Annotated in this window: 44 protein-coding genes and 1 pseudogene; 29 read left to right on the forward strand and 16 right to left on the reverse strand. The window is 69.8% G+C overall.

The genetic code is table 11. The features are described 5' to 3' along the window. Nucleotides 1-847 (reverse strand): DUF4010 domain-containing protein (locus FFK22_RS27445; protein ID WP_186002683.1); only part of this gene is annotated, 847 nt, incomplete at its 3' end. Nucleotides 848-1,077: 230 nt separating this feature from the next. On the opposite strand from FFK22_RS27445, the gene FFK22_RS27450 reads away from it, so the two are divergent. Further along, nucleotides 1,078-1,620, forward strand: coding sequence for a DUF1097 domain-containing protein (locus tag FFK22_RS27450; RefSeq protein WP_138890114.1), 543 nt, complete (start codon nucleotides 1,078-1,080; stop codon nucleotides 1,618-1,620). A gap of 51 nt (nucleotides 1,621-1,671) precedes the next feature. On the opposite strand, the gene gatB is transcribed toward FFK22_RS27450, so the two are convergent. The 3 genes from gatB to FFK22_RS27465 all read right to left on the reverse strand — a co-directional run bounded on the left by gatB (nucleotide 1,672) and on the right by FFK22_RS27465 (nucleotide 4,919). Continuing rightward, nucleotides 1,672-3,126 carry an Asp-tRNA(Asn)/Glu-tRNA(Gln) amidotransferase subunit GatB gene (gene gatB, locus FFK22_RS27455; protein WP_138890113.1) on the reverse strand — a complete coding sequence of 485 codons (1,455 nt, stop codon included), beginning with the start codon at nucleotides 3,124-3,126 and terminating at the stop codon, nucleotides 1,672-1,674. 82 nt (nucleotides 3,127-3,208) lie between these two features. Beyond that, nucleotides 3,209-3,694 (reverse strand): RidA family protein, encoded by a 486-nt coding sequence (locus FFK22_RS27460; protein ID WP_138890112.1) that lies wholly within the window; start codon nucleotides 3,692-3,694, stop codon nucleotides 3,209-3,211. Between the two features lie 49 nt (nucleotides 3,695-3,743). Beyond that, entirely contained in the window at nucleotides 3,744-4,919 is a 1,176-nt protein-coding gene (locus tag FFK22_RS27465; protein ID WP_138890111.1) for an FAD-binding oxidoreductase, read from the reverse strand. 228 nt (nucleotides 4,920-5,147) lie between these two features. On the opposite strand from FFK22_RS27465, the gene FFK22_RS27470 reads away from it, so the two are divergent. Next, complete coding sequence (locus FFK22_RS27470; RefSeq protein ID WP_186002684.1) at nucleotides 5,148-5,696, forward strand: helix-turn-helix domain-containing protein; 549 nt, start codon at nucleotides 5,148-5,150, stop codon at nucleotides 5,694-5,696. A 162-nt stretch (nucleotides 5,697-5,858) separates the two neighbouring features. Here FFK22_RS27470 and FFK22_RS27475 read toward each other — a convergent pair whose 3' ends face one another. From FFK22_RS27475 to gatC, 5 genes are all read right to left on the reverse strand, one after another. Next, nucleotides 5,859-6,422 carry an NADPH-dependent FMN reductase gene (locus FFK22_RS27475; protein ID WP_138890109.1) on the reverse strand — a complete coding sequence of 188 codons (564 nt, stop codon included), beginning with the start codon at nucleotides 6,420-6,422 and terminating at the stop codon, nucleotides 5,859-5,861. A gap of 74 nt (nucleotides 6,423-6,496) precedes the next feature. Then, nucleotides 6,497-7,297, reverse strand: a complete 801-nt coding sequence (locus FFK22_RS27480) for a class I SAM-dependent methyltransferase (RefSeq protein WP_138890108.1) — start codon at nucleotides 7,295-7,297, stop codon at nucleotides 6,497-6,499. Nucleotides 7,298-7,530: 233 nt separating this feature from the next. Next, on the reverse strand, nucleotides 7,531-8,028 hold the full coding sequence (locus FFK22_RS27485) for a GNAT family N-acetyltransferase (RefSeq protein WP_138890107.1): 498 nt from the start codon (nucleotides 8,026-8,028) through the stop codon (nucleotides 7,531-7,533). Nucleotides 8,029-8,030: 2 nt separating this feature from the next. Then, a complete protein-coding gene (gene gatA / locus FFK22_RS27490; protein ID WP_138890106.1) occupies nucleotides 8,031-9,506 on the reverse strand; it encodes an Asp-tRNA(Asn)/Glu-tRNA(Gln) amidotransferase subunit GatA in 1,476 nt (491 codons plus the stop codon). After that, on the reverse strand, nucleotides 9,506-9,793 hold the full coding sequence (gene gatC / locus FFK22_RS27495) for an Asp-tRNA(Asn)/Glu-tRNA(Gln) amidotransferase subunit GatC (protein WP_034839555.1): 288 nt from the start codon (nucleotides 9,791-9,793) through the stop codon (nucleotides 9,506-9,508). The genes gatA and gatC overlap by 1 nt, the downstream gene beginning before the upstream one ends. 704 nt (nucleotides 9,794-10,497) lie before the next feature. Here gatC and ruvX point away from each other — a divergent pair. After that, nucleotides 10,498-10,980 (forward strand): Holliday junction resolvase RuvX, encoded by a 483-nt coding sequence (ruvX, locus tag FFK22_RS27500; RefSeq protein WP_221938895.1) that lies wholly within the window; start codon nucleotides 10,498-10,500, stop codon nucleotides 10,978-10,980. Nucleotides 10,981-10,984: 4 nt separating this feature from the next. Here ruvX and FFK22_RS27505 read toward each other — a convergent pair whose 3' ends face one another. After that, nucleotides 10,985-11,389, reverse strand: coding sequence for a lysozyme inhibitor LprI family protein (locus FFK22_RS27505; protein ID WP_138890105.1), 405 nt, complete (start codon nucleotides 11,387-11,389; stop codon nucleotides 10,985-10,987). Between the two features lie 75 nt (nucleotides 11,390-11,464). Continuing rightward, nucleotides 11,465-12,802 (reverse strand): PLP-dependent aminotransferase family protein, encoded by a 1,338-nt coding sequence (locus FFK22_RS27510; RefSeq protein ID WP_221938896.1) that lies wholly within the window; start codon nucleotides 12,800-12,802, stop codon nucleotides 11,465-11,467. 131 nt (nucleotides 12,803-12,933) lie between these two features. Here FFK22_RS27510 and FFK22_RS27515 point away from each other — a divergent pair, with 131 nt between their 5' ends. From FFK22_RS27515 to FFK22_RS27530, 5 genes are all read left to right on the forward strand, one after another. Further along, nucleotides 12,934-13,146: a DUF1127 domain-containing protein gene (locus FFK22_RS27515; RefSeq protein WP_138890104.1), complete on the forward strand. Its 213-nt coding sequence runs from the start codon at nucleotides 12,934-12,936 to the stop codon at nucleotides 13,144-13,146. A 79-nt stretch (nucleotides 13,147-13,225) separates the two neighbouring features. Then, complete coding sequence (locus FFK22_RS27520) at nucleotides 13,226-14,056, forward strand: AraC family transcriptional regulator (protein WP_138890103.1); 831 nt, start codon at nucleotides 13,226-13,228, stop codon at nucleotides 14,054-14,056. A 100-nt stretch (nucleotides 14,057-14,156) separates the two neighbouring features. Then, nucleotides 14,157-14,306: a hypothetical protein gene (locus tag FFK22_RS43240; RefSeq protein ID WP_186002685.1), complete on the forward strand. Its 150-nt coding sequence runs from the start codon at nucleotides 14,157-14,159 to the stop codon at nucleotides 14,304-14,306. 3 nt (nucleotides 14,307-14,309) lie between these two features. Then, nucleotides 14,310-15,176: an alpha/beta fold hydrolase gene (locus tag FFK22_RS27525; RefSeq protein WP_138890102.1), complete on the forward strand. Its 867-nt coding sequence runs from the start codon at nucleotides 14,310-14,312 to the stop codon at nucleotides 15,174-15,176. A 41-nt stretch (nucleotides 15,177-15,217) separates the two neighbouring features. After that, nucleotides 15,218-15,421 (forward strand): DUF1127 domain-containing protein, encoded by a 204-nt coding sequence (locus tag FFK22_RS27530; RefSeq protein WP_138890101.1) that lies wholly within the window; start codon nucleotides 15,218-15,220, stop codon nucleotides 15,419-15,421. Nucleotides 15,422-15,723: 302 nt separating this feature from the next. Here the strand turns inward: FFK22_RS27530 and FFK22_RS27535 are convergent, their stop codons facing one another. Next, nucleotides 15,724-17,322 (reverse strand): peptide ABC transporter substrate-binding protein, encoded by a 1,599-nt coding sequence (locus tag FFK22_RS27535; protein WP_138890100.1) that lies wholly within the window; start codon nucleotides 17,320-17,322, stop codon nucleotides 15,724-15,726. 181 nt (nucleotides 17,323-17,503) lie between these two features. Between FFK22_RS27535 and FFK22_RS27540 the strand changes: the two genes are divergently transcribed. Then, nucleotides 17,504-18,709 (forward strand): CaiB/BaiF CoA-transferase family protein, encoded by a 1,206-nt coding sequence (locus FFK22_RS27540; protein ID WP_138890099.1) that lies wholly within the window; start codon nucleotides 17,504-17,506, stop codon nucleotides 18,707-18,709. Nucleotides 18,710-18,822: 113 nt separating this feature from the next. Continuing rightward, the gene (locus tag FFK22_RS27545) at nucleotides 18,823-19,389 is read left to right on the forward strand and encodes a hypothetical protein (RefSeq protein ID WP_138890098.1); all 567 of its coding nucleotides are present in this window, start codon (nucleotides 18,823-18,825) and stop codon (nucleotides 19,387-19,389) included. Between the two features lie 219 nt (nucleotides 19,390-19,608). Here the strand turns inward: FFK22_RS27545 and FFK22_RS27550 are convergent, their stop codons facing one another. Continuing rightward, on the reverse strand, nucleotides 19,609-19,842 hold the full coding sequence (locus FFK22_RS27550; RefSeq protein ID WP_138890097.1) for a hypothetical protein: 234 nt from the start codon (nucleotides 19,840-19,842) through the stop codon (nucleotides 19,609-19,611). Nucleotides 19,843-20,111: 269 nt separating this feature from the next. On the opposite strand from FFK22_RS27550, the gene FFK22_RS27555 reads away from it, so the two are divergent. The 15 genes from FFK22_RS27555 to rpmG all read left to right on the forward strand — a co-directional run bounded on the left by FFK22_RS27555 (nucleotide 20,112) and on the right by rpmG (nucleotide 42,810). Further along, nucleotides 20,112-20,978 carry a dienelactone hydrolase family protein gene (locus FFK22_RS27555; protein ID WP_138890096.1) on the forward strand — a complete coding sequence of 289 codons (867 nt, stop codon included), beginning with the start codon at nucleotides 20,112-20,114 and terminating at the stop codon, nucleotides 20,976-20,978. A 133-nt stretch (nucleotides 20,979-21,111) separates the two neighbouring features. After that, nucleotides 21,112-21,639 carry a DUF2975 domain-containing protein gene (locus tag FFK22_RS27560; RefSeq protein WP_138890095.1) on the forward strand — a complete coding sequence of 176 codons (528 nt, stop codon included), beginning with the start codon at nucleotides 21,112-21,114 and terminating at the stop codon, nucleotides 21,637-21,639. A gap of 4 nt (nucleotides 21,640-21,643) precedes the next feature. After that, nucleotides 21,644-21,880 (forward strand): helix-turn-helix transcriptional regulator, encoded by a 237-nt coding sequence (locus FFK22_RS27565; RefSeq protein WP_138890094.1) that lies wholly within the window; start codon nucleotides 21,644-21,646, stop codon nucleotides 21,878-21,880. 54 nt (nucleotides 21,881-21,934) lie between these two features. Beyond that, nucleotides 21,935-22,729, forward strand: a complete 795-nt coding sequence (locus FFK22_RS27570; protein ID WP_138890093.1) for a MipA/OmpV family protein — start codon at nucleotides 21,935-21,937, stop codon at nucleotides 22,727-22,729. Between the two features lie 228 nt (nucleotides 22,730-22,957). Next, on the forward strand, nucleotides 22,958-23,098 hold the full coding sequence (locus tag FFK22_RS43245; RefSeq protein ID WP_186002686.1) for a hypothetical protein: 141 nt from the start codon (nucleotides 22,958-22,960) through the stop codon (nucleotides 23,096-23,098). A gap of 51 nt (nucleotides 23,099-23,149) precedes the next feature. Beyond that, nucleotides 23,150-23,335, forward strand: coding sequence for a DUF6726 family protein (locus FFK22_RS27575; RefSeq protein WP_138890092.1), 186 nt, complete (start codon nucleotides 23,150-23,152; stop codon nucleotides 23,333-23,335). A 110-nt stretch (nucleotides 23,336-23,445) separates the two neighbouring features. Further along, nucleotides 23,446-24,681 (forward strand): MFS transporter, encoded by a 1,236-nt coding sequence (locus FFK22_RS27580; RefSeq protein WP_138890091.1) that lies wholly within the window; start codon nucleotides 23,446-23,448, stop codon nucleotides 24,679-24,681. Nucleotides 24,682-25,009: 328 nt separating this feature from the next. Beyond that, entirely contained in the window at nucleotides 25,010-25,663 is a 654-nt protein-coding gene (gene plsY, locus FFK22_RS27585) for a glycerol-3-phosphate 1-O-acyltransferase PlsY (protein WP_138890090.1), read from the forward strand. A gap of 168 nt (nucleotides 25,664-25,831) precedes the next feature. Continuing rightward, a complete protein-coding gene (locus tag FFK22_RS27590) occupies nucleotides 25,832-27,253 on the forward strand; it encodes a tryptophanase (RefSeq protein ID WP_138890089.1) in 1,422 nt (473 codons plus the stop codon). 60 nt (nucleotides 27,254-27,313) lie between these two features. Continuing rightward, nucleotides 27,314-28,453, forward strand: coding sequence for a DNA-processing protein DprA (gene dprA / locus FFK22_RS27595; RefSeq protein WP_138890088.1), 1,140 nt, complete (start codon nucleotides 27,314-27,316; stop codon nucleotides 28,451-28,453). A gap of 75 nt (nucleotides 28,454-28,528) precedes the next feature. Continuing rightward, nucleotides 28,529-31,177, forward strand: a complete 2,649-nt coding sequence (gene topA, locus FFK22_RS27600) for a type I DNA topoisomerase (protein WP_221938898.1) — start codon at nucleotides 28,529-28,531, stop codon at nucleotides 31,175-31,177. Nucleotides 31,178-31,550: 373 nt separating this feature from the next. After that, nucleotides 31,551-33,932, forward strand: coding sequence for a ribonuclease R (rnr, locus tag FFK22_RS27605; protein WP_138890086.1), 2,382 nt, complete (start codon nucleotides 31,551-31,553; stop codon nucleotides 33,930-33,932). A 111-nt stretch (nucleotides 33,933-34,043) separates the two neighbouring features. Then, a complete protein-coding gene (locus tag FFK22_RS27610) occupies nucleotides 34,044-35,606 on the forward strand; it encodes a S41 family peptidase (RefSeq protein WP_138890085.1) in 1,563 nt (520 codons plus the stop codon). 395 nt (nucleotides 35,607-36,001) lie between these two features. Next, the gene (locus FFK22_RS27615; RefSeq protein ID WP_138890084.1) at nucleotides 36,002-42,514 is read left to right on the forward strand and encodes a hypothetical protein; all 6,513 of its coding nucleotides are present in this window, start codon (nucleotides 36,002-36,004) and stop codon (nucleotides 42,512-42,514) included. A gap of 128 nt (nucleotides 42,515-42,642) precedes the next feature. Further along, the gene (rpmG, locus tag FFK22_RS27620) at nucleotides 42,643-42,810 is read left to right on the forward strand and encodes a 50S ribosomal protein L33 (protein ID WP_138890083.1); all 168 of its coding nucleotides are present in this window, start codon (nucleotides 42,643-42,645) and stop codon (nucleotides 42,808-42,810) included. Nucleotides 42,811-42,908: 98 nt separating this feature from the next. Here rpmG and FFK22_RS27625 read toward each other — a convergent pair whose 3' ends face one another. Then, complete coding sequence (locus FFK22_RS27625) at nucleotides 42,909-43,274, reverse strand: response regulator (protein WP_138890082.1); 366 nt, start codon at nucleotides 43,272-43,274, stop codon at nucleotides 42,909-42,911. Nucleotides 43,275-43,430: 156 nt separating this feature from the next. On the opposite strand from FFK22_RS27625, the gene FFK22_RS27630 reads away from it, so the two are divergent. Next, complete coding sequence (locus FFK22_RS27630; protein WP_138890081.1) at nucleotides 43,431-44,729, forward strand: DNA polymerase IV; 1,299 nt, start codon at nucleotides 43,431-43,433, stop codon at nucleotides 44,727-44,729. Nucleotides 44,730-44,857: 128 nt separating this feature from the next. Continuing rightward, nucleotides 44,858-45,565 (forward strand): superoxide dismutase, encoded by a 708-nt coding sequence (locus FFK22_RS27635; protein ID WP_138890080.1) that lies wholly within the window; start codon nucleotides 44,858-44,860, stop codon nucleotides 45,563-45,565. Nucleotides 45,566-45,571: 6 nt separating this feature from the next. Here FFK22_RS27635 and FFK22_RS27640 read toward each other — a convergent pair whose 3' ends face one another. Beyond that, entirely contained in the window at nucleotides 45,572-46,381 is an 810-nt protein-coding gene (locus FFK22_RS27640) for an EipB family protein (protein ID WP_138890079.1), read from the reverse strand. Between the two features lie 55 nt (nucleotides 46,382-46,436). Beyond that, nucleotides 46,437-48,236, reverse strand: a complete 1,800-nt coding sequence (gene aspS / locus FFK22_RS27645; protein ID WP_138890078.1) for an aspartate--tRNA ligase — start codon at nucleotides 48,234-48,236, stop codon at nucleotides 46,437-46,439. Between the two features lie 135 nt (nucleotides 48,237-48,371). Between aspS and FFK22_RS27650 the strand changes: the two genes are divergently transcribed. Together FFK22_RS27650 and FFK22_RS27655 are read left to right on the forward strand one after the other, a co-directional pair. Beyond that, a complete protein-coding gene (locus FFK22_RS27650) occupies nucleotides 48,372-49,877 on the forward strand; it encodes an alpha/beta hydrolase (protein WP_186002687.1) in 1,506 nt (501 codons plus the stop codon). 77 nt (nucleotides 49,878-49,954) lie between these two features. Then, nucleotides 49,955-50,838, forward strand: a pseudogene (locus FFK22_RS27655) (hypothetical protein); the annotation flags it as partial.

Consider the following 50,838-nt stretch of genomic DNA (forward strand, 5'->3'; position numbering starts at 1 on the left):
GCCACAGGCCGCAGCCGATCGCCACCAGCGCGGCGCCGGCCAGGGATGCCGCCAGGGCCAGGAACAGCGGCGGGTGCAGGACCAGGACCAGCACCGCGACGCGGATCACCATCACCGCCCAGGCGGCGACGATGCCGGCGGCCAGCGCCGGCGCCGCCTGCGGCGCGGCCTGCGCCTGCCTGGCGAAGACCAGGGTCAGCGCGGTGGAGGAGACCAACCCGCCGAGCAGCCCGGTCAGCAGCGTCCCGACCCGGGGGCCGGCGATGCGCACCGCGGCGTAGCCGGCGAAGGAGAGGCCGGCGACCAGCACCACCAGCCACCAGATCTTGGCCGGGTTGATCGCCTGCCACGGATCGAGCGTCCGGTCCGGCAGGAACGGCGGCACCACCACCGCGAACAGCAGGAACTGCAGCGCCGCCGCGGTCTCGGCCGGGGTGAAGCGCTCCAGCCAGCCATGCAGCCGGGCCTTCTCGCGCAGCAGCAGGGCCACGACCACGGCCCCGCCCACGCCGATCAGGTCGCGCCCGATCCCGGCGGCGGCGCCGAGCAGGGCGGTGACCAGCAGCGCGACCTCGGTGGTCAGGCCCAGGCTGCCCGCCTCGCGCAGATAGGCGGCCAGCATGTAGGCCCCGATCCCCGCCAGGAACAGCAGCAGCGGGCCGGGCCCGAGATCCGCCGCCAGGAAGGCTGCGACGCCGGCGCCGAAGCCGGTGATGGCGAAGGTGCGCAGCCCGGCGGCGCGCTGGCCCTCGGGCCGGTCGCGGTCGGTCCAGCCGCGCTCCAGCCCGATGATCAGGCCGACGGCGAGGGCAGCGCCGAGGTGGAGGGCCGAAGATGTCTCATCCATCCGCACTCTCCCCTGCGCCGCCGATCCGGCGACCATAGCCGAAAGCCCGGACGCCGCGAACCGAAGGATGGCACGCCGCCATCGCCGGAAGAATTCGGACGGCGACCCAGGACCTCCGTCCTCAATCGATCCAAGAACTCATACTTTGTTACAGTATGCATTCGGATGATTTGCATCCAATAATATGCCTCCGCCTGAAAACAACAATATTCGGCTGGGGGAGGGTCGCCATGTCCAAATTGCTAGCTCTGTCCTTGAGCATAGCGGTGCTCGGTGCTGTGTGGGCATTCCTCGCTCTGGGGCCGCTCGCCGGCTTCGTCCTGGTCTGGGCCGGGTTCATCGCCTGGGGATGCTTCTTCCACTCCGGCGCCGACGAGAAGGCGCTGAGCCGGACGATCGTCGGCAATGCCTATGGCGCCGTGCTCGCCTGGATCGCGCTTTTGATCATCGTCCATGTCCCGATGCCGGCGCTCGGCACGGTGTGGCCGGCCATCGTCGTCGGCGTCACCGTCTTCTTCCTGGTGATCGTCGCCTCGGTCGACCTGCTGTCGGTGGTTCCGGCCAATGTCTACGGCTATGCCGCGACCGTGGCCTATTCGCTGCATCAGGGCGCCGGCGCCGACGGCATCGGACCGCTGCAGCGCCTGACCACGGCCAGCGCCGCCAACCCGCTGGTCCTGCTGATCGTCTCGATGGTGTTCGGCGCGGTGTTCGGCTACGCCTCGGCCAAGCTGGCCGGGGCGCTGGCCAGCAAGTCCAGCGCCCCGGCCTAGCCGCTCCGATCGATCCGCCGGCCTCGTGCGTGACGAGGCCGGCGGGCGGGATCAGCCGTTCAGCTTGGTCTTCAAAAGCTCGTTCAGCATCGCCGGGTTGGCCTTGCCGCCCGAGGCCTTCATCACCTGGCCGACGAAGAAGCCGAACAGCTTGTCCTTGCCCGAGCGGTACTCGGCCACCTTGTCGGCCTGGGCCGCCATCACCTGGTCGATCACCGCCTCGATCGCGCCGGTGTCGGTGACCTGCTTCAGCCCCTTGGCCTCGACGATGGCGCCGGCGTCCTGCCCGGTCTCCATCATCTCGGCGAAGACGTCCTTGGCGATGCGCCCGGAGATGGTGTTGTCGGCGATCAGATCGACCAAGCCGCCCAGCTGCTCGGCCGAGACCGGGCTGTCCTCGATCTCCTTGCCGGCCTTGGCCAGGCCGCCGAACAGCTCGTTGATCACCCAGTTGGCGGCCAGCTTCGGGTCGCGCCCCTTGGCCGCGCGCTCGTAGAAGAAGGCCTTGGCCTGCTCGGCCACCAGCACGCCGGCATCATAGGCCGACAGGCCGTATTCGCCGATGAAGCGCGCCTTCTTCTCGTCCGGCAGCTCCGGCAGGGTCGCGGCGATGCGCTCGACGAAGCCGTCCTCCAGCACCAGCGGCAGCAGGTCCGGGTCCGGGAAGTAGCGGTAGTCATGCGCATCTTCCTTGGTGCGCAGCGACCGCGTCTCGCCCTTGTTCGGGTCCCACAGCCGGGTCTCCTGGTTGATGGCCCCGCCGCCCTCGATGATCTCGACCTGGCGCTGGGCCTCGAACTCGATCGCCGACATGACATGGCGGATCGAGTTGACGTTCTTGACCTCGCAGCGGGTGCCGAATTCGGTGTCGCCGACGCGGCGCACCGACACGTTGACGTCGCAGCGCATGGAGCCTTCCTCCATGTTGCCGTCGCAGGTGCCGAGATAGCGCAGGATCGACCGCAGCTTGCGGAGATAGGCCGAGGCGTCGTCCGGGCTGCGCAGGTCGGGCTCGGACACGATTTCCATCAGTGCCACGCCGGACCGGTTCAGGTCGACGAAGGTCTCGCGCGGCGACTGGTCGTGCAGGCTCTTGCCCGCATCCTGCTCGAGATGCAGCCGGGTGATGCCGACGGTGCGGGCCGACCCGTCCGGCAGGTCCAGCACGATCTCGCCGGTGCCGACGATCGGGTCCTTGTACTGGCTGATCTGGTAGCCCTGCGGCAGGTCCGCGTAAAAGTAGTTCTTGCGGTCGAACACCGAGCGACGGTTGATCTGCGCCTTGAGGCCGAGGCCGGTCTTCACCGCCTGCTCGACGCAATGGTCGTTGATCACCGGCAGCATGCCGGGCATGGCGGCGTCGACCAGGCTGACCTGGCTGTTCGGGGCCGCGCCGAAATCGGTCGCAGCGCCGGAGAACAGCTTGGCCTTGGAGATGACCTGGGCATGGACTTCGAGCCCGATCACCGTCTCCCAGGTGCCCGTCTCGCCCTCGATCGTGTACATGGAACCGCTCGCACTACCGTCCGGAAGCGAGACAGGGAGCGCGGAAGGGGTCCCGCTGTCAACATTATGTTGAACAGCCACCCTAAGGTTGAATGGCGACCTCCGCCTCGATCTCGACCGCCAGGCCGAAGGGCAGCCCGGCCATGCCGACGGCGGAGCGGGAATGCGCCCCGCGCTCCGGCCCGAAGACCTCGACGATCAGGTCGGTGAAGCCGTTGATCACCAGCGGATAGCGGTTGAAGGACGGCGCCGCATTGACCATGCCGAAGGCGCGCAGCCAGGCGGTGATGCGGTCGAGGTCGCCGAGCGCGTCCTTGAGGCTGGCGAGGATGGCGAGGCCGGTCAGCCGCGCGGCCTGGTAGCCCTGCTCCTCCGTCAGCTCCTGCCCGACCTTGCCGAGCAGTGGTGCCAGCGACCCGTCCGGCGCCAGGGCGCCATGGCCGGAGACATAGGCCCGGTCGCCATGCACGCGGACCCAGGGGAAGCTCAGCTTCACCCCCGGCGGCAGCTGGATCGGCGCCGGCAGCTGCAGCCCCAGCGCGCTCAATTTCGCCTCGATCTCGGCCATCGGTGAATCTCCCTATGCGTGCCGGCCGATGCTACAGGCCGGCCGCGCGTCAGACCACGTTGAGCTCGACGATCGGCCGGTTCTCCAGGATGCGGGTGAAGGCGAAGGGCGACAGGTCGAGGCTGCGGAAGCCGCCATGGGCGATCAGCTCGGCCACGCCGCGGCCTGCGGCAGGCGACTGCTGCAGCCCGTGGCCGGAGAAGCCGTTGGCGAAAATCAGGTTCGGCAGGTCGGGATGCGGCCCGATGATGGCATTGTGATCGACCGTGTTCATCTCGTAGTGGCCCGCCCAGGAGTTCACCACCTTCAGGCTCTCGAAGGCCGGCACCCGCTCGGCCAAAGCCGGCCACATCATCTCGTCGAACAGGCCGTGGTCGACCGTCAGGTCCTCGGTGTCCGGGTCCTCGCCCAGGGGCGGGGCGCCGCAGATGAACAGGTTGCCCTCGGGCCGGAACCAGACGCCCGAAGGGTCGATCACCAGCGGGCAGCCCGCCAGCATCCGCCGGCAGTCGAACACGAAGACGCAGCGTTTGCGGCCCTCGACCGGCAGGTCGATCCCGGCCAGCGCCGCGACCTTGCCGGCCTGCGGCCCGGCGGCGTTGACCAGCATGCCGCAGCCGATGCGGCCACCCTGCGCCAGGGTCACGCCGGTGACCCGGCCGCCGGCCCGGTCGATGCCGGTGACGGTGTCGGCGATGTAGGTGGCGCCGAGCGACCGGGCCTTGCGCTTGAACGCCTGCAGCAGGCTGTAGCCGTCGAACCAGCCCTCGCCGGCCAGGCCGAGCGAGCCGGCGGAGAGGCCGTCGACATTGAGCCAGGGGAAACGTTCAGCCAGCCGGTCCGGCGCCATCAGGTCGACGGCGACGCCCTCCCCGACCTGCATCTCGTGATTGGCCTGCAGCACCGGCAGACCGGCCGGGGTGGCGAGGAACAGGTAGCCCTTCTCGTGGAAGCCGAAATCCGGCACCTCGCCCTCGACCTCGAGCCAGCGCTCGGGGTGCTTCAGCACCTCCAGCCCGAAGCGCGACACCGCGACATTGAAGGGGGTGGAGAATTGCTGCCGGATCGAGGAGGCGGAGAGCGCCGAGGACGCGGTGCGGTAGGTCGGGTCGCGCTCGACCACCGCGACGGTGCCGCCGAAGCCCGGCTCCAGCATCAGGAAGCAGGCGACGGCGCTGCCGATGGCGCCGCCGCCGATGATGACCACGTCGAAGCTGTCCGCCATGCCCGCACCCTGTCTTCGCCGCCTTCCCTCCCCCGTCATCCCCGCGAAAGCGGGGATCTCCAACCGGGTGTCTCGACGAGATTCCCGCTTTCGCGGGGATGACGGGGAAGGTGGATTGGATCCGTCACACCTAGACTAAGGAGGAGCGACGCGCAATCAGGAATTTTCCGATCGGAAACAGATGCAGGCCGCTGCGGCGCATGCTTAGCTCCACGCATGAACAGTGACGTGCCCCAGAGCCTTGGCCCGCGGCTGAAAGCGTTGCGCCGGACCCGCGGCTGGACGCTGGAGGCGGCGTCCGAGCGCACCGGCCTGGCCAAGTCAACCCTGTCGAAGATCGAGAACGGCCGGATGTCGCCGACGGTCGAGGTGCTGCTGAAGCTGTCGCAGGGCTTCGGTGTCGATATGGCAGGACTGTTCGGCGAGGCCCGGCCGGCCCCGGCGGGGCGCAGCCTGACCCGGGCCGGCACCGGGCCGCGCTACGAGACCCGCAGCTACAGCCACGAGCTCCTGGGCGCCGACTTGGCGGACAAACGCATCACCCCGGTGCGCGCCCGGGTCAAGGCCCGGAGCCTGCTGGACTACGGCCCGCTGGACCAGCATGAGGGCCAGCAGTTCCTGCTGGTCCTGTCCGGCGCGGTGACGATGCATTTCGCCGGCGAGGCGCCGTTCCGCCTGGCCGCCGGCGACAGCCTCTATTTCGACGCCCGCACCCCGCACGCCCTCCTCTCCGACGGGCCGCTGGAGGCGGAGATCCTGTGGATCCATGCGGGGTGAGGCCTCCCCCTCACCCTCCCGTTGCCGACGCAACGGCACCCTCCCTCTCCCCGAGGAGAGGGGAAAAGCAACGCGGCCAATATGCCTCTCCTTGGGGAGAGGTCGAAATCGCGCAGCGATTTCGGGTGAGGGGGCGGCGCCGGCCGACAAACCCGGAGCGGCCTATCCCCGCAGCGGCTTCAGCGCCTCGGCCCAGCGGGCCAGCTCGTCCAACATCGCGGTCGCGGCCTTGGCCTGGCCCTCGGGGAGGGTGAGCTTGCCGTCGGCCAGCGAATTCCAGGCCATCGGGATCGACACCGCCTCGGTCAGCGGCACCACCTTCAGAGTGGTCAGGGTCAGCTTCTCGGCCTGGACGGCGCGCATGCCGCCGGAGGCGCCGCCATAGCTGACGAAGCCGGCCGGCTTGTAGTTCCATTCCAGGTACAGGTAGTTCAGCGCGTTCAAGAGCGCCGGCGGCGGGCCGAAATTGTATTCCGGCGTGACGAAGACGAAGGCGTCGGCGGCGCTGACGCTGGCGGCCCAGCGCCTGGTGTGCTCATGCACATAGCGTTGCAGCCGCGGATGCTCCGGCTCGTCGAACACCGGCAGGTCGAACTCCTTGAGGTCGACCAGCGACGCGTCGAACTGGCCATGGCCGGCGGCGATCTCCTGGAACCAGGAGGCGACCACCAGGCCGATCCGGGTCGGCCGGGTGCTGCAGATGATGGTGTGGAGCTTCAAGGGCACAACGCTCTCCCGGTGCGACGGAGATTGGACGATGGGCCGCGATCTTTGCGACGGCCGACGCAAGCGCACAAGCGCTATTCGGTTTCCGGCCGGCGGGCGATCAGGGCCGAGGAGGTGACCACCTCGGCCACCATGCCGTCGGCCTCATACTCCGCCATCAGCCCTTCGATCTCGGCGATCAGCGCCGTGACCCGGTCGCCGATCCGGTCCGGCGCGGTGCCGGACATCGACAGGGCACGGTCGATCAGCGTCTCGGTCGGAATCCGCCGCCGCTCGATCACCGCCACCTCCTCCAGCCGGCTGAACGGCGAGTCGAGCAGCACCGCGGTATGGTTGAGCCAGTCCGTGGACCGCAGCATCGCCCGGGCGCTGTCGCCCCCGGCATAGCGTTCGATCAGGTCGCGAAACGGCTTCACCCAGCGATTGTCGGGCACCTTCGGATGGTCGTCATGGATCAGCACCACGGCGCCCTCGGGATCGATCATGGCGTCGAGGCGGCGCAGCGTCTCGACCCGGTCCATCCAGTGGAAGGAGCGCCCCATCGTCACCAGCCGGAAGCGGCCGAGCTCCGGCCCCAGATCGTAGGAACTGCCCTGCTGCAAAGCGACCCGGACTCCGGCCCGCTCCGCCGTCTCCGCCGCGACCGCGAGCATCTCGGGCTCCGGATCGATGCCGACGACCTCGCCGGCGAAGGGGGCAAGCGCCACCGCGATCTGGCCCGGACCGCAGCCGAGATCCAGCACCCGATGCTCGCCGCCGAGGCCGCAGGTCCGGGCGATGCGCGGGAACAGGCCGGCGGCATAGGCCGGCCGACCCTGCAGGTAATGGGCGGCCGCGGTGCGGAATCGCCGCGGCGTGAAGGGAATCGTGGTCATGGACCGGCCTCCTGCGGATGTGCCGGCGCTCCCCTTCCCCGCGCCTTGCCTCGGCATAGCAGCTTTCGATGACGGTCCGAAGACGACAGGGCGCCGCAAGCGCCAGCGCCACCCCCTTCACCGTCATGGCGAGGAGCGAAGCGACGTGGCCATCCAGAGATCGAGCCGCTGGATGGCCACGCCGCTTTGGGGCTCGCCATGACGGCTTAAGCCTTTCGGTATCGCGATGGAGCTTACAGGAACCGGATGCGCAGCTCGTCGTCATAGGCGCGGTCGCCGATCCGCAGCGCGCCCGGCTCGACGCCGTAGACGGTGAAGCCGTGCCGCTCATAGAGGCGGCGCGCCGGCTCGGCCTCGGTGATCACCGCAAGCAGCACGGCGTCGAGGCCTTCGGCCCGGGCATGGTCCAGCACGGCCTCGACCAGCGCGTCGGCGGCGCCGGTGCCGCGTGCCTCGGGCCGGACATACATCCGCACCAGCGTGCCGCGGTGGCGGCGCTTGACCCCGCTCTCCCGCGCCAGCCCGACGAGGCCGAGCAGCCGGCCGTCACGCTCGGCCGCGAAGGTCGGCACCTCGGTCACGCGCCGGACGAAGTCGTCGAGCGACAGGCCAGCTTCCGTCTCATAGGTGGAGCCGAACGCCTCGGGATGGCGTTCCAGCCCCTCCAGCCGGATTTCGCGATAGGCCGCGGCATCCGCAGGGCCGAGCCGGCGGATGCTGAAGCCGGTCATCGTCAGGACATCGTCTGCGGCAGGGCGGTGAAGCCGGACGCCTGCTCCATCACCTCGGCGACGCGCAGGATCGTCTCCTCGTCGAAGGGGCGGCCGAGCAGCTGCAGCCCGAGCGGCAGCCCGTCATCGCCGAGGCCGGCCGGCACCGACAGGCCGGGCAGCCCGGCCAGCGACGCCGGCACGGTGAAGACGTCGTTGAGATACATCGCGATCGGGTCGTCCTGCTTCTCGCCGATGGCGAAGGCGGTGCTTGGCGCCGTCGGCGTCAGGATCACGTCGCACTGCTTGTAGGCCTCGGTGAAGTCGCGGGCGATCAGCGTCCGCAGCTTCTGCGCCTTGGTGTAGTAGGCGTCGTAATAGCCGGCCGACAGCACATAGGTGCCGATCATCACCCGGCGCTTGACCTCGCGGCCGAAGCCGGCGGCGCGGGTGTTCTCATACAGCTCGTTCAGCGACCCGCCGGTCTCGCGCAGGCCGTAGCGGACGCCGTCATAGCGCGCCAGGTTGGACGACGCCTCGGCCGGGGCGACGATGTAGTAGGTCGGCAGCGCGTATTTGGTGTGCGGCAGCGAGACCTCGACGATCTCCGCCCCCGCCGCGCGCAGCCAGTCGGCACCCTGCTGCCAGACGCGCTCGATCTCGGCCGGCATGCCGTCGACCCGGTATTCCTTCGGGATGCCGACCTTCAGGCCACGGATGTCGCCGGTCAGCGCCGCCTCGAAATCGGGCACCGCCATATCGACGCTGGTCGAATCCTTCGGGTCGAAGCCGGCCATCGAGCGCAGCATGATCGCCGCGTCCCGCACCGTGCGCGCCATCGGCCCGGCCTGGTCGAGCGAGGAGGCGAAGGCGACCACGCCCCAGCGCGAGCAGCGGCCATAGGTCGGCTTGATGCCGACGATGCCGGTGAAGGCCGCCGGCTGGCGGATCGACCCGCCGGTGTCGGTGCCGGTCGCCGCCAGCGTCATGCGCGCCGCGACCGAGGCCGCGGAGCCGCCGGAGGATCCGCCCGGCACCAGCTTGGCGTTGCTGCCGTCCTGCCGCCGCCACGGGTTCTCGACATTGCCGTAGGCGGAGGTGATGTTGGCCGAGCCCATGGCGAACTCGTCCATGTTCAGCTTGCCCAGCATCACCGCGCCGTCGCGCCACAGATGGCTGGTGACGGTCGATTCATAGGGCGGCACGAAGTTGCCGAGGATATTGCTGCCGGCCGTGGTGCGCACGCCTTCGGTGCAGAACAGGTCTTTAATCGCAATCGGCAGGCCTTCCAGCGGGCCGCCCTCGCCGCGGGCCAGCCGGGCGTCGGAGGCCTTGGCCATCTCGATCGCCTTGTCCGGCGTCTCGGTGACGAAGGCATTCAGCTCGCGCAGGCTCTCCATCGCCGCGACATGCGCGGTGGTCAGCTCGACCGAAGAGATCTCGCGCTTCTTCAGCGCGTCGCGCGCGCCGGCGAGGGTGAAGTGGGTCGGCTTTGACATCACTCGACCACCTTCGGCACGGTGAAGAACCCGGCCTTGGCCGAGGGCGCGTTGGCCAACACTTTCTCGGGATAGCCGCCGTCGGTCACCTCGTCCGGCCGGCGCCGCAGCCCCTGCTGCGCCACGCTGGTCATCGGCTCGACCCCGTCGGTGTTCACCTCGGCCAGTTGCTCGACGAAGTCCAGGATGCCGGACAGCTCGCCGGTCATGGAATCGAGCTCCGCCTCGTCGAGGCGGATGCGGGCCAGATGCGCGATCTTCGCGACGGTGGCTCTATCGAGCGACATCTACAGTTTCCGTAGGCGTTTGGGATGGACGAGATTGCTTAAGAAAGCGCGGCACGCTAGCACCTGAGTCCGGGTTAAACAAGGACAAGCGGCATGAAGCCACATACTTCATTGCACGCAAGACGACATCAACTAGGCAAAATATCTGATATGAGAAATCAAATAGACTCCGATCCAAATAAGCTTAAATATTCCAATATAATTCCTGTTATTTCATTAATTATATCTCTATTTGCAATTGGGTTGACCATCATATTTAATTTTTACTCTATAAAAAAGGATAAATTCGATATGTCTCAACGAATTATATCACTGTATATGTCACAAGATATTATACAAGATCGAATAAATCTTACCTCTATAATGGATAGAGAAATTGATCTGAACGCTGACAAGCTCGATACGGATTCATCAATTACGGAATTTTCAGAATCCGTAATTTCCAAATACCATCTAGAAAAATCCGTTAATTCTCTCGATATGGTCTATAGATCTGCCTACATATGCATAAAATCTTCCATGTGCGATGAGGACTCTATAAGAAATTTTATGTGCTCCGAAGCCATAGTTTTCTATGGGTATTTCTATTACTATACCTCGCCACCACCGCAGCTTAGGCCGGATACGGGCGACATTGTTGAAGAATTCGCATATGAGTTTTGCGAGTTCGAAGCAGCCGACAAACCCCTGGATGGACAAGGATCGTGATAGCTGAAGTTAGAGAGATCCGAGCCCTGCTGCCCCCCGGCGGGCGGCTGATCGGCCTGGATCTCGGAGAAAAGACCATCGGCATGGCGGTGTCCGACCCCGGCCTGTCGCTGGCCTCGCCGATCGGCACCATCCGCCGCACCAAGTTCACGCCGGACGCGCAGGAGCTGCTGCGCATCGTCGACGACCGCGGCGTCGCCGGGCTGGTGATCGGCCTGCCGGTCAACATGGACGGCAGCGAGGGGCCGCGCTGCCAGTCGGTGCGCGCCTTCGCCAAGGACCTGCTGAAGCTGCGTGACCTGCCGATCGCCTTCTGGGACGAGCGGCTGTCGACCATGGCGGTGCAGCGCCAGATGATCGAGTTCGACGTCACCCGGAAGAAGCGCGCCAAGGCGGTGGATACCGCGGCCGCCGCCTGGATCCTGCAGGGCGCGCTGGACGCGCTGCAGTTCGGCGGCCCGCTGCCGTCCGGCGACTGAGCGCCTATTCGGCGGCCGGCACCGGGCAGCTGAGATCCCCCTCCTCGCAGTTCAGCAGCGCCTTCAGGTCGTCGGTGCGCCGGGTGGTCTCCTGCTCCAGGCACTGCGCCACGATCATCGGGCGGGCGCTGCCGCCCTCGACGCCGGACGACATGAAGTCGCATTCGGCGTCGCGATAGGCGATCCAGGCGCGCTGGGCCGCGACCAGCGACTTGGCCGCGGCCTCGCTGTCCTTCAGCCGCGCCATGACCTGCTTGTAGGCCGCGTTCAGGGCGGCATCCGCCTTCTTGTAGGCATCGCCGGCGCATTGGTTCAGCCCGGCCTGGCTGTCGTCCGGGCAGTCCTGGGCCGCGGCGGGCAAGGCCGCCAACAGAATGGCGGCGGCGGCGGCGATCACGGGCTTGAGCATCGGCGAATCTCCTCCGGTGTCCCGGCAGCATGCGCGACTTCGCCGGTCCGATGCAGGGACAAATTCCCGCGGATGCTAGTCCACGGCGATCTGGTCCGGCTCGGTCCGCGCCAGCCGGGCCAGCGTCTCCAGCGCCTCGCGCAGCACCTCGGGCGGCGGCGAGGCCAGGGCCAGCCGCACCGCCGCCGGCGCGTGGCCCGGGCCGGCGGCATAGGCCGGGCCGGGAGTCAGGGCGATGCCCTTGCGCGCGGCCGCGGCGGCGAAGGCCTCCGCCCGCCAGCCTTCCGGCAGCTCGAGCCAGAGATGATAGGCGCGCGGGTCGCCCTGGATCTCCAGCCCGTCCAGCGCGCGGCGGGCGACCGCTTGGCGCGTGCGCGCGTCCTGCCGCTTCTCCGCCACCAGCGCCGCGACCGTGCCGTCGGCCATCCAGCGCGACGCCGCCTCGAGCGCCAGGCCGCCCGGACTCCAGGGGCCGGAGCGGATCGCCGCCACCATGCGCTCGACCAGCGCGCGCGGCGACACCGCGAAGCCCAGGGTCAGGCCGGGCGCGAGGCGTTTGGACAGGCTGTCGATCACGATCGCATGCTCCGGCGCCAACGCCGCCAGCGGCACCTCGTCGGCCAGGTAGCTGAACACCCGGTCCTCGATCGCGACCAGGTCGAGCCGCTGCAGCAGCGCCGCCAGATCCGCCCGCCGGCCCGGCGGCATCGACATGCCGAGCGGGTTGTGCAGCAGCGGCTGCAGATAGACCCCGCGCAGCGGCGCCGCGTGGTGCGCGGCCTCCAGTGCGTCCGGCCGCAGCCCCTCCGCATCCATGGCGATCGGCACCAGCGCGATGCCGAGCCGGGCGGCGATGCCCTTGATCACCGGATAGGTCAGCGCCTCGACCCCGACCCGGCCGCCGACCGGCGCCAGCGCCGATAGCGCCGCCGCGATCGCCTGACGGCCATTGCCGGCGAAGAGCACACGAGCCGGCTCCGGCGACCAGCCGGGCTGGGCCAGAAACGAAGCCGCCACCGCCCGTGCCGCCTGGGTGCCGGCGGCCGGCACCGCCCCCAGCGCCAGGCCCAGCGCGTCCGGCCGCAGCAGCGCCTGCAGCCCCTGCGCCAGGATGGCCGGCTGATCGGGCAGGATCGGGAAGCTGGATTCGAGGTTGATCGGCGCCTGCCAGGGCTCGGCCAGCACCGAGGCCGGCACCGGCGCGGCGGCGCGGACGAAGGTGCCGCGCCCGACCTCGCCCGACACCAGCCCGCGCCGGGTCAGCTCGGCATAGACCCGGGCGGCCGTCGAGGCGGCGATGCCGCGGCGATAGGCGAAGTCGCGCTGCGGCGGCAGCCGGTCGCCCGGGCGCAATTGCCCCGAGGCGATCTCGCCGGCGACGGCGTCGGCAATGGAGCGGAAATCGTCCAGCATGCTAAATTGCTCCGAGAGCAATACAGTGATTGCACCGACATCATGCCCGGAGCAATCTCCGAATGCAATCCCGCAATTGCGGCGTCTGGGCATGGGCCCCCCGCCGGCTGCGGGCCAACAGGAGACCTTCCATGTCGACGCGCGTTGTCGAGCGCCGCGTTCCCCGCTCTGCCCTGTCCGATCCCGTGGCCTTCGCCGGGCTTGGGCAGATCTTCGGCCTCTGGCTGCGGCGCGCGCGAACCCGACGCCAGCTCGACTCGCTGAGCGACCATGAGCTGCGCGACCTCGGCCTCGATCGCGGCGCCGCCACGCGCGAGGCGGCAAAACCGTTCTGGCGAGGCTGAGCCTCGCCTGCTACCGGCCGGCAGGGTATGGTGGCGCCCAGCCCCTGCCCTGCCGGAGGCGGCACCCTGCCGCAGCCCGATGAGCGATATCTCGGCCGACACCCTGCTGCAGACCGAGACCGTCGCCATCCGCGACGTCGCCTGCGACGGCGCGTGCCGGCACAGGAGCGCCGAGGAATGCGCGGCAGCCACCCATCTGGTGTTTCCGTATCGCGGCGTCTTCGTCCGTCATCTCGGCAGCGACGACGCCGTGGGCGAGGCCAACCAGGTGCTCTTCTTCAACCCGGACGAGGGCTACCGGATCAGCCATCCGGTCGAAGGCGGCGATTCCTGCCTGGACCTGGTGGTCGAGGACGCGCTGCTGCGCGAACTGGCGCCGCCGGAGCTGCTGCAGGACGGCGCGGCGACGGCGTTCCGCCCGCATCGGCTGCGCATCGATGCGCGCAGCCAGGCCCTGGTGGCGCTGCTGCGGCATAGCCTGAGGCGCGAGGCCGCCGAGACGCTGGAGGCGGAGACCCTGGCCCTGACCCTGGTGCGGCGCGCCATCGGCGAGCGCACCTCGCACAAGGCCGGGGCCAGCCGCAGCCTGCAGAAGCTGGTCGACCGGGCCAAGCTGGCGCTGTCCGCCGACCTGGCGCGGCGCTGGACCCTGGCCGAGATCGCCGCCGAGGTCGGCGTCTCGCCGGTCTACCTGACCCAGGTGTTCCGGCAGGTCGAGGGCATGCCGCTATATCGCTACCAGCTGCGCCTGCGGCTGGCACGGGCGCTGGACCTGCTGGGCCGGTACGACGACCTGACCGCCCTCGGCCTCGATCTCGGCTTCTCCAGCCACAGCCATTTCAGCGCCGCCTTCCGCCAGGCCTATGGCCGCAGCCCGGCGGAATTCCAGCGCTCGGTCCGGCTGCGCTGACCGGCCTCGCCAAAAATCCCTAAAGAATCCGACAGCGGCCCCGCCGCCCGGAATGCTCTCCTTCCCTTGCCCGGACATCGGGCGGAGAAGGAGAACCTTCATGAGCGAGAGAACCTGCGCGGCCTGCGACTGCGAGCTCGATGCCGAGACGATCAAGGTGACGATCGGCGGCCAGACGGTGGAGGTGTGCTGCGAGGACTGCGCCCGGGCGCTGCGCGAGGCCGACGCCTCGACCGCAAGCGGGGAGTGATCGATGCGCTCCCTGGAAGCGGTGATCGAGACGCGCCGCGTCGCGACGCCGTCGGGCAGCATCGCCTATGCCGAGGCAGGCGCCGGGCCGGTGGCTCTGTTCGTCCACGGCGTGCTGCTGAACGGCCATCTGTGGCGGCACCAGCTGGCGCAGCTGTCGGATATCCGCCGCTGCATCGCCGTCGACCTGCTGGCCCATGGCGACACCGAGATCGCGCCCGGCCAGGATGTGTCGGTGACCGCCAATGCCGTGATGCTGCGCGAATTCCTCGATGCGCTCAGCATCGAGCAGGTCGACCTGGTCGGCAATGACAGCGGCGGCGGCATCGCCCAGATCTTCGCGGCGACCAACCCCGAACGGGTGCGCAGCCTGGCCCTGACCGACTGCGACGCGCATGACAACTGGCCGCCCGAGGCGTTCAAGCCCTTCCTGGCGATGGCGGCGGCCGGCGGCCTGCGCGGCGCCCTCGACGCGATGCTGGCGGACAAGGACGTCTACCGCTCGGCCGGAGCCCTCGGCCCGGCCTATGAGCATCCCGGGCGGGTGACCGACGACGACATCGAGACCTATCTGCGGCCGCTGGTGCGCAGCGCGGCGCGCACCGACGACTTCCGGCGCTTCCTCGCCGCCTTCGACGGCCGCCACACGCTGGCGGTCGAGGACCGGCTGCGGACCCTGGCGGCGCCGACCCTGATCGTCTGGGGCACCGACGACGTCTATTTCGACGTCAAGTGGTCGCACTGGCTGGCCGAGACGATCCCGGGCACCCGCAGGCGCGTCGAGCTGAAGGGCGCGCGGCTGTTCTTCCCCGAGGAACGCGCGGTCGAGCTCAACCAGGAGCTGCGCGCGCATTGGGGCCTTCGGCGCTAGCCGGCCCCGTCCGCAGCCCTTCCCTCTGCAGGAGAGACACCATGTCGACCTACGCCTTCGAGCGTCAGGCCGCTACCGCTCGCCCCGGCTTCGCCACGGGCCTGATGCAACAGGTCGCGCTGTGGCTGCGCCGGTCGCGCACCCGCCCCCGGCTGTGGACGCTGAGCGACCACGAGCTGCGCGACCTCGGCCTCGAGCGCGGCACCGCCGACCGCGAGGCGCTCAGGCCGTTCTGGAGAGGTTAGAGCAGAATGAATTGAGGTTGGATCACGTCAATGCAATCGGGCAGGAGCTGACGGGATGTCGAGCATCTTCAGATTACCTCTCCCGCCTGGCGGGAGAGGTCGGGATCGCGTCAGCGAGACCGGGTGAGGGCTGGCCCAGGCCTCGACAAAATCCCCTCACCCGGAGCCGCTTCGCGTCTCCGACCTCTCCCGCAAGCGGGAGAGGCAATCGCGCAATCCTTGCTTGGTCTGACCCAAAATCCTCCGGCGCGCAAGAGAAGCCCCGCCTCCGAGAAGAGGCGGGGCCAGCGGCTCCGAAACGGCTACCGTTCGACCGTCAGCCAGCGGCTGAGATGGTTGTCCAGGACATTGTCCTGCCAGCCCTTCACCTTGGTCGAGAGCATCCGCTTGCTGGTGTAGTAGTAGATCGGGATGATCGCCTGGTCGGCCAGGAACAGCTGCTCGGCCTGGGCCAGGGTCTGGCCGCGCTTGGCCAGGTCGGCCTCGACCACCGCCGCATCCATCAGCTTGTCGTAGTCCGGGCTGGCGTAGCCGGGATAGTTCTGCTCGCCGGCGGTGCTGCGGAACAGGTCGAGGAAGTTGCTGGGGTCGTCGAAATCGCCGATCCAGGAGGTCCGGCCGATATCCTTGTACTCCTTCTTGCGCAGCGCGCTCTGCATCGTGCCCCATTCGAGATTGGTCAGGGTGGTGTCGACGCCGAGCTTCTGCTTCCACATAGCGCCGATGGCGACGGCGATCTTCTTGTGGTTCTCGGAGGTGTTGTAGGAGATCTCGACCGCCAGCGGCTTGTCCGGGCCATAGCCGGCCTTGGCGAACAGCTCCTTGGCCTCGGCGTCGCGCTGGGCCTGGGTTTCCCCGGCCTCCTTCGGCGTCCAGGCGGCGAAGTTGCTCATCCCCGGCGGCACGAAGGTGTAGGCCGGCAGCTCGCCGCCCTGGGTGATCTTGCCGACCATGACGTCGCGGTCGATCGCCAGCGACAGGGCGTGGCGCAGCTCCGGATGGCTCTTCCAGGGCTCGTGGGTCAGGTTGACCGTGTAGTAGTAGGTGCCGATGTACGGGACGATCCGCACCTCGTCGGCCATGGTCTTCTGCAGATCCGGGATCTGCTGGTTCGGCAGGGTGTAGGTGTAGTCGAGCTCCCCGGCCTTGAAGCGCTGCAGCTCGCCGTCGACATCCTCGGTCACGAAATAGTTGACGGTGTCGATCTTGACGTCGGCGGCGGCGTGGAACTCGGGGTTCTTGGCCAGCTTCACATGCGACTGCGGCACCGCGTCGGCCAGCATGTAGGCGCCGTTCGACACCATATGGCCCGGCTTGACCCAGTCGTCGCCGAACTTCTCGAGATTGGCGCGGCTGAGCGGGAAGGTGGCGTGATGAGTCAGCGTCGCCAGGAAATACGGCGTCGGCCCGACCAGCGTGACCTCGAGCGTATGGTCGTCGACCGCCTTGGCCCCCAGCGTGTCGGCCGGCTTGCTGCCGAGGCGGATGTCCTTGGCGTTGACCACCTGGTCGATGAAATAGCCGTAGGGGCTGGCCGTCTTCGGGTCCAGCAGGCGCTTCCAGGCGAAGACGAAGTCGCCCGCGGTCACCGGCGAGCCGTCAGACCATTTGCCGTCGGCGCGCAGCTTGAAGGTGTAGGTCTTGCCATCGTCGGAGACGGTCCAGCTCTCGGCCGCGCCGGGAATCGGCTGCGCCTTGGCGTCCTGGGTCAGCAGGCCCTCGAACAGGTCGTTCTGGACATTCGCCTCGCTGACGCCCGACGACTTGTGGATGTCGAGCGATTCCGGCTCCTGGCTGTTGCCGGCGTTCAGCACCATCTCGGCCGCGGCGATCTGCGACATCCCGCCCAACAGCGCTGCCGCCAGCAGGCTGCGGACGAGAACCCTGGAGAAGCCTTGCATCTGTATCCCCCTGTTGGGCTGGTTCTTTTTCAGGGCCCAAGGCTATGGCCTATACCACCGATACGCCCCTGCCAAAAAGGAGGAAGGTCTTAACCTGGGGTCATGGTCGGTCCGGGCCCGGCCGATTGCGGCCCCGCCCCGCCTGGGTTAACCAGGAGGCCTCAAGGAGGAGTTCCCGAGAATGACCGACAGCCCCGCCGGCGCCCTGGCCGGCCTCAAGGTGCTCGACCTGACCCGCGTGCTGGCCGGCCCGAGCGCGACCCAGATCCTGGGCGATCTCGGTGCCGACGTGGTCAAGGTGGAGCGGCCGGGCGTCGGCGACGACACCCGGAAATGGGGCCCGCCCTTCCTGCAGGATGCCGACGGCGCCGACACCACCGAGAGCGCCTATTACCTCAGCGCCAACCGCAACAAGCGGTCGATCGCCATCGACTTCACCCGGGAGGAGGGCCGCGCCCTGCTGCGCCGGCTGGTGGCCCAGGCCGATGTGCTGGTCGAGAACTACAAGCTCGGCGACCTCGCCCGCTACGGCCTCGGCTATGACGACCTGAAGGACGAGTTCCCGGCGCTGATCTACTGCTCGATCACCGGCTTCGGCCAGACCGGCCCCTATGCCGCGCGCGCCGGCTACGACTATCTGGTCCAGGCCATGGGCGGGATCATGAGCCTGACCGGCCCGACGGACGGCGAGCCGATGAAGGTCGGCGTCGCCATCGCCGACCTGATGACCGGCACCTATGCCACGATCGGCATCCTCGCCGCGCTCGACCATCGCCGCCGCACCGGGCGCGGCCAGATGGTCGACATGGCCCTCCTGGACACCCAGGTCGCCTGGCTGTCCAACGCCGGCCAGTACTACCTGACCTCGGGCGTGCCGACCCCGCGCACCGGCAACGGCCATCCGACCATCGTGCCCTACCAGGCGTTCCGGGCGGCGGATGAGTACCTGATCCTGGCGGTCGGCAACGATTCGCAATTCGCCAAGTTCTGTGCCGCCGCCGGCCGGCCGGAGCTGGCGACCGATGCCCGCTTCGCCACCAACCAGGCGCGGGTGCGCAACCGCGAGGTGCTGGTGCCGATCGTCGCCGGGCTGATCGCGGAGAAGCCGCGCGGCCACTGGCTGGAGGTTTTGGAGGCCCGGCAGGTGCCCTGTGGCCCGATCAACACCATCGACCAGGTCTTCGCCGACCCGCAGGTCGTGGCCCGCGGCATGCGGATCGAGATGCCGCATCCGCTGGCGCCGGACCCGGTCGCCCTGATCGGCAGCCCGATCCGGCTGTCGGAGACGCCGGTCAGCTATCGCCACGCCCCGCCGGCCTGCGGCGCCGACGGCGTGGAGGTGCTGCGCGACTGGCTCGGCGAACTGAATCCGGCTTCCGGGCGTTGATAGGGGGATAGAGGCTGGCGTCATGCGCTGGCGAGGCGCGCGCGCCCATGATCGGGCCGCGTCGTGCCAAGGGTTCGTCTTGCCCTGACGCCGTGAAAACGGAGAACAGAGACATGGCCAAGACTGTCCATGCGGCGTCCGCCGCCGCCCTGGCCGCGCTGCTGCTCGCGGCGCCGGCCATGGCCCAGACCGTGATCGTGCCGGCCCCGGCCCAGACCGTGGTCACGCCGGTGCCGACGGTGGTCGTGCCGGCGCCGACCGTCGTGCAGCCGGCACCGACGGCGATCGTGCGGCCGGCCCCGGTGGTCGTCGCCCCGCCGCCGCCCGTGATGGCCGAGCCGGTGACGACCTATCCGGTCGACCCCAACCTCCGGATGCAGCAGCCCTATGTGGTGCAGGGCGGCGTGCAGCCGCGGCATCCGCCGGTGACGGCGATGCCGAGCGGGCCGGGGCCGGCCGATCCGCGCGAATATGCCACCGACACACCGATCACCGTGACCGGCCATGTCGACGGCGTCAGCCATATGGGCGGCGTCACCTCGTTCCGGCTGCAGACCCCGACCGAGGCCTGGACCGTCGTGGTGCCGGGCGACGCCGGCCGGATCGGACGCTCCGCCACCGTGACCGGCTATCCGCATGTCGAGGTGCGCAACCAGCTGCTGGCCCAGAGCATCCGCTGAGACGGGCCCTGTCATCGGCTGAATAAAAAGAACCCCGGCGCCGAGGCCCGACGCCGGGGTTTTGTGCCTGATCGCTGGAAGGGGGAGAGATGCGATCAGGTCACTTGGCTGGACGACGGCGCGGCGCCGTCGTCGAATTCGTCTGGCTGGAAAGAACCCCGGCGCCGAGGCCCGACGCCGGGGTTTCATGAACGATCGCTGGAAGGGGGAGAGAAGCGATCAGTTCACGGGGTTGGACGACGGCGCCGCCGTCGTCGAGCTGGTCTTCTTGTGAGCCTGGGCATGCTTCTTGGCATGCTTGGTGGTGTGCGCACGGTGGTGAGCCGTGTGATGAACCGTCTTGTGAGCGGTCGCCGCCGGCGTGGCGGTCGTATCCGTCGTGCCCGAGGTCTGGGCGAAAGCGGCGACGGGCAGAGCCAACGTCATGATGCCGGCGAGGATAAGTTTCCGCATAGTCAGCGCTCCGGGAGCCGTGTTGAAACGGCACATCCGAACAGTGCCGCGCAGCAAGAGAACGCCATGAATCGCCCCTCCGGAGCATCTTAATTCTTGGTAAGGCGCCTAAACTCTCCGTAAACTTGCAGCCCCGGCTAACTCGGCTGAATCCCGTCAGATGATCGCCGCCTGCGGCGTCGCCGCGGTCGACAGGCCGCCTCCCCGTTCCCTATGGTCGGCATGCGAGCCGGAGCGCGCCTCCGCCGCCGACCACGAAGGGGCCCTTCATGACCAGCTTCGATTCCGACATTTCGAGCCTCCGGCACGCCGGCGACCTGACCCGCCGCGGCTTCGCCATGACCTCGCTGATCGCGGGCTTCGCGCTGGCCACCCAGCCGGTCTCGGCCGCAGCCATCGCCACCGACACCGAGGGGCTGGACGCCGGCGAGGTGCAGGTGCCGGTCAAGGACGGCCGGATCCCGGCCTATCGCGCCAAGCCGAAGGCCGGCGGCCCGGCGCCGGTGATCCTGGTGGTGCAGGAGATCTTCGGCGTGCACGAGCACATCAAGGACATCTGCCGCCGGCTGGCCAAGATCGGCTATTACGCGATCGCGACCGAGCTCTATGCCCGGCAGGGCGACGCCAGCAAGATCGCCGACATCAACCAACTGATCTCGACCATCGTCTCCAAGGTGCCGGACAGCCAAGTGCTGTCCGACCTCGACGCCACCGCTGCCTTCGCCGCCACCGATGGCGGCGACGCCGCCCGGCTGGGCATCACCGGCTTCTGCTGGGGCGGCCGCATCGTCTGGCTCTATGCCGAGCACAACCCGGCCCTGAAGGCCGGCGTGGCCTGGTACGGCAAGGTGGTCGGCGATCCGACCCCGCTGCAGCCGAAGAACCCGATCGACCTGGTGGCCGATCTGCATGCCCCGGTGCTCGGCCTCTATGGCGGCGCCGACACCGGCATCCCGGTCGATACGCTGAAGCAGATGGAGGCGGCGGCCAAGGCGGCCGGCAAGACCGTCGAGTTCGTGGTCTATCCGGACACGCCGCACGCCTTCAACGCCGACTACCGGTCGAGCTACCGTCAGGGTCCGGCCGAAGACGGCTGGAAGCGGCTGCAGGCCTGGTTCCACGCACACGGGCTCTGACCGGGACATCGCGGGGGCTTTGCCGGCGGCCGGCCCCTGCGGCATTCTTATCGAAATTCGATAAACCCTTATTGACCCTCGATATGAAGCGACGCATAGTGGAGCCGTGATTCGACTGGGTGAGTCCTCATTCATGCACCGCGTCGCGCGCCTCAGCAGCGTGCTCCGTCCCGCCGTCACGATCCTGGCTTGGCTCATCCTGCTGGCGACGATCCCGTTCCTGGTCTGGGTCGTCCTCTACGGGCAAGCTGATCTGGCGGACGGGGTCGAGGCCCCGGTCTCGTCGCTGCCGCTGCTGCCGGTGGCTCTGTATCTGGGCCTGTATGCCCTGCGCTCGGCTCTGATGGTGGTGGCGCTGTTCTCGCTGCGCCGGATCCTCAACCATTTCGGCCGCGAGCAGTATTTCACCCGGGACTGCGTCATCGGCTTCCGCCGCATCGGGATGCAGCTGGTGGCGCTGGCGGCGGTCGATGTGGTGGCCCCGATCCTGGTCCTCGCGGCCCTGTGGGTCACCGAACCGCGCTTCGACCCGTCCGACACCTGGGTCCTGCTGACCGATCTCCCCTTCATGCCGCTGGTGGGAGGCCTGTTCGCCCTGATCATGGCCCATGTCCTCGGACAGGCGGCCGATCTGGCGGAAGACGCAGCCCTGACGGTATAGCCGGATGCCCATCATCGTGCGCCTCGACGTCGTGCTGGCCCAGCGGAAGATGAGCTTGACGGACCTGTCCAACGCGGTCGGGGTCAGCATCCCCAATCTGTCGATCCTGAAGACCGGCAAGGCGCGCGCGATGCGGTTCTCTACCCTGATGGCGCTGTGCCGGCATCTGCAGTGCCAGCCCGGCGACCTGCTCGAATACGTGCCCGGCCCCGGGGACGACGCCCCGGACCCGCCCGACTAGACCGCGGCGGGACCCAGCCAGACCCTACCGACGATCGACCCCAGCGAGGATCCGATGATCTCCCGCAAAGCCCCTGTCCTGCCCGCCATAATCCTGGCGGCGGTGATGCCGCACGACTCCGTCGGCGCCGAGCCGGATGCCGGCCTGGCCGGCTCCAGCCTCATCGTCGGCCTCGGCGCCGGCGCCGGCTTCGCCCCGACCTATGAGGGATCGAAGCGCTATGAGTTCGTGCCGGTGCCCGCGGTCAGCCTGTCCTGGGACGACACGCTGCTGGTCGAGGACAGCACCGCGCGGCTGGTGGTGATCCGGACGCCGTGGCTGCAGGCCGGCCCCCTCGCCGCCTGGCGCCCGGGGCGCCAGCAGGACGACGACCACCGGCTGAAGGGGCTGGGCGATATCGACGACGCCGTCGACCTCGGCGCCTATGCCCGCATCGGCTTCGGCGGCTGGTCGGCTTCGGTCTCGGCCCGGCAGGATGTGATCGACAGCGGCGGCGCATTAGTCAATTTCGAGACCGGATACGCGTTGCCGCTGACCGACGCCCTTACCCTCTCGCTCGGCGCCGACGCCATCTGGGCCAGCGACGACTATATGTCGGCCAATTTCGGCGTCACCCGCCAGCAGGCCCGGCACAGCCGGTACGACGAGTTCGAAGCCGGGGCCGGCTTCAAGAATGCCGGCCTGTCGCTCGCCGCCAGCTATGCCCTGAGCGAGCGCTGGTCGCTCAACGCCGTCACCGGCTGGGAGCGCCTGCTCGGCGACGCCGCCGCCAGCCCGATCGTCAAGCAGGGCGGCTCGCCGGACCAAGCCTATGGCTTCGTCAGCATAACCTATCGCTTCGGCCTGTAGCGGCCGGGGCCCAACAGGGAGTCGGGTTGCGATGATCGTTCGAGCCTGTCTTGTCCTCCTGCGCGCCGTCGCCCGCGGCCTGGCGCGGCTGACCGGCCGCCCCAGCCGCCGGGTCCGGGTCGTCCGCCTGCTGCCGCATGGCGGCCCCGGCGGCCGGGCCTTGCCGCTCCGCGTGGTCGATGACGCACGCCGTTCCGGAGGGCCCCGCCGGGCCGGGCCGGGTGCGAGATGATCGGCGCCATGCTCTGGCTCGGCGGCATCCTGCTGTTCGCCGCGCCCTATCTCTGGGCCTGCGCGCTGTGCCTGGTGTCCCGCGACCGATCCGCCGCGACCGAGCAACCAGGCCCATCGCCGCGGCAGGAGTGTTAGTATGTCGGCACCGACGCCGTTCCTATCCCGGAAGCAGACGAAGGACAAAAGATGAAGACCCGCGCTCACCGCCGACCGTCCCGCTGGCTGGTGCTGGCCGCCGCGGCCGTCGCCCTGGCCGGCTGCGGCGTCGTCGCCGCGCCGTTCCGCGTCACCGGCGCCGTGGTCAAGGCGGTGCCGGTGGTCGGCCATCCGGTCGCCGCACCGTTCGACGCCACCGGCGACGCCATCGACTGAGCGGGGCTGCCGGCGACTCGACCGGATCGCCGGGCAGCCATCCCGGCGATCCCGGTTCCGCCAGCCGTCATCACCCGCTATGGTCGGCGGCCCTTTCCCAAGCGCCGCCGATGACCGCCGATCCCTCTGCCGCCGAGTCCGGAAGCATCTTCCGCCACCGCGGCTTCGCCTATTACTGGACCGCCCGCCTGATCGCGACCTTCGCGGTCCAGTTCATCAGCGTCGCCGTCGGCTGGCAGGTCTACGACCTGACCCGCGACCCGTTCGACCTCGGCCTGGTCGGGCTGGTGCAGTTCCTGCCGTCGCTGCTGCTGGTGCTGGTCACCGGCGCCGCGGCCGACCGCTACAACCGCCGCCGCATCATGGCGATCTGCATCGCCGCGGAGATCCTGTGCGCGCTGGCCCTGCTGGCCCTGACCATCGGCGGCGAGCACCGGGTCTGGCCGATCTTCCTGGTCCTGGCCGGCCTCGGCATCGCCCGCGCCTTCCTCGGCCCTGCGGTGCAATCGCTGCTGCCCAACCTGGTGCCAGCGGCGGAGCTGTCGACCGCGATCGCCTGGAACTCCTCGTCCTGGCAGATCGCCACCATCAGCGGCCCGGTGATCGGCGGCCTGCTGTACGGCCTGGCGCCGGAAGCACCCTATGCTCTCGCCGCGGTGCTGATGGCGGCCTCGATCGGGCTGGTGACGCTGATCCCGAAGCCGGCGCAGAAGACGGTGCCGGAGCCGGCGAGCTGGGAGAGCCTGGGCGCCGGCTTCCGCTACATCTGGAGCGAGAAGGTGGTGCTGGGCGCGATCTCGCTCGACCTCTTCGCCGTGCTGCTGGGCGGCGCCACCGCGCTCTTGCCGGCCTATGCCCGCGACATCCTCGATGTCGGGCCCTGGGGCCTCGGCCTGCTGCGGGCCGGCCCCGGCATCGGCGCGCTGGTGGTGGCGATCTGGCTGGCCCGTCGGCCGATCACCAACCAGGCCGGGCTGATCATGTTCGCCTGCGTCGCCGGCTTCGGCGCCTTCACCTGCGTCTTCGGCGCCTCCACCCTGCCCTGGCTGTCGATCGTGGCCCTGACGCTGATGGGCGCCTTCGACATGGTCAGCGTCTATATCCGCGAGACCCTGATCCAGCTGTGGACGCCGGATGCGCTGCGCGGCCGGGTGAATGCGGTGAACATGGTCTTCGTCGGCGCCTCGAACGAGCTCGGCGAGTTCCGCTCCGGCATCTCGGCATCGCTGATCGGCGTGGTGCCGGCGGTGGTGGTCGGCGGCCTCGGCACCATGGCGGTGGCCGGGCTGTGGTCGACCTGGTTCCCGCAGCTGCGCCGCATCCGCCACCTGAACCACGCCGCATAGAGCGGTTTATTTGAATCGGATCTCGCCGGTACAATCGGGCCCGGCGGAACAGATTGCCTCTCCCGTTTACGGGAGAGGTCGGAGACGCGAAGCGGCTCCGGGTGAGGGGATTTCGTCGAGGCCGGGGCCAGCCCTCACCCGGTCTCGCGGCGCGAGCCCGACCTCTCCCGCCAGGCGGGAGAGGCAACGCGAACACCCGAAATCCTGTCGCTCCTGCTGATCGCGCCGGAGCGGTCCGGCCTCAAACCATCATGCTCTCGCCTGACATCACCGTTCCCCCGGCCGGGAAAATCGCCATGATGGAGCCGGCGCAGGAACGGATTCGCTCATGTCCTCATTCGATCCCACTTCGATCTGGGCGCTCGCCGCCGCGGCGGTGCTGGGCTACCTGCTCGGCTCGATCCCGTTCGGCCTGGTGCTGACCCGGGCCGCCGGGCTGGGCGACATCCGCAGCATCGGCTCCGGCAATATCGGCGCCACCAATGTGCTGCGCACCGGCAACAAGGGCCTGGCCCTGGCGACGCTGCTGCTGGACGGCGGCAAGGGCGCGATCGCCGTGCTGATCGCCGGCCTGTTCGACCCGATGCTGGCCGTCCTGGCCGGCGGCGGCGCCATGCTGGGCCACAACTATCCGGTCTGGCTCGGCTTCAAGGGCGGCAAGGGCGTGGCCACGGCGCTGGGCACGCTGCTGGCCATCGCCTGGCCGGTCGGCGTGCTGTGCTGCCTGGTCTGGCTCGTGACGGCCTTGCTGTTCCGCTATTCGTCCCTGGCGTCGCTGACCTCGGTCGCCGCGGCGCCGGTCCTGGCCTTGGCCCTGTCCGGCGTGCCGATCCTGGGCGCGGTCCGGACCGACCTGCCGCGCGCGGCCCTGGCCCTGTTCATCGCCGTGCTGGTGTTCATCCGCCACGACGGCAACATCCGCCGCCTCCTGCGCGGCGAGGAACCGAAGATCGGCCAGAAGAAAACGCAAGCGGCCGGCTGACCGCCGATATCACACCGTAACCCTGACCACAGGTGATCCAATAAATTTAAATATTAATTAGTCAACAATCCGATATTTCATTTTGGTGTCAATCAGAACGATTGATTAAGTCTGACTTTTTCTCTTTCATAAACGATAAGAGCACCGATGGCGATCTGAGGGTGGATTATGCGGCGCATCCCGGAACCTTTCCGAATCAAGATGGTCGAGCCGATCCGGGCGATCACGCCCGAGGCGCGGCAGGCCGCCCTCGAGACGGCCGGCAACAACCCCTTCCTGCTGAAGGGCGAGGACGTCTACATCGACCTCCTCACCGATTCCGGAACCGGGGCGATGAGCGACCGGCAATGGGCCGGGCTGGTCACCGGCGACGAATCCTATGCTGGCAGCCGCAGCTTCTTCCGCCTGCAGGACACCGTCCGGGACCTGTTCGGCTATCCCTTCGTCGTGCCGACCCACCAGGGACGAGGCGCCGAGCATCTCCTGTTCCCCTGCCTGGTGCAGCGGAAGCGGGACCAGGGCGGCGCCCAGCGGCCGGTCTTCATCTCGAACTACCATTTCGACACGACGGCGGCGCATGTCGAGATGAGCGGCGCCGGCGCCGTCAACGTCGTCACCGAACAGGCCTTCGACACGGCATCCGACCACGGCTGGAAGGGCGACTTCGACCTCGACCGGCTCGAGGCCGCCATCGTCGAGCATGATCCGGCCAATGTCGTCGCCATTATCGCCACGGTCACCTGCAACAGCACCGGAGGGCAACCGGTCTCGATGGCCAATATGCGCGCCGTCCACGCGATCGCCCGGCGCCACGGCATCCCGGTGGTGATCGACGCGGCCCGCTTCGCCGAGAACGCCTGGTTCATCCAGCAGCGCGAGCCCGGCTATGCGGAGACGAGCATCGGCGACATCGTCCGCGAGATGTTCGTCTACGGCGATGCGATGACGATGTCCGCCAAGAAGGACGGGCTGGTGAACATCGGCGGTCTCTGCTGCATCCGGGAGGACGAGGCGCTGTTCGACGCGGTGCGGATCCGCTGCGTGCCGTTCGAGGGCTTCGTGACCTATGGCGGCCTCGCCGGGCGCGACATAGAGGCGCTGGCGATCGGGCTGCGCGAGGGCATCGACGAGGCCTTCCTGTCCTATCGCATGGCCCAGGTCGCCTATCTCGGCGAGCGTCTCCGCCGTGGCGGCATCCCGATCCAGACGCCGGTCGGCGGCCATGCCGTCTTCGTCGACGCCAGGAAGCTGGTGCCGCACATCCTGCCGTCGCAGTTTCCTGCCCAGGCGGTGACCAACGCGCTGTACCTCGAGGGCGGGGTCCGGGCCGTCGAGATCGGCTCGCTGCTGCTCGGCCGGGATCCCGCGACCGGACGCCAGAAGCCGTCGCCGCTGGAGTTGGTCCGGCTGGCCATTCCGCGCCGCGTCTATACCAACGACCATATGGACTACATCGCCGATTGCCTGATCGCGGTGGCCGGCGGCGCCCGCCAGCTCCGCGGGCTGGAATTCGCCTACGAGCCGCCTGTGCTGCGGCATTTCATGGCGCGGTTGCGGGTGGCGGCCGAGCCGGAGGTGGCGGCCGCCTGAAGCGGCCCTTCGGCGAGATCCCGGTTGACCCGGCCGGCGACCTGCCCCGAAGCTGGCGGCATGACGACGCCCCGGCGCCCCCTGAGCGAAGCCGAACGGCTGGACTGGCTTCGCCTGGCCCGGACCGATGCCGTCGGGCCGATCACCTTCCATCACCTGGTCAGCCGCTACGGCTCCGCCGGCGCCGCGATCGAGGCGCTGCCGGAGCTGTCGCGCCGCGGCGGCCGCAGGGTCGAGCTGAAGCCACCCTCCGTGGCCGAGGCGAAGCGCGAGCTGGAGGCGCTGGCGCGGATCGGCGGCCGCCTCGTCGCCGCCTGCGAGCCCGACTATCCCGAGCCCCTGGCCGCGGTCGAGGACGCGCCGCCGGTGCTGTCGCTGCTCGGTCGCGGCGACCTCGCGGCCCGGCCGATGGTCGGCATCGTCGGGGCGCGCAACGCCTCGCTGAACGGCCGCCGCATGGCGCGCGACATGGCGCGGGAGCTGGGCGAGGCCGGCTTCACCGTGGCCTCCGGCTTCGCCCGCGGCATCGACACCGCGGCGCATGAGGGCGCCTTCGCCACCGGCACGCTGGCGGTGCTGGCCGGCGGCATCGACATCGTCTACCCCCCGGAGAATGCCGGGCTGCACGACCGCCTCGCCCAATCCGGGCTGGTGGTGGCGGAATGCGCCCTCGGCACCCAGCCGACCGCCCGCCACTTTCCGCGCCGCAACCGGCTGATCTCCGGCCTGTCGCTCGGCGTCGTGGTGATCGAGGCGGCGCTGCGCTCCGGCTCGCTGATCACCGCCCGCATGGCCGCCGAGCAGGGCCGGCAGGTGTTGGCGGTGCCGGGATCGCCGCTCGACCCCCGCGCCCAGGGCTGCAACCGCCTGATCCGCGGCGGCGCCACCCTGGTCGAATCGGCCGAACATGTGCTCGAGGCGCTGGCGCCGCAGATCTCCGCCCCGTTGCTGCGGGAACCGTCGCCCCCGGCTCCCCGCCCCCACTCCACCGCCCTGCCGGAGGGCGGCAACGGGGCCGAGGCCGACCGCGCCCGGGTGATCGCCCAGGTGCTGGAACGGCTGTCGCCGACGCCGACGGCGGTTGACGAACTGTTGCGCGATTGCCAATTGTCTCCGCCGGTGGTGCTGACCGTGCTGCTGGAGCTCGAACTCGCCGGCCGGATCGAGCGCCAGCCCGGCAACCGGATCAGTCTGCTCTGACTCGCCGTTGTTGGTGAGCCTCCATTCCTGGCGCCGCCCCCTGGCGACGCCGTTGTCATGATTGAGTGTGGCGCTTTGGCAGACCAGACCCTCGTCATCGTCGAGTCGCCCGCGAAGGCCAAGACGATCAACAAGTATCTCGGCCGCGACTATACGGTGCTGGCCAGCTTCGGCCATGTCCGCGACCTGCCGGCCAAGGACGGCTCGGTCCGGCCGGAGGAAGACTTCGCCATGGACTGGGAGCTGGCCGACCGCGGCAAGTCCCGCATGGACGAGATCGCCCGCGCCGCCAAGGACGTCGACCGCGTGCTGCTGGCCACCGACCCGGATCGCGAGGGCGAGGCCATCTCCTGGCATGTGCAGCAGCTGCTGCGCGACCGCCGCGGGCTGAAGGACCTGGAGATCCGCCGGGTCACCTTCAACGAGATCACCAAATCCGCCATCCTCGACGCCGTCGCCCATCCGCGCGACCTGCACCAGGAGCTGATCGAGGCCTATCTGGCCCGCCGGGCCCTGGACTACCTGGTCGGCTTCACCCTGTCGCCGGTGCTGTGGCGCAAGCTGCCGGGGTCGCGCTCGGCCGGCCGTGTCCAGTCCGTGGCGCTGCGGCTGATCTGCGAGCGCGAGCTGGAGATCGAGCGCTTCAAGGCGCGCGAGTTCTGGAGCATCGAGGCGGTGTTCCGGACGCCGAAGGGCGAGGAGTTCACCGCGCGGCTGACCCATCTGAACGGCCGCAAGCTCGACAAGTTCGACCTGCCCGACGAGGCCTCGGCCCGGGCCGCGGCGACGGCGATCGACCCGCTGGCCTTCGCCGTCGCCTCGGTCGAGACCAAGCAGGTGCGGCGCCACCCGGCCCCGCCCTTCACCACCTCGACCCTGCAGCAGGAGGCGTCGCGCAAGCTGGGCATGAGCGCGACCCAGACCATGCGCACCGCGCAGCGCCTGTACGAGGGCGTCGACATCGGCGGCGAGACGGTCGGCCTGATCACCTATATGCGGACCGACGGCCTGACCCTGGCCGGCGAGGCCATCGCCCAGGCCCGCCAGGCGATCGGCAACCTGTACGGCCCCAATTACGTCCCGTCCTCGCCGCGGGTCTACAAATCGACCGCCAAGAACGCCCAGGAGGCGCATGAGGCGATCCGCCCGACCGACCTGCGCCGCCGGCCGGAGGAGGTGTCCCGCGCCCTGTCGCGCGAGGAGCTGCGGCTCTACGAGCTGATCTGGAAGCGCACCATGGCCTGCCAGATGGAATCGGCGGTGCTGGACCAGGCCATCGTCGACGTCGCCGATGCCCGCCAGGTCGCGGTGTTCCGCGCCGTCGGCACGGTCGTCCGCTTCGACGGCTTCCTCAAGGTCTATCAGGAGGACCGCGACGATCCGGCCGCGCCCGGGGAAGACGCGGATGAGAGCCAGCGCCGCCTGCCGGCCGTGGCCAAGGGCGACGCGGTCGACCGCCGCAAGACCACCCCCGAGCAGCATTTCACCCAGCCGCCGCCGCGCTTCACCGAGGCCAGCCTGGTGAAGCGGATGGAGGAGCTGGGCATCGGCCGCCCCTCCACCTACGCCTCGATCCTGCAGGTGCTGCAGGACCGCGAATATGTCCGGCTGGAGAAGAAGCGCTTCGTCCCGGAGGATCGCGGCCGCATCGTCACCGCCTTCCTGGAGAACTTCTTCAAGCGCTACGTCGAGTACGACTTCACCGCCAAGCTGGAGGAGCAGCTCGACGACATTTCCGGCGGCAAGCTGGACTGGAAGCAGGTGCTGCGCGACTTCTGGGCCGCGTTCCACGCCGCGGTCGAGGGCACCAAGGACCTCAAGATCGGCGACGTGATCTCGGCGCTGGACGAGGCGCTGTCGGACCATCTTTTCCCGCCGAAGGGCGACGGCACCGACCCGCGGCTGTGCCCGTCCTGCGCCAAGGGCCGGCTGGGGCTGAAGCTGGGCCGCACCGGCGCCTTCATCGGCTGCTCGAACTATCCGGAATGCCGCTTCACCCGGCCGCTCGGCGCCCCGGGCGAGGAGGGCAATGGCGAGGAATCGGCTCTTCCGCGCCTGCTGGGCGACGATCCGGAGACCGGCCTGCCGGTGTCGATCCGCAAGGGTCCCTATGGCATCTACGCTCAGCTCGGCCCCAAGGACGAGGCGGCCAAGGGCGAGAAGCCGAAGCGCGCCTCGCTGACCAAGGCGCAGGACCCGATGGCGATGACGCTGGCCGAGGCGCTGGCCCTGCTGTCGCTGCCGCGCGAGGTCGGTCGCCACCCCGAGACGGGCGAGCCGATCCTGGCCGGCATCGGCCGCTACGGGCCCTATCTGAAGCATGGCGACAAGTACAAGAACCTGCCGCCGGAAGAGGACGTGCTGAAGATCGGCATGAACCGGGCCGTCGACCTGCTGGCCGCCGACAACGCCAAGGCCCGGCCCAGCGCCGAGCCGCTGCGCGAGGTCGGGGCGCATCCCGACGGCGGCGAGCCGATCAAGGTCTTCGCCGGCCGCTACGGCCCCTATGTCCGCCACGGCAAGGTCATGGCCTCGCTGCCCCGCGGCGTCGAGCCCGAAGCGGTGACGGTCGAGAAAGCGGTCGAATGGCTGGCCGCCAAGGCGGCGAAGGGCCCGGCCAAGGGCGGCCGCGGCCGGTCGACGGCGAAGGCGGCGCCGAAGGCTGCTGCCAAGAAGGCCCCGGCGAAAAAGGCGACGGCCCGCAAGGGCAAGGCCGCCGAGTGAACGCATTCCCCCTCTCCCATGCCGCCCTGGGCCCCCCCTCCCCTCGCGGGAGGGGGCTAGGGGGAGGGGGTTCTCTCGACCGGCTCGGTGGGGCTTCCCTTCGGGCATGTTTCGTCGCCTCTCCCGCTTGCGGGAGAGGTCGGGCTCGGGCAGCGAGACCGGGTGAGGGCGGCACGGCCGCAACACCAGGATCAGCGCTGCAGGATGGGGCGGATCATGCGCTCGCTCTCGGCGAGATCGAGCTTTCGGCGAGGCCGCTATCCCCTCACCCGGACATCCTTCGGATGTCCGGCCTCTCCCGCAAGCGGGAGAGGCGATCTGTTCGGATGCCCACCATCGGTTCCGCCGATCGATGTGGTGCAGCCCCCACGCCATGACCGAACCGCCCACCCGCAAGCCCCCGGCCCGGCGGCCGATCAAGCGGAAGAAGGTCGTCAAGACCGTCGTCCCGGCCAAGACGCCGCTGGGCAAGGGCAAGAAGGCGGTCAAGCCGTTCCCGACGCGCGAGCAGATCACCGAGTTCCTGAAGTCGCGCGACGACACGGTCGGCAAGCGCGAGATCGCCCGCGCCTTCCACATCACCGGCGATGACCGGGTGCGGCTGAAGCAGCTGCTGCAGGACATGGCCGAGGACGGCCAACTCGAGAAGCGCCGCGGCCGCCGCATGCGGGCGCCGGGCGCGGTCCTGCCGAACGTCGCCGTGCTGCGAATCGCCGCCATCGACGGCGAGGGCGAGGCCCTGGCCCAGCCGGTGCGCTGGGAGGAGGACGAGCCGCCGCCGCGCATCACCATGATGGCCGAGGGCCGTGGCCAGGGCGCGCTGGCGGTCGGCGACCGGGTGCTGGCGCGGCTGCAGCAGGCCGAGGACGGCAGCTGGACCGGCCGGACCATGCGCCGGCTGGAGACCCAGGCCGATGTCCGGGTGGTCGGCGTGTTCCGCCGCGGCCGCGACGGCCAGGCCCGCATCGTGCCGGCCGACAAGCGCGCCCGCGACACCTGGCCGGTGCGCGAGGGCGATACCGGCGGCGCCAGGGACGGCGACCTGGTCGAGGCGCTGGTCGAGGCCTCCGACCGCCTCGGGCCGCGCCGCACCGTGGTCACCGCCCGCTACGGCGACGCCGAGGATCCGCGCTCGATCAGCCTGATCGCCATCCATGCCGCCGGCATCCCGACCGACTTCCGGCCCAAGGCGGTGGCCCAGGCCGAGGCCGCCGAACCGGCCGCACTGGGCAACCGGGTCGACCTCCGCCAGATCCCGCTGGTCACCATCGACGGCGCCGATGCCCGCGACTTCGACGACGCGGTCTGGGCCGAGCCGGATCCGGACCATCCCGGCGGCTGGCACCTGATCGTCGCCATCGCCGATGTCGCCCATTACGTGCCGCCGGGGTCGCCTTTGGACCGGGACGCCTTCGAGCGCGGCAACTCCTGCTACTTCCCCGACCGCGTCGTGCCGATGCTGCCGGAGGCGCTGTCGAATGGCCTGTGCTCGCTGCGGCCCGACGAGGACCGCGCCTGCCTGGCCGCCGACCTGTGGATCGACGCCCAGGGCCGGCTGGTGCGCCACCGCTTCCGCCGTGGGCTGATGCGTTCATCCGCCCGGCTGACCTATGAGCAGGTGCAGGCCGCCCGCGACGGCCAGCCTGACGAGCTGACCGGGCCCCTATTGGAGCCGGTGATCGCCCCGCTGTACGGCGCCTATCAGGTGCTGCTGGCTGCGCGGGAGAAGCGCGGCACGCTGGAGCTGGACCTGCCGGAGCGCAAGGTCCAGCTCGGCGAGGACGGCCGCGTCGCCTCGATCGGCATCCGGCCGCGGCTCGACAGCCACAAGCTGATCGAGGAGTTCATGATCGCCGCCAATGTCGCGGCGGCGGAGACGCTGAGCGACAAGAGCCTGCCGGCGCTGTACCGCGTGCACGACCAGCCCGACCGCGCCCGGGTCGAATCGCTGAAGGAGTTCCTCGAGCCGCTCGGCTACACCCTGTCGCTCGGCCAGGTGATGCGGCCGCGGGTGTTCGGCCAGATTCTGGCGCGGGCCGTCGGCCGGCCGGAAGAGCCGATGGTCAATGAGATGGTGCTGCGGTCGCAGGCGCAGGCCGTCTATAGCCCCGACAACCTCGGCCATTTCGGCCTGGCCCTGCCCCGCTACGCCCATTTCACCTCGCCGATCCGGCGCTATGCCGACCTGACCGTGCATCGCGGGCTGATCCGGCTGCTGCATCTCGGCAGCGACGGCGCCACCGAGGAAGAGCTGTCGCGGCTGGAGGAGATCGGCACCCATATCTCGGTCACCGAGCGCCGCGCCGCCCAGGCCGAGCGCGACGCGGTCGACCGCTACCTGGCGAGCTGGCTGTCGGACCGGATCGGCACGATCCTGCCCGGCCGGATCGGCGGCGTCGCCAAGTTCGGCCTGTTCGTCAAGCTCGACGATTCGGGCGCCGATGGGCTGGTGCCGATCTCGACCCTGCCCGACGACTATTACGACCATGACGAGGCGGCGCATGCCCTGGTGGGCCGCCGCTGGAACCGCGTGTTCCGGCTGGGCGCCAAGGTGCGGGCGCGGGTCACCGAGGCCGATCCGCTGACCGGCAGCACCGTCTTCGCCCTGGTCGATGCCGGCCACGGCGCCGATGTCGAAGGCCTGCCGCCGCTGTCGGGACCGGACCGCCGGGGACCCCCTCGAATCGGGCCGCGATCGGGCCCCCGATCCGGCCGGAAGCCAGGGTCCGGGCCGCACCGCGGCCCTCGGCGTTGAACGCAGCCCTGCTGCGCTGCAATAACGCCTTTTTCCTGTCAAGTATCTGGCCTAGAGTAGACGGTGAAAAAGTTGCGGGCGGAGTTCCATTAAGTGTTTTGTCAGAAGCGGTTGGCGGCGGTTGTTGCGGCGCTGCTGGTGCTTTCCGGCTGCCTTGCCTCCGCCCCGGACTCCCCGGCGCCCCAGGCCGACGCGCAGACCCGTGACGGCGGCCATTTCGCCGACCCGTCTGTGTTCACCGTCGGCTTCGACCGCATCCAGGAAGTCTATCTGGTCAAGGAAGATTTCGGGAAGCTGGCGCTGGACGGGCTGAACGGCCTGTCCAAGATCGACGACGCGCTCAGCGTCCGCCGCGACGGCGGCCGGGTGCAGTTGATCCGCACCGGCCATGTGGTCGGGGATTTCGACTCGCCCGCGCCCGATTCCGCCTATGACTGGGGCACGCTGGTCGCCTCCACCCTCGACTCGGCCTCGCTGGCATCGCCGAAGGTCGCCTCCGCCGGCAGCGAGGCCGCCTACCAGGCAGTCTATGACGCGCTCCTGTCCGACCTCGACCCCTATTCCCGCTACGTCAACCCGGACCGCGCGCGCGACGACCGCGCCCAGCGCGACGGCTACACCGGCGTCGGCATCGCGCTCAGCCAGGACGAGAAGGGCCGGCCGGTGATCGGCGATGTGTTCCCGGACACGCCGGCCGCACGCGCCAACCTGCTGAAGGGCTCGTCGATCGTCGCCGTCGACGGCGTGTCGGTGGAGGATGCGAAGGTCGACGAGATCGCCGACCTGATGCGCGGGCCGGTCGGCACCAAGGTCGACCTGACCGTGCGCGAGCCCAAGGGCGGCAGCCGCACCGTCACCATGACCCGCGCCAAGGTGATCGAGAACATGGTGCGCAGCGAGGTGCGCAACAACGTCGTCGTCGTCAAGCTCCTCCGCTACAACACCACCGCCGCCGCCGCGGTGCGCAACACCGTGACCGGCCTGCTGCGCGGCCTCGACGGCCGGGCCCGCGGCATCATCATCGATCTGCGCGGCAATCCGGGCGGCCTGCTCGACCAGTCGGTGGCGCTGGCCGACATGTTCATGGACCACGGCCAGATCGTCTCGACCCGGGGCCGCAACCCGGACAGCGACCAGAGCTTCAGCGCCCGCGACGGCGACATCTCCGGCCACCTGCCGCTGGCCCTGCTGGTAGACGGCCATTCGGCCTCGGCGGCGGAGGTCACGGCCGCGGCGCTGCAGGATGCCGACCGGGCGATCCTGGTCGGCTCCACCTCCTTCGGCAAGGGCAGCGTCCAGACCGTGACCCGGCTGCCGAACGACGGCGAGCTGTTCCTGACCTGGAGCCGGATCTACGCACCGTCGGGCTACACCTGGCACCGCCAGGGCATCCTGCCGACCGTGTGCACCAGCGGCAACGGCACCGACGCCAAGGCGCTGATCCAGGCCTTCCGCGCCGGCCAGCTGCCGCGCATGGCCGATGCGGCGGCGGAGCGCTTCCGGGCGCCGGATGACGACACGGCGCTGCGCCGCGTGCGTGCCGCCTGTCCGTGGCAGGTGCATGACGCCGATCTCGATCTCGATGTGGCGATCGGCCTGATCAGCGACCCGGCCCTCTACGCCCAGGCCCTGGGCTCGCAGGACCGCGGCACCGTCGCCGTCCACGCGCAGTAAAAAGCGGCCGGCTCGTCCCTGGATCGTCGGGCTCCCCAAGCGCGCCTCCGCCGGGCTGAGGCGCCGGCTCCTGCATCCTGATCGCTGACTGACAGCCTTGCTTCGACCGTGCCGGCAGGAGGCCTGTGACGTCTTTCCGATCCATGCCCGACGCGAGCGACTGCGTGCTCTAGTCAAGGCCCGACCGGGGGCCATCGGCGTCCGGACCTCCTATCCTCAGTTGCCTTTCGGATGCGCATCCGCGTCACCGATTTGTCTGATCTTCCTACCAGAGTATGCGGAATACGTGATAAATCCTTTTCATTCGTGTCTGCCTGGGCCAACCGGGCGCATTTCGAAGCCCGGCCGCTCCCAATAGAACCGGCGGCGCCGACCGGCGAAGCAGGAGGACGAACGTGACCCAGACCCTCAACGGCACCGCCGGCGCTGATACCCTCACCGGAACCAACCCGGGCGATGCGGCCAACCCGGACGGCATCGACATCATCAATGGCGGCGGGGGCAACGACACGCTCAGCGGGCTGGGCGGGAACGACATCATCCAGGGCGGCCTGGGCGCCGACACCATGAGCGGCGGCGCCGGCTTCGACACGGTCAGCTACGCCAACGCCACCGCGGGCATCGGGCTGGCGCTGAACTCCGCCGGCAGCTTCGGCGAGTCCGTGGGCGACAAGATGACCGGCTTCGAGGCTGTGATCGGCAGCGCCTTCAACGACCAGATCGCCGGCGACACCGGGACCAACACGATCGATGGCGGCGCCGGCAACGACTACATCCAGATCAGCGGCGGCGCCGACACGCTGATCGGCGGCAGCGGCAGCCAGGACATCCTCGACGCCCGCGCCTGGGGCGGGTCGATGACCATCAACCTGGTCGCCGGGACCGCGACCGGGGGCGTCACCCTATCCGGCTTCGAATGGATCCTGGCCACGAATTTCAGCGACATCCTGACCGCCAACCAGAATGTCAACACGACGCTGGCCGGCTTCGTCGGCAACGACACGCTCAACGGCGGCGACGCCGATGACGCGCTGTACGGCGACAGCTACGCCGGCATCAACGGCACCGGCAACGACACGCTCAGCGGCGGCGCCGGCGGCGACACGCTCGAAGGCGGCGATCTCGCCGACGTGCTGAACGGCGGCACCGGCATCGACACCGCCGCCTATGGCGGGTCCGGCGTCGGGGTGACCGTCAACCTGGTCACCGGCACCGGCACGGGCGGCCATGCCGAGGGCGACACGCTGACCGCGATCGAGAACCTCGACGGCTCAAACCTCGCCGACACCCTGATCGGCAACACCGGCGCCAACCGGCTTCGCGGCGGCAACGGCGACGACCTGCTCAACGGCGGCGCCGGGGCCGACTCGCTGCAGGGCGGCAACGGCATCGACACCGCGACCTATGCCGCGTCGGCCGCCGCGGTGACCGCCAATCTGACGTCGGGCACCGGCACCGGGGGCGACGCCCAGGGCGACGCGCTGACCGCCATCGAGAACCTCATCGGCTCGGCCCTGAACGACACTCTGATCGGCAGCGCCGAGGCCAACGCGCTGACCGGCGGCAACGGCAACGATCTGCTTCGCGGCGGTGCCGGGGCCGATGCCCTCACCGGCGGCAACGGCACGGACACCGCCGACTACACCGGCTCGGCGGCGGCGGTCGCCGTCAACCTGCTGACCGGCACGGGCACTGGCGGCGACGCCCAGGGCGACACGCTGGCGACGATCGAGAACCTCACCGGCTCGGCCCTGAACGACACGCTGATCGGCAATGCCGCGGCCAATGTGCTGAGCGGCGGCGACGGCAACGACACGCTTCGCGGCGGCGCCGGCGCCGATGTCCTCAACGGCGGCAACGGTGCGGACACCGCCGACTACACCGGCTCGGCCGCGGCCGTGTCGGTCAACCTGCAGACCGGGGCGGTCTCCGGCGGCGATGCCGCGGGCGACACGCTGACCAGCATCGAGAACGCCACCGGCTCGGCCCTGAACGACACGCTGATCGGCTCGACCGGGGCCAATGCGCTGAACGGCGGCGACGGCAACGACCTGCTCCGCGGCGGGGCCGGGGCCGACGCCCTCACCGGCGGCAACGGCACGGACACCGCCGACTACACCGGCTCGGCGGCGGCGGTCGCCGTCAACCTGCTGACCGGCACGGGCACCGGTGGCGACGCCCAGGGCGACACGCTGGCGACGATCGAGAACGTCACCGGCTCGGCCCTGAACGACACGCTGACCGGCAATGCCGGGGCGAATGTCCTGAACGGCGGCGACGGCAACGACACGCTCCAGGGCGGCGCCGGCGCCGATGCGCTGCAGGGCGGCAACGGCACCGACACCATCTCCTATGCCGCCTCCGCCGCGGGCGTCAGTCTCAGCCTCACCAGCGGTGTCACGTCGGGCGGGGATGCCGCGGGCGACAGCTTCAGCAGCATCGAGAACGTCCTCGGCTCGGCCTTCGCCGACGACATCAACGGCCAGGCCGGGGCGAATGTGCTGGATGGCGGTGCCGGCGACGACAGGCTCGCGGGCCGCGCCGGCGCGGACGTCCTGCGCGGCGGGGCCGGCAGCGATACGGCCTATTACATCGCGACCGGCAGCGTCACCATCAACCTCGCCACCAACACCGCCGCGGGCGGCGATGCCGCCGGCGACACCTTCGACAGCATCGAGAACCTCTCCGGCTCGAACCAGGCCGACACCCTGACCGGCGATGCCGGGGCCAACATCCTCGACGGTGTCGCCGGCAACGACCTGCTCGACGGCGGCGCCGGCGGCGACACGCTGATCGGCGGCGACGGCATCGACACGGTGACCTATGCGGCCTCCGCGGCGGGCATCACGGTCAGCCTGTCGACCAACACCGCGACCGGCGGCGATGCCCAGGGCGACAGCTTCAGCGGCATCGAGAACATCACCGGCTCGGCCTTCGCCGATCAGATCAACGGCAGTGCCGGGGTGAACGTCCTGATCGGCGGCGCCGGCGACGACGTGCTGTCGGGACGCGGCGGCGCCGACAATCTGCAGGGCGGGCTCGGCACCGACACGGCCAACTACATCGCGTCCTCCGTCGGCGTCACGGTCAATCTCGCGACCAACACCGCGACGGGCGGCGATGCCCAGGGCGACACCTTCAGCGCCGTCGAGGGCGTCAGCGGTTCCAACCACGCCGACATCCTGACCGGCAATGCCGGGTTCAACGCCCTCTCCGGCGCCGGCGGGGACGACCTGCTCGACGGCGGCGAGGGCGCTGATCTGATGGACGGCGGCACCGGTATCGACACGGTGACCTATGCCGCCTCGACTGCGGCCGTCACGGTCAATCTGACGACCGGGAGCGGCGCAGGCGGCTATGCCCAGGGCGACGTGCTGACGACGATCGAGATCCTGATCGGCTCGGCCCTCAACGACACCCTGACGGGCAGCGCCGCGGCCAATGTGCTGAACGGCGGCAACGGCAACGATCTGCTCCAGGGCGGCGCCGGGGCCGACACACTGACCGGCGGCGCCGGAACGGACACCGCGAGCTATGCCGGCTCCGCCGCCGCTGTGGTGGTCACGGTCAACGGCGCGGCCTCGGGCGGCGACGCCGCGGGCGACACGATGACCGGCATCGAGAATCTGACCGGCTCGGCCCTGAACGACACTCTGACGGGCGATGCCGGGGCGAATGTCCTGGCCGGCGGCGACGGCAACGACACGCTCCAGGGCAGTGCCGGCGCCGACACGCTGGCCGGCGGCGCCGGCATCGACACGGCAAGCTACGCCGGGTCCAGCGCCGCAGTCGTCGTCACGGTCAACGGCGCGGCCTCGGGCGGCGACGCCGCGGGCGACACCTTGAGCAACATCCAGAACCTGACCGGCTCGGCCTTCGCCGACACGCTGACCGGCGACGCCGGGGCGAATGTGCTGGCCGGCGGCGATGGCAACGACACGCTCCAGGGTCTCGGCGGCGCCGACGTGCTGCAGGGCGGCAATGGCACCGACACGGCGTCCTATGCCGCCTCGGCCGCGGGCGTCAATCTCAGCCTCTCGTCCAACGCCGCGGCAGGCGGCGACGCCGAAGGCGACAGCTTCAACAGCATCGAGAACATCATCGGATCGGCCTTCGCCGACACGATCAACGGCAGTGCCGGGGTGAACGTCCTGGATGGCGGCGCCGGCGACGACATCCTGGCGGGCCGCGGCGGTGCCGACGTCCTGCGTGGCGGGACCGGCAGCGACACGGCCAACTACATCGCGTCCGCAGCCGTCACGATCAATCTCGCGACCAACACCGCCACCGGCGGCGATGCCGCCGGCGACATCTTCGACAGCATCGAGAATCTCTCCGGCTCGAACCAGGCCGATACCCTGACCGGCAATGCCGGGGCCAACACCCTCTCCGGCGCCGGCGGAGACGACCTGCTCGCGGGCGGCGCCGGAGCCGACGCGCTGGACGGCGGCGCGGGCACCGACACGGCGACCTATGCCGCCTCCGCCGCGGGTGTCACGGTCAACCTGCTGGCCGGAACCGGCACCGGCGGCGACGCCCAGGGCGACACGCTGACGGCGATCGAGAACGTCACCGGCTCGGCCTTCAACGACACGCTGACCGGCGATGCCGGGGCGAATGTCCTGGCCGGCGGCAACGGCGACGATGTGCTCCAGGGCGGCGCCGGGGCTGACACTCTGGCCGGCGGCGCCGGCATCGACACGGCAAGCTACGCCGGGTCCAGCGCCGCAGTCGTCGTCACGGTCAACGGCGCGGCCTCGGGCGGCGACGCCGCGGGCGACACCTTGAGCAACATCCAGAACCTGATCGGGTCGGCCTTCGGCGACACGCTGACGGGCGACGCCGGGGCGAATGTCCTGGCCGGCGGCGACGGCGACGACACGCTCCAGGGCGGCGCCGGCGGCGACGCGCTGCAGGGCGGCAATGGCAACGATACCATCTCCTATGCCGCTTCCGCCGCGGGCGTCTCGCTCAGCCTCTCCAGCAACACCGCGTCGGGCGGCGATGCCGAAGGCGACAGCTTCAGCAGCATCGAGAACGTCATCGGTTCGGCCTTCGCCGATACCATCAACGGCCAAGCCGGGGCGAATGTCCTGGATGGCGGCGCCGGCGACGATGTGCTGGCGGGCCGCGGCGGCGCCGACGTCCTGCGCGGCGGCGCCGGCAGCGACACGGCCAGCTACATCGCGACCGGCAGCGTCACGATCAACCTCGCCACCAACACCGCCTCGGGCGGCGATGCCCAGGGCGACAGCTTCGACAGCATCGAGAATCTCTCCGGCTCGAACCAAGCCGATACCCTGACCGGCAACGCCGCGGCCAACATCCTCGACGGCGGCGCCGGCAACGACCTGCTCGCCGGCGGCGCCGGGGCCGACACGCTGACCGGCGGCGCGGGCACCGACACGGCGAGCTATGTCGGGTCGGCCGCGGGCGTCACGGTCAACCTCGCGGCCGGCACTGCGACGGGCGGCGACGCTGCAGGCGACACCTTCAACAGCATCGAGAGCCTCATCGGCTCAGCCTTCGCCGACGCGCTGACCGGCGATGCCGGGGCCAATGCGTTGAGCGGCGGCGACGGCGACGACCTGCTCGTCGGCGGTGCCGGGGCGGATGCCCTCGCCGGCGGCAATGGGGTCGACACGGCGAACTATGCGGCCTCCGCCGCCGGGATCGTCATCGACCTCACGGCCGGCACCGGCACGGGGGGCGACGCCCAGGGCGACACGCTGACCGGCATCGAGAACCTCGTCGGGTCGAGCTTCGTCGACCGGCTGTACGGCTCCGCGGCGGTGAACGACCTGCGCGGCGGCGACGGCGACGACCAGCTCCGCGGCGGGGCGGGGGCCGACGTCCTCGACGGCGGCAACGGCTCGGACTTCGCCAACTACCAGGAGTCGGCGGCGGCGGTCTCGGTCAACCTGCTGACCGGCACGGCCTCGGGCGGCGACGCCGCGGGCGACAGGCTGACCGGCATCGAGAACCTGTACGGGTCGAGCCATGACGACCAGCTGACCGGCAACGATGCGCGCAACATCATCGGCGGCGAGCTCGGCAACGACACGCTCGTGGGCAATGGCGGCGACGACGTGCTCTCCGGCGAGGACGGCAACGACGCGCTCTCCGGCGGCGACGGCGCCGACCGGCTGGTCGGCGCGGCGGGGACCGACACCATCCATGGCGGCATCGGCGATGACTCGATCGATGCCGGCAGCGAGAACGACCAGGTCTTCGGCGAGGACGGCCACGACAGCATCTATGGCGGCGCCGGCGACGACCAGCTCGACGGCGGAGCCGGCAACGACACGATCGAAGGGGCGGCCGGGGCCGACACGATCATCGGCGGTGAGGGCATCGACACGGCGGCCTATGCCGGCTCCGCCGCCGGGGTGAATGTGAACCTGGCGACGGAGGCCGTCTCCGGCGGCGATGCTGCGGGCGACTCTCTCGTCAGTATCGAGCAGGTGCTGGGCTCGGGCTTCGCCGACACGCTGACCGGCGACGCGGGCGCCAACACCCTGTGGGGCCAGGGCGGCGACGACGTGCTCACCGGCGGCGGCGGCGGCGACCTGCTGAAGGGCGGGGCGGGCAACGACAGCTTCGTGTACACCGCCCTGTCCGACAGCACCGTCTCCGGTGCCGGCAAGGACACCATCGCCGACTTCGCGACCGGCGACAGGATCGACCTGTCGGCGATCGATGCCGACGGCAACGAGGCCAACGGCGACACCGCCTTCACCTTCACCTTCGGCGCCGGCGCCTTCACCGGCACGGCCGGCGAGGTGCGGGTGCTGACGTCCGGGGACATCCAGGTGGTGTATGCCGATACGGATGGCGACAAGCTGGTGGACTTCGCCATCAACGTCGCCTCCGACCACGCCCTGACGGCGAGCGACTTCGCGCTTTAGCCGCTGCAGCCCGGGCGCTATCGGCGTCCGGGCCATCGCCGCACTTGACTCGGGCGGCGCGGACGCTATGGTGCGCGCTTCCCGGCCCGTGATGCGGCGCCGAGCAGAGTCATATTGGGACCAGCATCATGGCCAAGCCGAGCACCATCAAGATCCGCCTGAACAGCACCGCGGACACCGGTTTCTTCTACGTCACCACGAAGAACCCGAAGACCAAGACCGAGAAGCTGACGCTGAAGAAGTACGACCCGGTCGTGCGCAAGCATGTCGACTTCAAGGAAGGCAAGATCAAGTAAGGAACGCCGTCCGGTCGCCCGACCGGATGCCACTCTTCGCTTGACCGATCAGGCCCCGCCGGCGGCGGGGCTTTTTGCTTGCCTGCGCGCTGCCGGCCTCAATCCAGATGCCGGCGCACCGTGGCGATGAAGCCGGCGACGCTGATCGGCTTCGAGATGTAGTCGTCGCAGCCGCCGGCGCGCACCATCGCCTCGTCGCCCTTCATCGCCAGCGCCGTCACCGCGATCACCGGGATCGCCGCCAGATCCCGGTCGGCCTTGAGCCATCGCGTCACCTCCAGCCCCGAGATCTCGGGCAGCTGGATGTCGAGCAGGATCAGGTCGGGCCGGTGCGCCCGCGCCAGCGCCATCACCTCCGAGGCGCTGTCGGTGGCGACCGTGGCGTAGCCATTGGCCTCGAGCACGTCGACGAACAGCTTCCGGTTGAGATCGTTGTCCTCGACGATCAGCACGGTCTTCGGCATGGCCCGGTCCCCCGGCGCCCGCAACCGGACGCCCCCGGACCAGAATCGGTGCGGCACGCGGCGTTGTAAAGATCCGCGATCGGAGACCGGTGCGGATCCGGTACAAAACGGGTACAATCGCGCCATGTCCGATCTCGTGACACCGCGGCCAGCCCGATGACTCCGAAGCCGGACCGGGCCGGGCTGCTGCCCGGCCTGTGCCGGGACTGCGGCACCCATCCGCCGCCGGGCGCGCGGCGCTGCGCCCGCTGCGGGTCGCCGCGTCTGGTCCGGCATGCCGAATTGCACGCGCTGAGCATCGCCCATCTCGACTGCGACGCCTTCTACGCCACGGTGGAGAAGCGTGACCGGCCGGATCTGGCGGACCGGCCGGTGATCGTCGGCGGCGGGGTGCGCGGCGTGGTCTCGGCCGCCTGCTATGTCGCCCGGCTGTACGGCGTGCGCTCGGCCATGCCGATGTTCAAGGCGCTGGAGGCCTGCCCCGACGCCGTGGTGCTGCGCCCGGACATGGCGAAGTACGCCGGGGTCAGCCGGCAGATCCGTGCCCTGTTCCTGGCCGCGACGCCGAAGGTCGAGCCGCTGTCGCTGGACGAGGCCTTCCTCGACCTCACCGGCACCCAGGCGCTGCACGGCCGCAGCCCGGCCGAGACCTGCGCCGCCATCGCCCGCCAGGTCGAGCGCGAGATCGGCGTCACCCTGTCGATCGGGCTGGCGCCGAACAAGATGCTGGCCAAGATCGCGTCGGACCTGGACAAGCCGCGCGGCTTCGCCGTGATCGGCCGGGCCGACGCCATGGCCTTCCTGGCCGACAAGCCGGCCGGCATCATCCCCGGCGTCGGCAAGGTGATGCGCGAGAAGCTGTTCAGCGACGGCATCCGCACGGTCGGCGACCTGCGCCGGCTGGACGAAGGCGCGCTGGTCCGCCGCTTCGGCGTGTTCGGCCGGCGCCTCTACCGCTATGCCCGCGGCGAGGACCAGCGGCCGGTCGATCCGGACGGCGAGACCAAGAGCGTCTCGGCCGAGACCACCTTCAACACCGACATCCAGCACTCGCAGGCGCTGCTGCGCGAGCTGTGGCCGCTGTGCGAAACCGTGGCGACGCGGCTGAAGAAGCACGACTTGGCCGGCGGCACCGTGGTGCTGAAGCTGAAGACCGCCGGCTTCCGGCAGCTGACCCGCAGCCACCGCCTCGCCGACCCGACCCAGCTGGCCGAGGCGATCTGGCGCGTCGCCGTGCCGATGGTCGAGCAGGCGGCGAACGGCGAGGCCTTCCGGCTGATCGGCATCGGCTGCACCGACCTGGTCGAGGGCCGCCTGGCCGACCCGCCGGACCTGCTGGACCCCGCCCCCGCCCGCCGCCGCGCGGTCGAGGAGGCGATGGACGAGATGCGCCGCAAGCTGGGCCCGGACGTCATCGCCAAGGGCCGCTCCGGCCTGCCGCGCCGCCCGGGGTAGGCCGTCGCGTCCTTCCGTCGCGGCAGATTCCCTCTGTGCGGCGGCCTCTGGTCGGGGGAAGACTCCGCCCCACCTGCTGTCCACGCGATCCGCCGGCACGGCCGGTGTCTAACCGAGGAAGCCTTGCGATGAACCGACGTGATGCCCTGACGCTGGGTGGGGCCGCCGCTCTCGCCGCCACCGTCGTCCGGATCGGCGCCCCGCGCCCGGCCATGGCCCAGACCGCCGCGGCGGCGCCGGCCGGCCCGTTCAAGCAGCCGCCGCTGCCGTTCAAGGAGGACGCGCTGGCGCCGACCATCGGCGCCGAGACCGTCGGCCTGCATTACGGCAAGCACCACAAGGCCTATTTCGACGCGCTGAACAAGCTCGCCGCCGGCACGCCCTATGAATCGATGACCCTGGCCGAGGTGGTGGTGAAGTCGGCCTCGGCCAAGGATGCGGCGGTGTTCAACCAGGCCGGCCAGGCCTGGAACCACAACCTGTACTGGGAGCAGTTCACCCCCGGCGGGCCGAAGGCGCCGCAGGGCCGGCTGGCCGACGCCATCGGCGAGTCCTTCGGCGACCAGGCCGCGCTGGTCAAGGCCGCCACCGAGGCGGCGGCCAAGGTGTTCGGCAGCGGCTGGGTCTGGCTGGTGGCCGATGCCGGCAAGCTGGAGCTGGTCGGCACCTCGAACGCCGATTCGCCCTTCGCCCATGGCGGCCAGCCGCTGTTCGGCATCGACGTCTGGGAGCACGCCTATTATCTGGACTACCAGAACCGCCGCGCCGACCACGTCAAGGCGGTGCTGGAGACCGTGGTCAACTGGTCGGTGGTGTCGGACCGGTTGGGGGCCTGAGGCGCCTCAATCGCAGCGCGGCGCGGCGATCGGCTCCAGCGTGTCCAGCTTCGCCGCCATGGCGAAGTCGCCGTAGTCGATCACGATGCGGTCGGCGATGCCGTTCTCGAACAGGCGCTGGCGCAGCTCGTAGTCGGGCTGCTCCGCGCTCTTGTCCTTGTCGGCTTTGCCGACGGTGAAGAAAGCCATGACGACCGGATGCGACGGCCCCTGCCGCAGCGAGTCGGCAGCCGGGTCGCCCGGCTGCTCACGGCCGATCGCGACGCTGACATATTGCGGCCCGTCGGTGGAGCTGCCGTCGAAGAAGCCGGCGGTGAAGATCGACTGGCCCTGCCGCATCGCCTCGACCAGCCGCTGCATATGGGTCGTCGGGAACAGGCTGCCGGCCGGCAGCGCCTGCTTCAGGTCGGCCGGCGTCTTGAACACGGCATCGCCGCCCCCGGCGCCGTCCAGCCGCGCCGTGCCGCGGATGTCCTCCTTGTCCTCGCCATTGGTCGAGGAGCTGAGATTGTAGGTGAGCTCGTGCCCGTCGGCGGATTCCCAGCCGGCGTAGCGGGTCTTGCGGGTCAGCGTGTCGCCCGAGGCGTAGACCATCGCCACCTGGTAGTTCTGCTCGAAGCTGGAGCCGTCGCAGGCCGCGGCCCAGCGATACTCCATCTGGCCCGCGATCGAGATCACGCTGCGCTGGCCGCGCGTCATGTCGAGGGTCAGGGAATACACCGCCCGATGCGGCTGCAGCGCCGCCGCCGGGGCGGCCTGGGCCGCACCGGACAGCAGCAGGAGGGCGAGGGCGGCGGATGGTGCGATGCGGGACATGCAGCATCTGAGCCCGAAGCCGCGAGCCGACGCAAGTGCTGCGGCGCGCGCCGCCTCAGTTCGCCTTCTTCGGCAGGTCGAGCTTGATGTGCAGCTCCTTCAGCCGGGCCGCGTCGACCTCGGCCGGGGCGCCCATCAGCAGGTCCTCGGCGCGCTGGTTCATCGGGAAGGCGATGACCTCGCGGATGTTCGGCTCGTCCGCCAGCAGCATGACGATGCGGTCGATGCCGGGGGCCGAGCCGCCATGCGGCGGGGCGCCGAAGCGGAAGGCCGACAGCATGCCGCCGAACTTGGCCTCAAGCTCGTTGCGGCCGTAGCCGGCGATCTCGAACGCCTTGATCATGATCTCCGGCTTGTGGTTCCGGATCGCGCCCGAGGACAGCTCGACGCCGTTGCAGACGATATCGTACTGGAACGCGTTGATGGTCAGCGGGTCCTGCGTCTCCAACGCCTCCAGCCCGCCCTGCGGCATCGAGAACGGGTTGTGGCTGAAGTCGATCTGCCCGGTCTCCTCGTTCAGCTCGTACATCGGGAAGTCGACGATCCAGCAGAACTCGTAGCGGTCCGGGTCGATCAGCTCGAGCTCCTGCCCGATCCGGGTGCGGGCGAAGCCGGCCAGCTTGGCGGCCGCGGCCTCAAGGTCGGCGACGAAGAACACCGCGTCGCCATCCTCGGCGCCCGTCGCCTCGCGCAGCGCCGCCTGGGCGCCCGCCTCCAGGAACTTGGCGATCGGGCCTTTGCCCGCGCCGGCCTCGAACACGACGTAGCCGAGGCCCGGCGCCCCCTGCTCCTGCGCCCAGCCGTTCAGCTTGTCGAAGAAGCTGCGCGGCTTGTCGGCCACCTTCGGCGTGCGGATGGCACGCACCACGCCGCCCCTCTCGACCACGCCCTTGAAGGCGCGGAAGGTCACGTCCTCGCGGCCGAAGACGGCGGTGACGTCGGTGATCACCAGCGGGTTGCGCAGGTCCGGCTTGTCGTTGCCGTATTTCAGCATCGACTCGGCATAGGGGATGCGCGGGAAGGCGCCGGCGGTGACCGGCCGCTTCGTCCCGGTGAAGTCCGAGAACTCCTCGAACACGCCGCGCAGCACCGGCTCGATGGTCTGGAACACGTCTTCCTGGGTGACGTAGCTCATCTCGAAATCGAGCTGGTAGAACTCGCCCGGGGACCGGTCGGCGCGGCTGTCCTCGTCGCGGAAGCAGGGCGCGATCTGGAAGTAGCGGTCGAAGCCGGCCACCATCAGCAGCTGCTTGAACTGCTGCGGCGCCTGCGGCAGGGCGTAGAACTTGCCGGGGTGCTGGCGCGCCGGCACCAGGAAGTCGCGCGCGCCCTCCGGGCTCGACGCCGTCAGGATCGGCGTCTGGAACTCACGGAAGCCCTGGTCGATCATGCGGCGGCGGATCGAGGAGATGACCTCGCTGCGCAGCACGATGTTGCGCTGCATCTTCTGCCGGCGCAGGTCGAGGAAGCGGTTGCGCAGGCGGATGTCCTCGCCAGCGTCCTCGTCCGACGCCACCTGCAGCGGCACCACCTGGGCGGCCGACTGCAGCACGAAGTCGTCGATCCGCACCTCGATGCCGCCGGTCGGCAGCTTGTCGTTGGACGTCTCGGCGCTGCGCTTGACCACGGTGCCGGTGATGGTGACGACGCTCTCGACCCGCACCGCCTCGGCCGCCGCGAAATGCGGGCTGTCGGTGTCGACCACGCATTGCGTCAGGCCGTAATGGTCGCGCAGGTCGAGGAACAGCAGATTGCCATGGTCGCGCTTGCGATGGACCCAGCCCGACAGGCGGACGGTCTCGCCGGCCTGTTCGGGACGAAGCTGGCCGCAGGTGTGGGTGCGGTAGGCGTGCATGGGGATGCTCTCGGACCAGGGCAGAAACGCCGGTCAGTGACACTGCGCGCGCCGGCCTGTCAAGCCGCGGCTCGACGCCCCTGCCCTGCCTCCGGCAGAATGGCTGCCATTTCGCCTGGTTCCGAGCCCGATAGCATGCGCTGGATTTTCGTCCTCCTGCTTTTTCTCGCCGCCGGCAGCGCCCTCGCGGAGGAGTCCCGGCCACCCTTTTTCACCGCCGACGACTGTCCGGCCGGCACGACCCTCCCGAAGGGTGTCACCGCGGACTGCGGCACCGTCACCGTTCTGGAAGACCGCGCTAGGCCGGACGGCCCGCGCATCCGCCTGCGGGTGGCGACGCTGTGGCGGACGGGCCAGGATCTGCGGCCGGCCCCGCTGCTGTACATCAATGGCGGGCCGGGTTTGTGGACAGGCTTGGATGCAGAGGGGCTCATGAACTGGGCACGCGCGGTCAAAGAGCAGGACTGGCTCGGCAACCGCCGCCTTGTGCTGTTCGACCCGCGCGGTGTCGGCGCGTCTCAGATCCTGCCCGCGTCCTGCGGTCGGTTGGACCAGTTTCTGATGCTGGAAATCCTGGACCATACCTCACGGTCCGACGAGAGATGGCGGGCCTCCTTTCGGGAGAAGGCCGAGACTTGCTGGTCCCGCTTCCGGCAGGCCGGATATGACCCCGGCCGGATCACGACCGCGGACATGGCGGCGGATGTTGCGGATCTCCGCAGGGCATTTGGCTATGCCGCTTGGAATCTATGGGGCGTTTCGTTCGGATCGCGCGTCGCGCTGAGCGTGATGCGCGATCATCCGCAGGGCATCCGCGCGGTCATCCTCGATGGCGTGTGGCCCCCGGACGCGAATTTCTACGACTATGCCAGGAACACGGGCGAGGCCTTCGATGCCCTGATGGAGGCGTGTCGAACCGACACCATCTGCAACGCGGACTATCCCGACCTCGAACGACGCTTCCTGTCGCTCGCCGAGCGGCTCGATGCCCAACCTCTGACCGTCACGATCTTCGACGATGCGACGGCCCGGATCGATGGCTGGATGCTGCTGGACATCGCCGACCAGATGCTCCAATCCGGCGACAAGACGCGCTCCTTGCCAAGGCTGGTGGCGGAGCTGGAGGCTGGGGAGACCCGTCAGATCGTCGACGGCAAGCTGATCGAGGTCACCGACTTTGTCCGCAACGAAGACCGCTACGATCAGGCGGTCTATGCTTCGATCGCCTGTGCCGACACGTTTCCCGCCGACCCCGACTGGGTGGTGAAGGCCAGGTCTGCCGATCTCCGCTTCGGCGATCTGGTCTGGGATCCGACGGCCGATGGATATTGTGCGGCATGGCCGGTCCCCCGAAGCCCTGCAGCCGACGCCGCGCCGGTGACCAGCGACATCCCGGCGCTGCTGATCTCGGGGGCCTTCGATCCGCGCACCCCGCCGTCCTGGGCCGAGGCGGCGGTCAGACGGCTAGCCCACGGCTACAGCTTCGTCTTCCCAGGACAAGGGCATGGCGTCCTCGATCGCGGCCAGCCCTGCGCCCAATGGATTGCCGGCCGGTTCCTCGACGACCCGTCCCGTCGGCCTGACCACGACTGCTTCGCTCGCCTGGAGCCGCCGGTGTTCGAACCGCTGCCTCCGGGTTAACTCTCCGCGACTCGTCACCGAACCGACGCCTGCGCATGCTATCCTGGCCGCATGCGAGTCGAGGCTACGGATCCACGATGGCCGGCGTGACGGCCAGGGCGCAGCGGGCGCCGAATTCCCCCCAGGCCCGAGGGCCCCAGAGCCGGGCCGCCCAGGACCGGGTGACGGTCGACCTGTCGGCCGTGGTCGTGGCGGTGGCCGGGGAGACGCCGCGAGTGCTGGCGCTGCGCGGGCCGGACGGCGTCGACGCCCTGCCCGCCGGCCCGCTGGAGCCGCAGCACCGGACGCTGGAGCTGGGGCTGCGCGCCTGGGTCGAGGCCCAGACCGGCCAGCCGCTCGGCTATGTCGAGCAGCTCTACACCTTCGGTGACCGCGACCGGCACCTCGCCGGGCCGGGCCGGGTGCTGTCGGTCGGCTATCTGGCGCTGCTGCGCGAGGCGGCGCCGGCCGGCGACAGCTTGTGGAGCGACTGGTACCGCCACTTTCCGTGGGAGGACCGCCGCAGCGGCCGCCCGGAGCTCTTGGACCGGATCGAGCCGGCGCTGGCCGGCTGGGTCGAGGCGGCCGGGGCCGAGCCGGAGCGGCGGCGGCGCGAGGCCCGGCTGCGCCTCGCCTTCGGCCTCGGCGGCCTGCCCTGGGGCGAGGAGCGGGTGCTGGAGCGCTACGAGTTGATGTACGAGGCCGGGCTGGCCGCCGAGGCGCATCAGGACGGCACCCGTCCCGCCTGCCCGGCGCTGGCCGAGGGTGCGCCGATGGCGGCCGACCATCGCCGCATCCTGGCGACCGCGATCGGCCGGCTGCGCGGCAAGATCAAGTACCGGCCGGTGGTGTTCGAGCTGATGCCGCCGACCTTCACTTTGTCGCAGCTGCAGCGCACGGTCGAGGCGCTGGCAGGCTTGCGCCTGCACGCGCCCAACTTCCGACGCCTGGTCGACAGCCAGGGGCTGGTGGAGGAGACCGG

It is taken from the genome of Mycobacterium sp. KBS0706, from assembly GCF_005938675.2.
Classification (GTDB): domain Bacteria; phylum Pseudomonadota; class Alphaproteobacteria; order DSM-16000; family Inquilinaceae; genus Inquilinus.

Coding starts and splice junctions, on each gene's coding strand:
- FFK22_RS27450 (WP_138890114.1), top strand. CDS start 1,078: ATGTCCAAATTGCTAGCTCTGTCCTTGAGCATAGCGGTGCTCGGTGCT.
- gatB (WP_138890113.1), bottom strand. CDS start 3,126: ATGTACACGATCGAGGGCGAGACGGGCACCTGGGAGACGGTGATCGGG.
- FFK22_RS27460 (WP_138890112.1), bottom strand. CDS start 3,694: ATGGCCGAGATCGAGGCGAAATTGAGCGCGCTGGGGCTGCAGCTGCCG.
- FFK22_RS27465 (WP_138890111.1), bottom strand. CDS start 4,919: ATGGCGGACAGCTTCGACGTGGTCATCATCGGCGGCGGCGCCATCGGC.
- FFK22_RS27480 (WP_138890108.1), bottom strand. CDS start 7,297: ATGACCACGATTCCCTTCACGCCGCGGCGATTCCGCACCGCGGCCGCC.
- FFK22_RS27485 (WP_138890107.1), bottom strand. CDS start 8,028: ATGACCGGCTTCAGCATCCGCCGGCTCGGCCCTGCGGATGCCGCGGCC.
- gatA (WP_138890106.1), bottom strand. CDS start 9,506: ATGTCAAAGCCGACCCACTTCACCCTCGCCGGCGCGCGCGACGCGCTG.
- gatC (WP_034839555.1), bottom strand. CDS start 9,793: ATGTCGCTCGATAGAGCCACCGTCGCGAAGATCGCGCATCTGGCCCGC.
- FFK22_RS27505 (WP_138890105.1), bottom strand. CDS start 11,389: ATGCTCAAGCCCGTGATCGCCGCCGCCGCCGCCATTCTGTTGGCGGCC.
- FFK22_RS27510 (WP_221938896.1), bottom strand. CDS start 12,802: ATGCTGGACGATTTCCGCTCCATTGCCGACGCCGTCGCCGGCGAGATC.
- FFK22_RS27515 (WP_138890104.1), top strand. CDS start 12,934: ATGTCGACGCGCGTTGTCGAGCGCCGCGTTCCCCGCTCTGCCCTGTCC.
- FFK22_RS27520 (WP_138890103.1), top strand. CDS start 13,226: ATGAGCGATATCTCGGCCGACACCCTGCTGCAGACCGAGACCGTCGCC.
- FFK22_RS43240 (WP_186002685.1), top strand. CDS start 14,157: ATGAGCGAGAGAACCTGCGCGGCCTGCGACTGCGAGCTCGATGCCGAG.
- FFK22_RS27525 (WP_138890102.1), top strand. CDS start 14,310: ATGCGCTCCCTGGAAGCGGTGATCGAGACGCGCCGCGTCGCGACGCCG.
- FFK22_RS27530 (WP_138890101.1), top strand. CDS start 15,218: ATGTCGACCTACGCCTTCGAGCGTCAGGCCGCTACCGCTCGCCCCGGC.
- FFK22_RS27535 (WP_138890100.1), bottom strand. CDS start 17,322: ATGCAAGGCTTCTCCAGGGTTCTCGTCCGCAGCCTGCTGGCGGCAGCG.
- FFK22_RS27540 (WP_138890099.1), top strand. CDS start 17,504: ATGACCGACAGCCCCGCCGGCGCCCTGGCCGGCCTCAAGGTGCTCGAC.
- FFK22_RS27545 (WP_138890098.1), top strand. CDS start 18,823: ATGGCCAAGACTGTCCATGCGGCGTCCGCCGCCGCCCTGGCCGCGCTG.
- FFK22_RS27550 (WP_138890097.1), bottom strand. CDS start 19,842: ATGCGGAAACTTATCCTCGCCGGCATCATGACGTTGGCTCTGCCCGTC.
- FFK22_RS27555 (WP_138890096.1), top strand. CDS start 20,112: ATGACCAGCTTCGATTCCGACATTTCGAGCCTCCGGCACGCCGGCGAC.
- FFK22_RS27560 (WP_138890095.1), top strand. CDS start 21,112: ATGCACCGCGTCGCGCGCCTCAGCAGCGTGCTCCGTCCCGCCGTCACG.
- FFK22_RS27565 (WP_138890094.1), top strand. CDS start 21,644: ATGCCCATCATCGTGCGCCTCGACGTCGTGCTGGCCCAGCGGAAGATG.
- FFK22_RS27570 (WP_138890093.1), top strand. CDS start 21,935: ATGATCTCCCGCAAAGCCCCTGTCCTGCCCGCCATAATCCTGGCGGCG.
- FFK22_RS43245 (WP_186002686.1), top strand. CDS start 22,958: ATGATCGGCGCCATGCTCTGGCTCGGCGGCATCCTGCTGTTCGCCGCG.
- FFK22_RS27575 (WP_138890092.1), top strand. CDS start 23,150: ATGAAGACCCGCGCTCACCGCCGACCGTCCCGCTGGCTGGTGCTGGCC.
- FFK22_RS27580 (WP_138890091.1), top strand. CDS start 23,446: ATGACCGCCGATCCCTCTGCCGCCGAGTCCGGAAGCATCTTCCGCCAC.
- plsY (WP_138890090.1), top strand. CDS start 25,010: ATGTCCTCATTCGATCCCACTTCGATCTGGGCGCTCGCCGCCGCGGCG.
- FFK22_RS27590 (WP_138890089.1), top strand. CDS start 25,832: ATGCGGCGCATCCCGGAACCTTTCCGAATCAAGATGGTCGAGCCGATC.
- dprA (WP_138890088.1), top strand. CDS start 27,314: ATGACGACGCCCCGGCGCCCCCTGAGCGAAGCCGAACGGCTGGACTGG.
- rnr (WP_138890086.1), top strand. CDS start 31,551: ATGACCGAACCGCCCACCCGCAAGCCCCCGGCCCGGCGGCCGATCAAG.
- rpmG (WP_138890083.1), top strand. CDS start 42,643: ATGGCCAAGCCGAGCACCATCAAGATCCGCCTGAACAGCACCGCGGAC.
- FFK22_RS27625 (WP_138890082.1), bottom strand. CDS start 43,274: ATGCCGAAGACCGTGCTGATCGTCGAGGACAACGATCTCAACCGGAAG.
- FFK22_RS27630 (WP_138890081.1), top strand. CDS start 43,431: ATGACTCCGAAGCCGGACCGGGCCGGGCTGCTGCCCGGCCTGTGCCGG.
- FFK22_RS27635 (WP_138890080.1), top strand. CDS start 44,858: ATGAACCGACGTGATGCCCTGACGCTGGGTGGGGCCGCCGCTCTCGCC.
- FFK22_RS27640 (WP_138890079.1), bottom strand. CDS start 46,381: ATGTCCCGCATCGCACCATCCGCCGCCCTCGCCCTCCTGCTGCTGTCC.
- aspS (WP_138890078.1), bottom strand. CDS start 48,236: ATGCACGCCTACCGCACCCACACCTGCGGCCAGCTTCGTCCCGAACAG.
- FFK22_RS27650 (WP_186002687.1), top strand. CDS start 48,372: ATGCGCTGGATTTTCGTCCTCCTGCTTTTTCTCGCCGCCGGCAGCGCC.